Source organism: Streptomyces sp. WAC 06738 (genome assembly GCF_003945505.1).
Lineage (GTDB): Bacteria > Actinomycetota > Actinomycetes > Streptomycetales > Streptomycetaceae > Streptomyces.
In genome coordinates this window covers 8263453-8321123 of record NZ_CP029618.1, presented here as the reverse complement: position 1 = coordinate 8321123, position 57671 = coordinate 8263453, and the positions used below count along the sequence as shown (strand labels likewise).

The window sequence follows — 57671 nt, the reverse complement described above, 5'->3', positions numbered from 1 at the left end:
GCTGCAGCGGATCTTCTTCCTGGAGCTGAAGGTCGTCGGCACGACGATGGGCAGCAAGGAGGAACTGGCGGGGCAGCTGAACTTCTGCGCGGCGAAGGGCGTACGGCCGGTGATCGACACGGTGCTGCCGCTGGACCGGGCGAGGGAGGGCTTCGAGAAGACGGCGGCCGGCGACCTCTTCGGCAAGGTGGTCCTGACGACCTGACAGGGCTTGCTGTGTAACGGATTCCACGGCCGTTGAACGGTTCTGGTGCGTGCCGCCGTAAGCGCGTGCGAGGCCCGTGCGACGGCCGGTGCACGGGCCTCGCTGCTTGCGTTTCATCGACGGCAAGGAGGACCGTATGCGAAGGCGTGCACGCGTGGTGAAAGCGGCCGCGGCCGTGCTGATGACGTTCGGTGTGGTGCTGGCCGGAGGGTCGGCGGCAGCAGCCGACGAGCGCCCGAAGCCACCGACGATGCACATGGTGGACGCGGCGGTGGAGGGATGTGAAGCGCCCTGCGCCCCGGACGAATCCGGGGTGGTCACGGTGCGCTTCGCGCCGCCCTCGCCCGGGCCGGACATCCCGCAGTCGGCGACTCCGGCGATCCGGGTCCAGGCGGACGGCGCCGGCTTCCACCCGTACGCCCCGAACCAGACCGGCGACCTGTGGGTGTACAAGTTCCGGATCTGCGCGGACAACGGCCCGGAGCCGTATCCGTGCGTGTACCAACGGCTGACGGACCTGCGGGGCACCGAGTCGTTCACGGTCCAGGTCAGCTACGCCTGGGACTGCGACCCGATCACGGCAGAGTGCCGGGGCCTGAGCCAGGTATCGGACCCGAGCAACGCGGTGGTGCCGGTACAGCGGTAGCGCTCAAGGCGGCCAGGCCCCACCGACGGGGCCCGGCCGCCCATCGGCCCAGGCGGGGTGGTCCAGGTAGACCCGCAGCACGGCCTCCAGCTCCGGCACGAACTGGCCGGGCTCCTCGGGGCCGTCCGGGAAGGGGCCGTAGCCGGCGGGCGGCGCACGCGGCTTCAGGGACCGGTCCCGGGGCTGGCGGCTAGGCTCGCCGGACATGCGGGTGGAGCCACAGGTCAGGGTGAAGCTGATCCACACGACGGGTATCGACAGCCGCATGACGTCCACCACGATCTCCTACGGCATCCAGCAGACGCTGGTCGACCGCCCGGAGAGCGGCGTGCGCACGGGGTGGCTGCGCTGCGCCACCTGCGGGAACTCAGTCGGTCTGCGCATCTTGAGCGCTGAGCTCACCCGTGTGCGCAAGCGGCGCGAGCTGCTGGTCCTCCTGCTCTCCCTGATACCCGGCGCCGGGTTCGCCGTGGGCTTCGCGCTCTCGCTGCCGGATCCCGGCGCGCTGACCATCGCCCTCTTGATCTCGGGCCTCCTGCTGCTCAGCGCCGCGGGCCAAGCGGCCCACATGCTCGTCACCGAGCAGGGGGCGGGGATCGCGAAAGGACGGGGCAACGGCTGGTGGCACCGCACCCAGCCCTACCGCTTCTTCGGTGCCGGCACCGTCAAGGGCCTGGAAGACCTGCACAGAGACCGTGAGGACACCCCGACCCCGTTCATCGACGACGAATTCTGATCAGGCGACTGCCGCGCCGAGCGACACCATCCCTGACCGGATACAGGCGCCCAGGGGCAAGACCGTCCCGCCCCTCGGCGCGGCACCGTGCCGCGGGGGGGGCGGCACCCGAGCCGGCCCTGAAGGGGTACGCCGCCCGCCGTGGTCAACCCGAACGCGGAACCGCCGTGCGGCCCCCTGCCGCTCCGGTACAAGAGGGGCATGGCGTATGCGGGCAATGTGCGGCTGATCGAGACGCTATGGCGGGCAGCCGATCTGACTCGTGCCTGTCTCGCCCGGGACACCGCCCACATCGGCGCCTGCCTCACCGGCCTGGACACCGGCCAGATGAAGGACCTCCTGGCGTGGCTGGTCCTGGATCACGACGCGCTCTTCGAGGACCTCGGGGAGCCCTCCATGACGGTGGGGAACCTCAACATGCTGGCGGCCCTGGCGCCGCCGGAGACCGAGTTCGCGACGACCACGGTCGTACGCCGCGTCGCTGCGGGAGAAACGGGACCCACCCGCGCGCTGGAGGACCTGGCGCCGCCGGACTGCGCCATGCCGTCGCGATCTGCACCGCGGTCATGCTGCCGGAAGCACACGGCCCTCGCTGGAGCACTGAAGCTCGACGAACAGGCAGCCGCGCACGAGCGCGAAGGCCGCCCCCGACCCCCACACCGCCACCTGACGCCCTCGGCGCACCGGCCCGTGCACCCGACGGCCCCTCGCCCGTGCGCGCCTGCTGCGCCCCCTCAGCGGGTCGCAGACGGGCTGTCGCGTCCTCGATGATGGCTACCTGGGCCCGGCGGGACCGGTGGAGGCGTGGTGGCGGGCTTCTGCGGCCCGTGGGCGCGGCTGTTCGGCGTCGCGGTGCCGCTCCGGGGCCTCGGGGCTCGGAGCGGGCCTGACACGCGCGTAGACAACGGTACGCAGCCGCGCGGGCCTGGCCCTCGCCGTACGGCGGGCAGGCGCGCGGCACCGCGTCCGGGACCCCGCCGCGAAGGCCCGCCCGCGCCCCTGGCCTGACATGCCATCAGCCGTCCCGGCCGGATACCCGCTGTCGCGCCAAACATCCTGGACACCCCGCACGGAATTCCGCCGTAAACACGAAACGCCTCCGGAACGGAAAAATTATCCCGGAGGTGCCTCAAACCGCCCCGGGTCAAATCGCCACCGCCCGCTTCTGCTTCCGCCGATTAACAACCGTCGCAGAACGACCCGCGAATGGGGTGGGGCCTGAAGTCGAGCTTTGCGTATCCGTTCCGGGGGGCGGTCGCGGTAGCGGTTCCCGGACAGCTCCTGCGGCGTGCGCCGGGAGACGTCAACCTGGCGCCTCCTGGTGGCGCCTGGGTGGAACGTTTCGCCAGGTGGTGCAGCCTTTATGGTCTCCGCGTCGGTATCCGCGATCTCTTCCTTGCAGCATGAAAGGTGTCGAATGTCCATTCGCTTCCGTCAGATGGCCGTTGCAGCTGCAGCCTCGCTCGCCCTGGTCGCCGTACTACCGAGTCCGGCAGGCGCAGCCGTGGGCGAGTTCCGCTACACCTACTACGACGACCTCGGCAACCAGGCCCCGGGCGTGCTCGTCGACCCTGACAGCCGGGTCTGCGTCACGCTGCCCGAGGCGGCTGACCCCGACACCACCGAGCCGGCATTCGCGCCCCGGAACTTCACCGGCAGCACCGTCACCATGTTCACGGGCCCCGACTGCGACGGCGACTACTACAGCCTCCGCCCCGGCGGCCAGGCCAGCGACCGGCTCAAACTCCGCTCCGCCCTCTTCAACTGATCCGCGAACAAACGGATCACCGGCGCCTGACCATCCGGCCGGCCAGGCACACACCTCTTCCCCCGCGCGGGCAAGAGGTGCCGGCGGCACGGGACCGCCCGCACAGGTGACCTCACCTGCGGTGCAACCCGCCCTCCGCGCAAGCCTCCTGCACCCGCCCGCGCACCGGCCGGCGCGCCGACGAGCGATACACCCCCCGGTGCGCGGTCCGCGCACCCCTTCCACGCACCCGGCCCGCGGCGAGGCCCCAGGGCGCGGCCGCACCCTCCCCCGCGGCCATGCGCTGCCCTCGCCCCCCTCCCCGCCATCACCCGGCCTCAGGTGCGAGCAAGGCCGCCAGGAGGGAAATCGCGGTGATGCCACGGGGCGACCTGCGGCGATGCCGTGACGATCGGGCAGAGCAGGGGCATCGCAGTCACCCGGGCAGTCACCAGGGCGTACGGCACCGCACTGGCGAGGCAGTGAGTACCTCAGCCGAGGCCGGTGACCGGCACCGGCCGGCGGGACCGGGCGCACGCTTTCCTCCCCGCGCTGATCCCGAACCGGCGAACCCGGATCGCGCCGGGCCGCTCGACCCGCCCGAACAGCGGGACCCGGAGTCGGCCGCGCGGCCCTACGGAGCCTGATCCCCGGCACCACAGCCGCCCGACCACGGACGCCCGGGGCGGAGCACCGGAATATCCGCAAATGCGCGCTCCGTGGTGATCACCGTACGGAAGACTGTGCACGTGACGCTTCCTACCCGGCTGGCCGCTGCAGAAGAGATCCACGCTCATCTGGCTGATCAGCTGAACCTTGCCCTTCGCCGGCCAGGGATGCACGGCGGCGAGACAGCTCTTCGAATCCTCATCGATCACCTGCTGTTCATGGAGCGCGAGCCCGAGGCGTGGGCTGAACTGCAGCAGGACTGGGAGAACCGCGGACTGTGGACCCCCACCGGAATCGCCGGGGCCCTCCACGACCTGTTCCCCGCACAGGCGGACTGCAACGACACCGCCTCGGTCTACGCGGAGTTCGTACACCGACGCGGCTGGCTCAAGCCCGATCGCGTCCTCACCAGACAGGAGTACAAGACCCTCACCCGCCGGGTCCGGCAGTGGGCCGCCGCTGACCACACCTGGCCTGACGTGACAGCCGAGTTCGGCCCACCCTCCGTACTCTCCGGAGGAAACAATCCCCCGTACGGGAAAACGCTCAGCTACCTCACACAGGATCCCCAGCAGCCCATCGTGGCCTTCCACCTGTGGAACGGCAGCGAACCAGGGACCAAGCCGTGGCCACCCGAACATGAGCAACCACTGCTCCTCGCGGCGCGATTCGGCAGCAACTCGTTCAGCCGATCGCTGACCTTCACCCCCGAAGGCAAACAGAGAAAACCGACAGGTCATCCAGGCTCGGCACAGCAGGCGGTCGGCGCAAAACCCCACCGGACCCGGGCCTGACACCACGGCAGCGATCGCATGGTCCCAGCGGCCGGCGGCATCGAGGAGCAGCTCGCCGGAGAGCCGCCAGGCGCCGACCAGGCAGAGGGTGCCGGTGTGTCGGGGGCTCTCGAAGTCGAGGAGCAGGCCGTCGACGACGACGCCGGCGCCCGCGGCGAACACAGCGCCGGCGAAGGCGGGGCCCGGGGAAGGCGGGGCCGGCGCATGTGGGGCCGGCGCATGTGGGGCCGGGGATGCAGGACGACGGCCCGGTCCGGGGGCGCGGAAGCCGTGGAGCGCCGGCGGCGTGGTGCAACTGGGCGACAGCGTCGGCGACCACGCCGGGTACGGAAGGGCGAGGAAGCGGGCGGAGCGGTGAGCCGAAGAGCGGAGGGTTGTCAGCAGCGGGGCTCATGAGCTGGCGAATGGGATCGAGCGAAGCGGTCCGGTTGCCTCACGCGAGGCAACCGACTTGTCACATACGCTCATTCAACAGCCCTTCTGGCACCAGATGCGAAGATCGAGAGCCAGCGGCTCCTCAAGACGGTTCCATGGCTCATGGCCCTTACACACGCCGGGGTCCCCCACTCGGCTGAGCCGAAGGACCCCATCGGCCCAGGCCCGAAACCGTCAGGCCGCACAAGACAGGTGATGAACATGCGAGATGAGGCCGCCAAACGGGTCGAGCTGGTCTTCTCCCTCTTCGACACCAACGGCAACGGAGTCATCGACTCCCACGACTTCGACCTCATGACCGGCCGTGTTCTGCAGGCGGCAGCCGCCTCCGACGACGACGCCAAAGCCGCCATCCGCGCCGCGTTCCGCCGCTACTGGACCACACTCGCCACAGAACTGGACACCAACGACGACGGCGTGATCACCCTGGACGAGTTCCGTCCGTTCGTGCTCGACCCCGAGCGTTTCGGTCCCACGGTCGCCGAGTTCGCCGCAGCCCTCTCCGCGCTCGGCGACCCCGACAGGGACGGCCTGATCCAGCGGCCCCTCTTCGTCTCACTGATGACAGCGATCGGCTTCCAAGAGACGAACATCCACGCCCTCTTCGACGCCTTCGACCCGGACACCGAAGACCGCATCACCGTAGCCACCTGGGCAGACGGCATCAAGGACTACTACACGCCCGACATGGCCGGGATCCCCGGCGACCAACTGGTAGCCGCCCGCGCCGGCTGACACAACCCGCCAGCGGCCTCCCGGCCGCCGGCGACACCGCCACGACATCACCGTACTGCCGCCTTCCACCAGGACACGTGCCGCCGTATGGGGGCTGAGGGCAGAGCGCCGGCCTCAGGCCCCCTGCGGAGGTCATCGTGAGCGGTGCAGGCGTCATGGCGGGGTCTGTCTTCGGTCTCGTGTCGTTCGCCCGCAGGCGGGCGGCGCGGCGGCTGGTCCGCGCGATCGCAGGGCGGAGGATCGACCGCATAGCGGGCCTATCCGGCCGACCCCCGACAACGCAGCAAGCGTGCATGCCAGCCGCGCGCCGCAGACGAGAGACAGAAGACAGACCCTACGGCTTGCGCGCGAACACCCACCGGTTTCCCTCCAGCGCGTCGTTGGGCTCGGGAAGAGGGCCGCGCCGGTGCCGGCGGGTGAAATCGAACGGCGTGTGCATCGAAGCGGACCAGCCCCTGGCCACCAGAACGCCCGCCGAGTCGGGGCGCGGCCCCTTGTCGAAAAGGTCCAGCAGATCGATGCCGATCTCTTCTCGCGTCGCCGTATAGATCGCACTACCACGATAGGCCTCAAGGTCCTTTTCCAGCTTCGCCTCGAAGGCCAGAGCACTGCCTGCCACGGCCAGCCCGTCCACCGTGCCGATGAGGTACGACTCGGCAGGACCCGGCAAGTAGAAAAGAAGCCCCTCAGCCAGCCAAACACTCCGTGCGGCCGGGTCGAAGCCGGCGGCCGTCAACGCACCCACCCACACAGGCAGGAGCCGCACGGACGAAATGTGCCGCGTAGCCGTCCCGCGCCAGACAATCGTGACGGTAGGTCTCGATGGCCCGTGGCTGGGTATCGGGGGCGGGGTTGGTGCCGCCGGTGGCTTAGGACTTCAGACGGTCTAGTTGGAACGCTCCCGCCGACGGGGCGCGGCCCAGGGTGCGCTGGGGCAGCGGCACGGGCGTACGAGTTGCAGACGAAGGGCTTCGCCACGGCGCCGTGGTGTTCCACGGCATTGAGGATCAACCGCCGTGCTGCGTCCTGCATATCGACGGTTTCTCTCAGGGGCGGATGACGTTGGACGCCACCGATGTCGACGACGGTGTTCGTGCTTATGATCTGGTCAGAGGCTGTGCCTGGAGCGGTGCATATCTGGAGGCTCAGACAGCGATGACGAACACTGACGCATCGTCCGTTCGCTTACACAACTCCAGCCACCGCAGCACCTACGGGGGTGAGGGCGTGGAGGTCGGCGGTGGATTTCCCGTCGTTCCCGTACGCGACGGTAGGCATCCCTGCGGGCCGGTGCTGGTGTTTTTCGTCGCCGGGGCGCTCAACCGCGGTGGGCTCGACGCCTGAGGACACGGTCGGATATTGCCGCGAGGGGGAAACGAATGGTTGCGGAGGCGGCGGCGTTGCGGTTGGGGCAGACGGTTGCCACCGCTGCGGCGCGGGTGTGGCTGGGCGGTCGGCGGCGGGAGCAGGAGCGGTCGCTGGAGCTGGACGAGCTGCTCCGGACGCGGGTGGCGGGGCTGCGGCCCAGGCGCGAGATCGGCCGCCAGTTCGAGAAGATCGCCGACGCCGTGTACGACCGGCTGGAGCCGCATCTGGGCCACGCCTTCCAGCAGCTCGACGAAGGCGGGCGACAAGCCGTCGTCGACGCCGTTTGCACCACCCTCACCAGCGCCGACCTCTCCGACGAAGCGCTGATGGGCGCGAACGCCCGGTCCGCGGAGCTGATCCGGCAGATCACCGCCTCCACGCGGGCGCCGGTGGGCCTGAACGAGGCGGAGACCCGGCTGTACGAGGCGCTCTTCGCCGAGTGCGTCGAGTACTACGTCCGTATCGTGCGCAGCCTGCCGCCCTTCGAGGAACGGGCCGCGACCGAGCTGCTTGCCCGGACCGCCGCGATCGGTGACGGGGTCGCGCGCATCCTCGAACGTCTCCCGGACCGCTCGCTGTTCGCCCCTGAGGGCACCGACCAGGACGCCGGATTCCGCCGCCGCTACCTGGAGCTGGTCAGCCGGGAGCTCGACGAGGTGGAACTGTTCCGGCAGGCGTCCGACCGGGCCGCCGCGCCCCGGATCAAGCTCTCGGTCGCGTACGTCAGCCTGCGCGCCAGCGGCAACGAGAGCGAGCAGGCGCGCGCCGGCCGCTCGGCGCCGATGGTGCGATCGGAGATGAGCTACTGGGAGGACACCGGCAACCGCCGGGGCGGCATCGAGGACACACTCAGCGGACGTCACCGCGTACTGCTGCGCGGCGAGGCCGGCTCCGGCAAGACCACGCTGCTGCGCTGGCTGGCCATCACCGCCGCCCGCGGCGCCTTCACCGGCGAGCTGGCCTCGTGGAACGGCCTCACTCCGATCTTCGTCAAGCTGCGCGAGTACAGCGGCCGGACGCCGCCGCGGCTGGAGGACATCCTCGACGGCGTCGCGGGCACCATCACCGGGGTCATGCCCCGCGGGTGGGTCGAGCGGCAACTCGAAGGCAGCCGGGTGCTCCTGCTCATCGACGGCGTCGACGAACTCCTGGAGCAGGACCGCCGGGCGATACGGGAATGGCTGCGCCGCCTGCTGAGGACGTACGGCGGGATCCGGGTCGTGGTCACCTCCCGCCCGGCGGCAGCCGGCGCCGACTGGCTGCGCCGCGAGGACTTCACCTCCGTCCATCTGGACCGCATGACCCCCGCGGAACTGGCGGATTTCGTACGCAGGTGGCACCTGGCAGTACGCGACTTGGGCGACGACCTGCCCTGCGGGATCGACGAATTGCCGCATTACGAGATGTCGCTGCTGGCCAACCTCCAAGAACGCCCGCACCTGCACCAGTTGGCGAGCACACCGCTCCTGGCCGCGATGCTCTGCGCCATGCACCTCAGCCAGGGCCGCCACCTCCCCCAGGACCGCATGGAGCTCTACCGCCACGCCCTGCACACCCTGGTCCACGAACGCGACGTGGAGCGGAACGTGCCCAGCGCGGTCGACGCCACCCTGTCGCTGAGCGACAAACTCGTCATCCTGCGGCACCTCGCCTGGAAACTCTCCGACAACCACCGCAGCGAGATCCAGCTCGAACGCGCCGCCGACTACGTCACGGCGACACTCAAATCCCTGCGGCACCTCGACGGGACCGACGGCGGCCGGCTCCTGGACCAGTTGCGGCTGCGTTCCGGCGTCCTCCGCTCCCCCGCGGAGGGACGCCTGGACTTCGTCCACCGCACCTTCCAGGAATACCTCGCCGCGGAAGAGGCCGCGGAGGAGGACCACATCGGCAACCTGGTCAGCCGCGCACATCTGGACCTCTGGCGCGAGACCGTCGTCATGACCGCAGGTCACGCCAACACCCGCCAGCGGGAAGAGCTGCTGAACGGCATCCTCGACCGCGCGGATACCGAACCCCGGCACACCCGCCCGCTGCGACTGCTGGCGGCGGCCTGCCAGGAGACCACGCGGTCGATGTCACAAGAGCTCGGCGAGCGCGTGGACCAGGCGGTGAACACCCTGCTCCCGCCTCGCCGGTCCACGGATCCACCGGCACTGGCCGCCGTCGGGCCGGCCCTCTTACGCCGACTGCCGCGGTCGCTCGAAGAGCTGAGCACCAAGGCCGCGGTGGAGACGGTGCGCACGGTCGCGATCATCGGAGGCGCGGCAGCCCTGGAACTGCTCAAGGGATACGCGCAGGACGGACGCGGCGAGGTCATCGAGCAACTCATCCGCGCATGGGACTACTTCGAGCCGAACGCCTACACCGAGCAGGTCCTGAACTTCCTCCCGCTGCCGGGCCGATACGTATGGGTCAGCCACTCCGGTCAGCTCAACACCGTACATCGGCTGCAGTCACTGAGTTTCCTCGAAGTCCGCCCCCGGACACACGACCTCACCTTCCTCGCACGCATTCCACCGCTGCGCCACCTGGTCATGAGCCACCTGGAAACGCGCATCGACCTGTCTGCGCTGCGAGCACATCCCGACCTCGAAGCGGTCCACTTGTACGGAGGGGCGCGCTTGACCGGGGTGCAGGTCCTCGAAGAACTCCCGAACCTGAAATCCCTCACCCTGCGATGTTCCCAGGCCGCCCCTCTGAAATCCTCCGAGACGCTGTCCAGGCTGGACTTCCTCGGTCTGCAGGGAGTGGACGAGAGCTCCGATCTCAGCCTGCTGCCCGGCCTCACCCGCCTGCCGGGTCTGACGCTGCACTACAAGGACTCCGCAGCGGTCCATCCCCTGCGAGAGCTCGACGGCCTCACCGGCCTGACGAATCTCACCCTGGTCGGGGGCGATGTGAGCGCCTGGGTTGCCGAGGTACAAGGAGGCCCCCCTGCTCTGAAATATCTCCAGCTCTACCAATGTGTGTTCTCGCCCGACCGGTGCGCCCTCTCAAGGTTCCCGAACCTCGAGAGGGTGAAGACCGAGGGCAGCCACCACCCGGACGGCACGCCCGTCACTCACCTGGACATCCCCGGCGTCCAGGTGGTCATCTGACGCCGCCGCTCCGGACCCGGCACCCGCGGCGCCGCGAACCCGCCTGGTCAGGTGAGGACGGCGCCGTAGGCCGCGAGGATCTCGTTGATCGGCTGGACGAAGGACGTACCGCCCGAGGTGCAGTTGCCCGAACCGCCCGAGAGCACCCCGACGGCCAGTGCCGTCGTGCCGTCCCCGGTGAGGGTGAACACCGGAGAGCCGCTGTCACCGGGCTCGCAGCACAGAGTGGTGCGGATGAGCCCGCTGACGATCGCGTCGCCGTAGTTCACCGTGACGTTGATGCCGGTGATGCCTCCGCCGTGGCAGCCGGTGGCGCCGCCGGCCATCGAAACGCTCTGGCCGACAACCGGGTTCGCAGGACCGGTGATGTCGATGATCGTGCCGTTGCAGTTGACCGTCCCGGGCCGGGGCACCGCGGGATTGGTGTACCGCACGATGCCGTAGTCGTTGCCCGGGTAGCTGCTCGCCGCGGTCGGGCCGACGAGCGTGGTGCGCGACGAGTTCGTGTACCAGGTGGGGAAGCCGGCGGTGCAGTGGCCCGCGGTCACGAAGTAGTCGGCGTTGCCGGCCCGTACGTTGAAGCCGACGGTACAGCGGCCGGTAGTGCTCCAGACCGGCTCGCCGCCCTGGAGATACGGCCGGAACGTACCCGCGGTCCGCTCGAAGGTGAGGGCGCCGGCCTGCGCACCCGCGCTCCTGCGCAGCTCGGTGATCTCAGCGGCCGACACGCGCTCGTCCACCGTGACCAGGACGGTGCCCGTCGCCTGGTCGACGCCCCAGGCAGTTCCGGCGATGTCGGCGGCGAGGACGGCGTCGCCCGCCGCCGCGAGTTCGCTGGTGCTGAACGTCCGCGGCTGGGCCTGCGCCGCCTGCGGGCCGGCCAGCCCCAGACCGGCCGGGAGGGCGAGCACGGCCAGGGCGGTCAGGGCGGTCACGGGCCGCCGGAAGCGCCGGGCTGTGCGTCTGAGGGGGTTGGTGCGCTCGGTGCTCACGTCTTCCTCCTACGAGGAGTCGGAACCGGGTGGGACGTACCGCACATGGACGACATGTCCCTGACAATAGGAATTCTCTCATCACACCCCGCGTTGCCAAGGCCGTCTTCAGGCCACCGCCCCGCCCGCCGCACGGTTCCCGCCACCCGGTCCGAGAGAGCGGCCTCTCAGGCCGCGGCAGGCGTCAGGGAAATTCGCGCAACCAGGGCGGGCCGGCAATAAGTCTGCGGGTTAACCGGAAATGACGTGCAAGAGTCCAATTGATCGCCCGTTCAGCACATTCCGTGACTTCAACGCCTCGCAGAGCGTGACCGTGCTGTGTCAGAATCCGCTGACCTGTTCACCCGACAGGGCCTCGCGAACGGAAATGGGGTACCACCCTTGCTCTCCAAGCTGTCCGTGAGAACCACCCTCGCCGCTCTCGCCATCACCGGGCTGGTCGCCACCGCGCCCTCGGCGCTGGCCACTTCCCCGGACTCCGCGAAACCTCGCGCGACGCCGGTGTCCGCCACGTCGCCGTCCGCCGGTGTCACCGTGAAGATGCCGGACAAGGTCGCCGACCGTCTCGGCGCCGGCCGCAAAGCGCTGATCGACGCCGTCTCCGCCGATGTCCTCTCCCGGTCCCACGACGCCAAGGGCCTCGCCCCGGCGAAGGCCGTCAGCAAACTCGCCGCCGAGGGCCGCAAGGTGGTGGTCGACGTCCGCACCGTCTCGCCCGGATGGGCCCGCGGTGTGGCGTACGTCGAAGCCTCGCGCAAGGCCCACGGCCAGCCGGAGGGCTGGCTCTACCTCGCCCACCGCGAGAACGGGCGCTGGGTCGCCGGTCTCGAGGGCGACCGCGAGTTCGCCGCTCACGTGGCGACATCACCGCTGGTCGGCAAGACCGAGCGGAAAGCCATGACGGACTACGCGCAGCGCAGGACGGCCCCGGACTCGAAGGCGTCTCCGACGAGGGCCACGGCCAACACCGGCGGGCTGCTCCTGCCTTGGATGCCCGACTACTACATGACCGTGACCGGCGGTCCGCACTCCCACACCGGCGGGACCGGCTACTGGAGCAGCCTCGACTTCGCCGGCGGCAACGCCAGCGGGCGGGTCCGATCGTCCCGTGAAGGCACCGCGACCTCGATGTGCGGTGCCGGCGGCGGCTGGACCAGGGTGATCCACCCCGGCGGCTTCTCGACGGACTACTACCACATGTGGAACACCACCTACTACAACGGGACATCGATCGGGCGCAGCGCCCTGCTCGGCACCATAGGCACCGACGTCTGCGCCGGCGGTTCGGCGACCGGCGCCCACGTGCACTGGAGCCTGCGTACGTACGACGCGAACCTCGTCGGCCAGTACACCTGGCTGAACGGCCGCACCATCGGGGGCTGGACCTGGTGGAACGGCTCCAGCCAGTACACCGGCTGCGGCACCCGCCTCGGCTACTCCGGCTGCCCCGGCACGGCGATCTACAATCGCACCAGCTGACAGCCGCTCAGCAACTCACCCTTGGAGCCCTCGCGCGGCACGTGGCCGGGGGCTCCAAGGGGCGCAGCTCCTGGCAGAGCGTCATTCCTCACCCGAGCCCCACGTCCGGTGCACGGTTGCCTTGCTGCCGGTCACCAGGCTTGCCGGCGGAACGTCGTCGGCCACGACCGCGCCGGCGGCGACCACGGCGTCGCGGCCGATGGTGACACCGGGCAGGATGGTGGCGCCGGCACCGATCCACACGTTCTCCGCCACGTCGATGGGTGCGCCGGTGAGGTACAGCCGCCGCTCCCCGGGATCGACCGGGTGGCCGCTGGTGATGAACGTGGCCTTCGGCCCGATCATCACGCGCTCGCCGAGGCGGATGCCGGCATAGTCCAGGAAGGTGCAGTTCTGGTTGATGAAGACGCGTTCGGCGAGGTCGAGGTTGAGGCCGTGGTCCGTGTAGAAGGGCGGATAGATCGTGACTCGCGGCGGCAGTGGCTTGCCGAGGATCTGTGTGAAGAGGTCCGCCTTGCCCGCTTCGTCGTCGAAAGGCAGGACGTTCAGGCGGGACGTGAGTTCGGTGACGCGCAGGACCCTCTCGGCCATGGCCCGGAACTCGGCGCTGTGGATGCGCATGAGACGGTCGCTGGACATGCCACGATCCCTTCCGCGTACCGGTGACTGGGGTTCATCGACCGTCTACGACCACTGACTTGGAAGCGGTCATCTAGTCGTCGCCGCTGGTGTTGCCGTTGCTCCCGCGGCGCCGGCCGCCCGCGGAGCCGCGCACCGCGTTCCCCGCGGCGAGCGTCAGGGTCGCCGCGGCGCGGACCCACCGGGGGCCGCCTCCACGAGCCGACCACACCACACATGCGCACCCCCCGAGAACGAGCGCCAGGACGACAAGCAGTATGGGAATGATCAAGGTTCTCCGCCTCTGCGTTCAGCCCTTCGGTCGGGCCGATCCTCTCAGGCGGGGGCGGTCACCGAGACGGCGGGAGGTTCCGTCTCGAAAGCATCGCTTTGCCCGGGGTACGCGTCAGGCGGGTGCTGCCCGGCCTTCTCAGCCGTGTCACCGACCCTGCCCCTGTCCCGGCCGAAGCGGGGACAGGAGCAGGGGCACGGCGGGAGCTAGCGTGCCCGGGGTGGCACGGGGAGGGCATCGTCGCGGTCGAGCTGGAGCAGGGTGAGGACGAACAGGGAGTCCGTCCAGCCGAGCGGAACGACCGACGCCGGGTTGCCGTCGTCGTCGACCTTCTCGGGCAGCTCGCCGAGGACGTTGCGCTTGGAGAGGACCCAGTCGAGCACGCGGCCGGCCTTCTCCCGCTCGCCGAGGCCCGCCCAGGCGAGCCCGAAGAACGACGTACTCGGTGTCCAGGTCGACGTGCCCCAGTCGTGGCCCGGGTCGTCGCCGGGGACGACACCGCCGTTCGGGCGCAGCAGGGCGTCATAGGTGGAGTCGAGCGCGTCCCGCAGGTCGGCGGGCGCGGTGTTGAAGGGCGGTGCCATGAAGGCGGCCGCGCTGTCGCGGCCGTGCAGGCCGTCCACCGTGCGCGGGTAGCCGAGGGGGGCGAAACGCTCGGCGATCGCGGCCGAGAGCTTGCCCGCGGCCTCTGCCCATGTCGCCGCGTGGTCGTCGTGGCCGAGGGCCCGGGCCAGGTCCGCCGCGGCGTTGAGGCCGCTGAGCAGCGGTGCGGCAGTTCCGATGTTCGGGGTGCCGGTGCCGAGTTCCCAGTAGTCCGGCGAAGCCGGCGGCAGTCCGTCCCCGTCCAGGGATGCGGCGGCGTAGTCGGCCGCCTTTTCGATCGCCGGGTACAGCTTCTCCAGGTCCGCGTCGCGTGTCTGCCGCGGAGCGGCCTGGTACCACTGCCAGGTGGACCAGGGGACCCAGCCGTTCGCGTCGAGCTGCCAATGCCGGCTGTCGGGCGGTCCCGCGCCGTCCAGGGTGGTACGTGCTTCCCAGGTGCCGTCCGGGCGCTGGGTGGAGGCGTTGTACGTGAGGATGCGGTAGGCGTCCTCGGTGTGTCCCGTGTGCGCGAGCGCCGCGGCGACGTAGCTGGAGTCGCGGGGCCAGGAGTACTTCCAGATGGAGTACCAGGCGGCGGCGGAAGCACCGTTGGGCTGGACGAGCGCCCTCATGGAGAGCAGGGCCCGTGCGGCGGCCTTGCGTTGCGGTCCCGTCCTGCCGGGGACGGTGCCGCGCTTCAGCCAGGCGCGTGACTCGCTGATCTGGCGCCGTGCGCCGGGGTCGTTCGCGTGCACCGTCACCGGCTCGGTCCCGCCCGCGGGAAGGTAGCGCCAGCGGCCGCTGGGCAGCCGCAGCACGTTGCTGTCCCGTACGTACTCGGAGCCGTACGCCTGCACGGGGGTGATGGCTTCCGTGGTCTTCCCGTTGGAGTACAGGCCCGCCGTGGAGGCGGCGAAGACGTGGTCGGGCACGGCGCGGTAGCAGGCGTCCGGGTCGCCGCAGCCCTCGGCACCGGCCGGGTTGACGAAGAAGGCGGTACGGGTGGTGTAGGCCCGCCAGCCTCCGAGCACCGGGAGGTCGTAGTTCCAGCTCGTGAGCGATCCTCCGACCGGTGACCTGGTGCCGTGCCAGGCGATCGCCTTGCTCTCCGTCGTGGTCGCTTGCGCGAACAGGTAGTAGGTCGTTCCGGGAGTGACGTCGGCGCCGAGCGGGAAGTCGAGCCATCCCGCTCCCCCGCCGCCGAGCTGCGCGAGGTCTCGTGTGCTCGACGAGATCGCCGACCCGGGGTCCTCACGCGCCGTCCGGACCTCCACCGTGACGGTGCCCGAGGCGGCACGGCTCGCCAGGTAGAGGGACGCCTTCTCCACCCGGCTGTCATCCGTGGTGAACTCCTGGGCCGCTGCGTTGTCCGGGCCCTTGATGCTGAAGAGCGCGGTGTCGAATCGCGGCTGCCCGTCGTACGCGGGCGCCGCGGCGGCCGCGTCGCGGGGCCACCCCTGCGACGCCACGAGGACCACCGCCAGCGCGAGCAGCGCCGCCCAGCGATGCATGCGGCCGGGAGGGCGGGCCCTCACCGGCACGGGAGTCGAAGCACTGTGCACGATCAACCTCCAGGTGTCGCCTCTGGCGCCGGAGAGCCGCGATGGCGCCGATGCCCTGACGTCCTGCTCGCTGCAACAGGCATCCGCACGTGCCCGGGTTCACTCGAGGGTCACGAAACACGACATACGCGCTGCTCCGACCTCCTCAGCCCGAGGGCCGCCACGTCGCTGATGACGGCAGATGCGAAGGCACACGGCGTGATGGTGCAGCGGATCCTGCCGGTGGACCGCGGCAAGATTGGACTACACCACCGATCCGACGAGGATGGGCGTCTCCTCGTGGGTCGTCAAGCCTGCGAGGCGGGATCGCTCCGGCGACGACAGACGTCCCGCGGCGATTGCGTACGTGAAGTCGCCACGGCAGCGACCGCCGCCCGGCCTGACGGCGCGCCAGACCGGGCGGCGGTACTCCGGCGGCGTCACGTCAGGGGCTGCGTCACCGTCTTGCCGAGGTTCGCGCCGGAGCCCAGCTCGAAGCCGGCCCGGCGGGTGCGGCCGGGGGCGGCGAGGGCGACGGAGACGGTCAGGCCGGGCTGGTCGGGATTGGCGACGCTCATCACGGCCGAGCCGCCGGACTCCTTGAGCATGACGACGGCGGGCTGATCGACCCGGAGCGTACGGCCCGCACCCAGGTCGAGGGAGCCTGCGGCATGGAAGGTGGCCATCGTCAGCCGCAGCCCCGGGTGGCGGACCGCCTGGACCTGCTCGTCGTTGCGGAGGATCCTGACCGCCGGCCCGGCCGCGTAAGCCCGTACCTTCGCCGGAGATGCATCGGGCAGGACGATGTAGGCGTACTCGGCTCCCTCCGGGGCCCGGCCGTGATCGAAGTAGAGCGTGAAGGCATTCCGCGTCACCGGATCGCGGTCGATCCAGCTCCCGCTCTGCTCCTTGTTCGAGACCCTGAGGGGTCCTCCTTCGGGGAATACGTAACCGATCTCGTCGTTGTACGCCCACGAGGCACCGGTGGCCACGGAGTCGGTCCCCGGGCGCACGGCCTTGCCGCCGACGGTGGCATTGCCCCGGGCCGCGCCCTGGTTGACGGTCGTGTGGACGGCGTGTTCGGAGGTGGAAGTGATTCCCGCGCCGAGAGCGACCATCTCGTCGTCGAAGTAGAAGTAGCTCTTGCGGCCGGTGGTCGAGGACCGGTCCAGCGTGAAGGCGACCGCTCCGTAGCGCCCGTCGGAGACACCGCCGGTGAAGCTGCCGGCGTTGCGCTTTCCCGCCGTCGACGTCACCTTGGCGTACGGCGCGGTGACACCCGGGTAGTGGAACCAGTCGAAGGCGGGTACGAGGTCGTCGTATTCCCGGTTCGTGACCTGGATCGAGGTGGCGCCCTGTGCGTTCCAGTCGATCTCGTTGCCGACTTCCGGCCGGAAGGTGGAGCGGTACTCGCTGCCGACCATGCGCGGGGAGTTGATCCTGGTGAAGATTCCGTACCCCGCGCGCAGGTGCGAGGAGAACTCGGAGCGCCAGAAGTACTTGTGCCCGGTGACGCCGTTCTCCCGGGTCTTCCCGCGGATGTTGTCGGCGAGCTTCTTGTACGCCGCCGAGTTGCCCTCGTCGGCCCGCACCATCCGGTCGAGCGGCTCCACGAAGTCCGCCGCATAACTCGTGACGCCGTCGATGGTGTTGGCGGGGCGGTACCCGAGGTACATCATCCCGATCTCCCCGCGGATCAGCCAGCGCGTCCCGTCGAGGATGTAGAAGGCGATGGCGTCGACTTCCTCGTCGGAGAGGGCGAAGCGCGTGCCGCGCGAGACGTCGGCCCACGCGGCGACGATGGTGAACAGCGCCATGCCGTAGCCCTCGCTGTAGAGCTGCGCACCGTGCGCCCAGAAGCTCGAGTCGACCTGCACGGCCTCCTTGATGCCGCCGCTGCCGTCGACCGCGATCGTCTGCGACATGGTGTCGTAGCCCTGCTCGATGTCGGCGGTGGAGCGCTTGGCGACGGCCTCGTAGAGGTAGTTCTCCGTCCGCCAGGAGCCGTTCGCCCCGACGGGGTCGAGCCGGCCGGTGTTGTGCGCGTACGCCACCTCGCGTGCCTCGGCGCTGAGTTCATCGCCGACGAAGATCGACACGCGGCCCATGGCCATGGACTTGCCGATCTCGACCTCCCACCAATTCGTGCTGGTGGGTTTCACGCCGTCCCAGTAGAGAAGTGCGCGGTTCAGGGCCTCGACTATCTCCGGCTTCCCATAGCCCGGGGCGTCCGGGTCGCGGTAGGCGTGCGCCATCGCCATCATGCGGTAGAGCGCGTGATACGGCGACCAGACCCGGCCGTTCGCGGAACTGGTGGTGTCGGCGTAGTCCACGTTCGGCCACGAGCCGTCGGCGCGCAGCGACTCGGCATACGTCAGGGCCTCCGACGTACGGGCGAGATAGATGAAGTTGGCGAGCTTGATCTGGTCGCCCTGGGCGAGGAAGCGCTGCTGAATGCGCTCGATGATGAGCTGAATGTCGTCGGCCGCCGCGCGGTTTCCGGCGGCTTCGGCGGCGCGCGCGATAGCCGGGGCTGACAGCGTCAGACCCGCCACGCCCGCGGCAAGTCCGAGTCCGCCGAGAAGGACGCGGCGTCGGTCGAGAAGGGGTGCGGCTCCGTTTTCAGGCATGCGGACTCCTTTATGCGCACCCGGTGGTGACAACGCTGCCGGGAGGTGTGCACCCGTCCGCTGACGAGCGCTTCCGGGTGCTGATTCGGTCACGGCCGGGGTAGGTTCGCCCCGCTTCTAAACCGGTTTGAAGCGATGCGTCAACAGTTACCGGCTACGCCCCGCGGACGTCAACAGTCGCGGCACGACGAGAGTTGGTGTGAAGGTGACGTCGCGGGGCCTGTGGCGGTGCCGGGAACCGTGCTGACGCGCCGGCTCCTGCTGCTCGGCACGTCCGGCAGCAGGCGCACGGCGTGCCGCCGGAACGGGCCGGCCGCGGCCCGCACCGCCGCCGCGGGGCCGGCCGCTGCCGGGTTGGTGAGTCCGCCGGCTCAGCGCGCCGGCGGCGCCGTGCTCGCGCGAGCCACGAACTCCACCGGCGGCAGTGCGGGCGCCTGGAAGGGATGCCCCTGGGTGAGGGAGACGAGTTGCCGCGCCGCGGCACGGCCCCATGCGATCACGTCCTGGCGGACGGTGCTCAGCGGCGGGGCGATGTACTCGGCCAGCGGGATGTCGTCGAATCCCACCACCGACAGATCCCCCGGGACGCTCAGTCCGCGACCGGTCGCCGCGGCGATCCCGGCGATGGCCATCAGGTCGTTGGCGTAGAGGATGGCGGTCGGCGGCTCGGGCAGGTCGAGCAGGGCGTGGGTGGCGCGGGCGCCGCCGGCGCCGGTGAAGTCCCCCGCTTCCAGCGGCCCTTCGGGCAGTTGGGCGTCGGCTAGGGCGGTCGTCCAGGCGCGCCGGCGGGCCTCGGCGTGCACGTAGCCCTCGGCGCCGCTGACGTGCCCGATGCGGCGATGGCCGAGCGCATGCAGGTGCTCGACGGCGCGGCGCACCCCTTCGGCGTCGTCGACACCGATCGCCGGCACCGGGCTGTCCGGCTGGTCCGGGCCGATGATCAACGCGGCCAGGCCGAGCCGGTCGGTGAGCGCCGGGCGCCGGTCGCCGAGTTGGAGATCGGTGAGGAACACGCCGTCGGCCCGGCCGTCGTGGCTCAGGCGCTCGTACGCGTTGTGTTCGGCGTCCTCGGTCTCGACGACCTGGAGGACGAGGGCGTAGTCGAGGGGGACAGCCCGCTTTCGACACCCGCGACGAACTGCGGGAAGAACGGGTCGGTGCTGAGCAGTTCGGGAGGCCGGCGGATCACCAGGCCGAGGGCCTGGGCGCGCCGGGTGGACAGTGCCCGGGCCCCGGCGCTGGGCTGCCAGCCCAGCTCGGCGGCCGCTTCCAGGACCCGTTGCCGCGCGTGCGTACTGACGCCGGCACGCCCGTTGACGACGAAGGACACGGTCGCCTTGGACACCCGGGCCAGCGCCGCGACGTCCCCGATGGTGGGGCGGCTGCGCCGGCGCGGGGGCGCCGGCGCCGCGGGCTCCGCGCCGGTCTGCGCCGCGCCCGGCTCGGGGTGCTGGTGGGTCATGCTGTTCCCCTCCTTGCCGCCGCCCGGTGCGGACGGCCTCCGGGTGCGGAGACCCGGCCGATTACCGGAACGTTTCGTGCGGTCCCTTGACGCTTACATTTTAAACCGGTTTGAATGGCGCCCGTCACCCCGGCTCGATCATCTGGCCGGGGACCGGTCGACGACGGCGTGGGACGGGCAACCGCCGTCGCGTCCGGCATCTCTCCACCCTCACACCATGAAGGGGTCAGGCCCTATGAAGCGTCATACGCGCATTGCGGTGCTGGTGACGGCCGCGGCGGTGGTCCTGCCACTGTCCGCCTGCGGATCCGACGACTCCGGCGGCGGCAAGCCGACAGCGGGGCCGATCGACATCTGGTACTCGACCAACGAGCAGGAGCAGGCGTGGGCCAAGGCCGCCGTCCACGCCTGGAACGCCGAGCACCCCGAGGAGAAGATTACCGCCCGGGCGGTGCCCGCGGGCAAGTCCACCGAGGACGTCATAGGCGCGGCGATCACGGCGGGCAACACGCCCTGCCTCGTCTACAACACCGCGCCCGCCGCGGTCTCCGCGTTCGAGAAACAGGGCGGGCTGGTGAACCTCTCCAAGACGTTCAAGGACGCCGAGTCGTTCATCGAGCAGCGCTCGGGCGACGCGGTGGACGGCTTCCGGTCCCCGGACGGCTCGCTCTATCAAATGCCCTGGAAGACCAACCCGTTCATGCTCTATTACAACAAGGAAGCCTTCGCCAAGGCCGGGCTGGACGCGGAGCATCCCAAGCTGCGCACCTATGACGACGTACTGGCGGCGGCCGAGGCGATCAAGAGCGCCAAGGCGGCGGACTTCGCGCTGTATCCGCCGGCGACCAGCGATTACACCAACTCGCTCTTCGACTTCTACCCGCTGTATCTGGCGAACTCCGGCGGCACCCAGCTCGTCGAGGACGGCAAGGCCACCTTCACCGGCGAGGCCGGCCTGCAGACCCTCGGCTTCTGGCAGGAGATGTACGCCAAGGGCTACTCCTCCCCGGAGGCGTACAGCGGCGACATGTGGGCGGGCCCGTTCGCCGACGGGGCGGCCGCCATGGGCATCGCCGGGCCGTGGGGCAAGGGGCAGTTCGACGGCAAGGTGGAGTACGGCGTGGTGCCGCTGCCCACCGCAGCCGGCGCGGAGGAGACGTCGACGTTCGCCGATTCGAAGAACGTCGGAATGTTCACCTCGTGCCGGAACCAGCAGACCGCCTGGGACTTCGCCAAGTTCTCCATGAGCGAGGAGAACGACGCGGCGCTGCTCGAGGAGACCGGCCAGTTCCCCACCCGTACCGATGTGACGACCGTCGCCGCCGGCTTCCTGAAGAAGAACCCGTTCTACGAGCCCTTCGCCGACGCCGTCCCGCGCGCCGTCGACGTGCCGAACATCCCCGGCTCCAGCGAGGTGTGGACGACCTTCCGCAAGGCGTGGGACGACACCGTGCTGTCCGGCAAGGGCGACGTGGAGGACGCCTTCGGCGAGGCCGCCCAGACCATCGACGACCAGGCCAACGGCTGACGAGGCGCACCACCATGACCGCACCGCATCCCCATCGGCAGGAGGCGCGGGCCGGCGGCGGCTCGCCCTCCGGCCCGCAGCCCAAGAGCTCCCGGCCTCCCGCTCCCCGCGCGAGCGCCCGGGCCGGCCGGCCGCCACGGCCCGGGCGGGCACACCGCGTCGAGCGCTGGCTGGGCCGGCACCCGTTCGGGCTCGCGCTCACCGCCCCGTACACGGCCTTCGTCCTGGTCGTCTTCGCGATCCCGTTCGGCTTCGGCGTCTGGATGGCCTTCCACGACTACTTCTTCACCGCCCCGGGGGTGTCGGTCCCGCACCCCTTCGTCGGGTTCGACAACTTCACCGCGGTCCTGGGAGACGGGGACACCCGGCGCGCCTTCCGCAACCTGGGTGTCTTCATGGCGATCAACATTCCGCTCACCGTCGTGCTGGCCCTGTCACTGGCGGCGGCACTCAACTCGGCCACGCGATGGCGGGTGTTCTTCCGCGTCTCCTACTACGTGCCGTACGTCACCGCTTCGGTGGCCACCCTCGCCGTGTGGCTCTTCCTCTTCAACGGCTCCGGCGCGGTCAACCACGCGCTCGGCGCCTGGGCGCCGGAACCGTCGTGGCTCGCGAACAAGCACCTGGTGATGCCGCTCATCGCGCTCTACGTGACGTGGAAGCAGCTCGGGTTCTACGTCCTGCTGTATCTGGCCGCGCTGCAGAACGTGCCGCGCGAGCTGCACGAGGCGGCGCTCACCGACGGCGCCGGGCGCTGGCAGGCCTTCCGCGCGGTCACGCTGCCGGCCGTGCGGCCGGTGACCTCCCTGGTCATCCTCCTGTCGCTCATCACCTCCGGGCAGATCTTCACCGAGCCGTTCCTCCTCACCGGCGGCGGCCCGAACGGCGCCTCGCTCACCCCGGCGCTGCTCATCTACCAGCGTGGCCTGGAGCAGGGCGAACCGGACGCGGCCGCCGCGATCGGGCTGATCCTCGTCACCGCGGTGCTCATCCTCGCCACCATCTCCCGGCGCGTCATGGAGAGGAACTGACATGGCCCGTACGCTGCTGCGCCTGCTGCGTTACGGCGCGCTCGGTCTGGGCGCCGTCGCCGCGCTGCTGCCGTTCTACTACATGCTCATCGGCGCGCTGCAGAAGAAGCGCGACACGAGCCTGGGCGGGCTGCTGCCCGACCCGTCCAACCTGACCCTGGCCAACCTCTCCGGGATCGACGATTCCTTCAGCCTCACCACCGCCCTGCTCAACTCGCTCATCATGACCGCCGGGGTCGTGGCCTGCACCCTGGTCTTCGGGCTCCTGGCCGGATACGCGCTGGCGATCCTGCACTTCCGCGGTCGCGGCCTGGTCTTCGCCCTGGTGCTGCTCGTCCAGGCGATCCCGTTCCAGCTGCTGATGATCCCGCTCTACGTGATGGTGGTGCGCTACTTCCACCTGGCCGACAGCTACGCCGGGATGATCCTTCCGTTCGCCGTCAACTCCGTCGCCGTGCTCATCTTCCGCCAGTACTTCCTGCAGATACCGAGGGAGATATTCGACGCGGCCCGCATGGACGGCGCCGGCGAACTGCGCATCCTGCGCTCGGTCGCGGTGCCGCTGGTACGGCCGGCGATCCTCACCGCGATGCTGGTGACCTTCATCGGCCCGTGGAACGAGTTCCTGTGGCCGTTCCTGATCACCAAGAACCCGGACATGCAGCCCCTCGCGGTGAGCCTGGCCAACTTCTCCCAGGCCAACTCCACCTTCCAGGCCAACCCCATGGGCGCCGTGCTGGCCGGGGCGTGCGTCCTGGCAGTCCCGGCCGTGGTGCTGTTCCTGCTCTTTCAGCGCCACTTCACCTCCGCCAACCTCGGCTCCGCGATCAAAGGGTAGGTATGACCCAGCTCAACGCCGAAACCGCACTCCCCTACGCCCTGAAGCGCATCGGCGTCCTCATGACCGCCGACCCGGCCGACCCGCTGGAGGCCGAGGGCGTCCTCAACCCCGCCACCGCCTGGGGACCCGACGGCCACCTCTACCTCTTCCCGCGGATCGTCTCGGCCGGGAACGTCTCCCGCATCGCCCGGGCCCGTGTCGTGATCGAAGACGGCGTCCCGGTCGGCGTCGAACGCCAGGGTGTGGTCCTGGCCCCGGACGAGGGCTTCGAGCGCGGCGCGCACAACGCCGGCGTGGAGGACCCGCGCATCACCTTCCTCCCGGACCTCGGCGTGCACGTCATGACCTACGTCGCCTACGGCCCCCTCGGCCCCCGTCCGGCCCTGGCCGTCTCCGACGACACCGTCCACTGGCGGCGCCTGGGCCCGCTGCACTTCGCGTACCGGCCGGGCCTCTCCACCGACCTGAACTTCTTCCCCAACAAGGACCTGGTGTTCTTCCCCGAGGTGCTGCCAGGACCGAACGGACGGCCCTGCTTCGCCATGCTGCACCGGCCGATGTGGGAGCTGGACTGGCTGCGGCCCGGCGAAGGCGCCCCGGCCCCGGCCGGGGTCACCGACCCCCGGCCGTCGATCTGGATCGCCTACGCGGACGCCGGCGCGGTCCGCGCCGACCTCTCCGCGCTCACCTCGCTCACCCATGCCGCGCCGGTCGCGGGCCCCCAGATGCCGTTCGAGGAGGCCAAGATCGGAGCCGGGCCGCCGCCGCTGCGCGTGCCCGAGGGCTGGCTGCTCATCCACCACGGGGTCACCGGCCCTGTCGCCAAGGGCTTCGAACTGAGCCACGGCTCCGTCTACCGGGCCGGCGGCATCCTGCTCGACGCCCTCGATCCGTCCCGGGTGCTGGCACGCAGCCCGCAGCCGTGGCTGTCCCCGCAGATCCGGGAGGAGACCGAGGGCACCCTCGGCAACGTCGTCTTCCCCACCGCCGTCGAGGAGATCGACGGCATCCCGTACGTCTTCTACGGGATGGCCGACAGCTCCATCGGCGTCGCAGCACTCGAGCGCACCGCCCCGTAGCCCCCGTCCCACCCCCACCTCGCAGAGAGGAGTCTCGTCGTGACCGTTTCACGCCGAGTCTTTCTGGGTTCCTCCAGCGCGGCGCTCGCCGCGCTGATCACGGCCGGCGGCCCGCTGGGCCGCGTACCGTCGGCGTTCGCCGGCACCACCGGCGACCTCGCGGACATCCGCTCGACCCTGCTCGGTATCTACCTCGCACACGACTGGCTCGACGACGGCACCACCGCCCGGGTGGAATGGACGTACCAGAGCCAGGCCATGGAGTACCTGTCCGCCCAGCGGGCCGACGGCTCGTGGAGCGACGTGGACTACTCCGCCACCAACAGCGCCGCCAACGGGGCGGCGTGGTCGCCGTACCGGGCGCTGGACCGGATGCAGGCCATGGCCGCCGCGTACGCCAATCCGGCCGGGCCGCGCCACCGTGACCCCGCGCTGCTGGCCGGCGTGGAGAAGGGCGTCGAGCACTGGTTCCGGGTGAAGCCGACCAACGTCAACTGGTGGGAGCGGGGCATCGGCATCCAGCTCCGCCTGGGGCGCATCGGCCTGCTCCTCCACGGACAGCTCGACGCCGCCCGCACGGCGGACATCGTCGGCGTCCTGCAGAGCAGTTCGTCGGGCACCGGCCAGAACGCCGTCTGGTACGCGCAGAACGTCATCTTCCGCGGGCTGCTCACTCCTGACCCCGCCCTCGTCGCCTCCGGCCGCGACGCCATGGCCCGCGCGATCCTCCTCAACACGGGCGACGGCATCCAGAGCGACCTCAGCTACCACCAGCACGGAGACCAGCTCTACTCGGCCGGGTACGGCCGCAGCATGCTCACCGACGTCGCGCAGTGGCTGTACGTCCTGCGACGTACCTCCTACGCGTTCTCGCCCGCGTCGGTCTACGACTACGCGAGCTGGGTCCTGGACGGCACCCGCTGGATGATCAACGGGGACCACGCCGAGTTCAACGTCTTCCTCAACCCCGCCCCGCGGTACCGCAGCAACGCCGAGCGCACCCTCGAAGCCCTCCGGCGGATGGACGACGTCCTGCCGGGACAGGCCGGCCACTTCGGCCGGCTGCGGCGCAACATCGCCCTCCAGAGCAGCGACACGGGACTGAGGGGCCACAAGTACTTCTGGCGCTCGGACTTCGCCGCCCACAAGCGCCCCGGCTGGGGCGTGACCGTGAAGATGGTCTCCGCGCGCACCATCGGCTCCGAGTGGCGCTCCTCCAACCCCCGAAGACTGAACTACCTGTACTGGGTCCCCTTCGGCACCACGTTCATCGCCCGCAGGGGAGACGAGTACCGCAACCTGTTCCCCGTGTGGGACTGGTCCCGCCTGCCCGGATGCACCAACCCCGCGGTCGTGGTCCCCCTGGACGCGAGCAACCCCTACCGGCAGTCGACCACCTTCGTCGGCGGCGTGGACAACGGGCTCTACGGCGCCGCGGCCCTGGACATGGAGAAGTACGGCACCACCGCCCGGAAGGGCTACTTCTGCTTCGACGACGAGTTCGTCGCGCTCGGCGCGGGCATCACCTCCACCGATCCGAACCCCGTCGTGACCACGCTCAACCAGACCCGCCGGGTGGGCAGGGTCGTCGCCGCCGGAAGCACCGTCGAGCCGGGGGCCACCCGCACCCGTACCGGAACGTGGGCCTACCACGACGGCACCGGATACGCCTTCTTCGAGCCGGTCGCCATGACCGTCAGGAACGAGACCGTCACCGGGTCCTGGGCCGACATCGCCACCGGCCAGGACCCCGCCCCCGTCACCGAGGACGTGTTCGGCCTCTGGCTCGACCACGGTACGGAGCCGAGCGACGCGACGTACGCCTACGTCGTCCGGCCCGGCGTCGACCAGGGCCAGGCCGTGGCATACGCGCAGCACCTGCCCGTGCGGGTGCTCGCCAACAGCACCTCCCTGCAAGGCGTACGCCACGACGGTCTGGGCATCTCCGAGCTCCTCTTCTACTCCCCCGGCACCGCGGAGATCCGCAAGGGGGTGACCCTCGCCGTCGACGAGCCCTGCATGGTCATCCTCGACGAGTCGGGAACCGGCGCGCCCGTCATCACCGTCTCCGCCCCGCAGGCGCCCGGCGTCACCGTCGCCGTCACCCTCACCCGGTTCGGAGAGGTCACCCGCGAAACCGCCACCCTCCCCGACGGCGACCGCCAGGGAGCGGGAGTCACCCTCGGCGCAACGGCGAACGACGTCGCCCTGCGCCGCCCGGTGCTCACCTCCTCCGAACAGGACACCTCCGTCGGGGCCCACTTCCTCACCGACGGCAACCCCCGCACCCGCTGGGGCTCGGCGCCTTCGGACGACGAATGGGCGATGGTCGACCTGCTGACGCCGCAGATCGCCGACGCGGTGAGACTGCACTGGGACACGGCCTTTGCGCAGGCGTACGCCGTCGAGGTCTCCCCCGACGGGGAGAGCTGGCGGACCGTCCACTCGACCACCTCGGGATCCGGCGGGACCCGGACCCTGGCCATCAGCCCTCAGCCGGTGCGGTTCGTCCGCCTGAACCTCACCAAGCGGCACACCAGGCGGGGCTTCTCGCTGCGGGGCCTGGAGGTCCACGCGGCTTCGGACCTGGCACGCGGTAAGCCCGCCACCGCCTCCTCCACCCGCGTCCCCGAACTGGCCCCGGCCAACGCCACGGACGGGCAGGACACCACCCGCTGGGGATCCGACTACTCGGACCCGCAGTGGCTGAGCATCGACCTGGGCGCCACGGTGGCCATCGGCACCGTGAAACTCCACTGGGAGACGGCCAGCGCCAAGAGCTACCGGCTCCAGGTCTCGGACGACGGCGGCGCCTGGACCGACGTCCACTCCACGACCAGCGGACCGGGCGGGGTGGAGACGATCCCCCTCTCCGCCGACGCGCGATACGTCCGCATGTACGGAACGCAGCGCAACACCCAGTACGGGTACTCGCTGTTCTCGTTCGAGGTGTACGGACGTTAGCCCGGCATCCCCGCGCCGGCTCCGCGTGGGAGCGAGCGCCACCCCGCGCGGACACGTCGCGACGGGGTGGCGCTGTCCCACTCTGCGCACCGCGGCCCGCTCGCAGTACGGCGGCTCCGTTCCTTGACAGGGTTCCCCGCCGCTGTGACAGTTGAGAGCGCTCTCAGTCATGTACACGCCAGAAGGAGACGTGATGCGCACTTCCCGTTGGCTTGCCGGTGCCGTCCCGTTAGGGCTGATCGGCGTACTCGCTCTCGGACAGACCGCCACCGCCACCCGGCCCGGCGACGGACCCGCCGGCCCGCCGGCCCAGGAGGCGGCGGCAGCAGCGACGGCGGCGACGGCGGATCCGCCCTCCACGCTCGGCCGCGCCCTGGTCGGCGGCGCCGACCCCAGCGTCATCAAGGTGGGCAGCCTCTACGTCTCCGCCAAATCGGTGGACGGCGGGATCGCGGTGCGGACGGCGTCGACGCCGGAGGACGTGGCCACCGCCCCCAAGCATCAGGTGTGGCAGGACACCGCCAATCTGGGCGAGGTCTGGGCGCCGGAGATCGTCCACCACGACGGCCAGTACCGCATCTACTTCGCCGCCGGCCGCGGCGCGGCCCACCGGATGTACCACATCGGCTCCCCGAACCCGACGTCCGGATACTCCGCGGCCGTGAAGGTCGCCCTGCCCGGCGACAAGTGGGCCATCGACGGAGTGCCCTTCACGTTCGGCGGGCAGCGCTGGTTCGTGTGGTCGGGCTGGGCCGGCGACACCAACGTCGAACAGAACCTCTACGTCGCCCGGATGAGCAGTCCCACCGCCTCCACCGGCAGCCGCTCCATCATCTCGCAGCCGCGTGAGCCGTGGGAGCGCGTCGTGGGCAACCCGTACATCAACGAAGCGCCCCAGCCGATCGTCGACCCGAGTGGCCAGTTGCACGTCGTCTACTCCGCGAACGGCAGTTGGAGCGACAAGTACTGCATCGCCGACCTGCGGCTGAGGGCCGGCGGCGATCCCACCTACGTCTGGGACTGGTACAAGAGCAACGGCTGCCTGTTCGGCTCGCATGCGCCGTCCATGATGTCCGGCTGGACACCGACGGTGAACGTCAACGGTCCCGGCCACCACACGTTCATCCTTCCGCAGGGCGACGTGAACGCCGGTCCGCCGTCCGGCAACCGCTTCCCCACGATGTTCCACGCGGTGGCCAAGGGCACCCCGTACACGTGGTCCAACCGCTTCTGGTACTCCGGGACGGCGGTGTGGTGGAGCAACACCACGTACCGGCGCGCCAACGTCCCCGGAAGCACCACCGACGTGGGCTACAGCCTGAAGTTCTTCGAGTAGGCGGTGCGGCGGCTCTGCCGCGCCGCCCCGGTGTGCGACTGGGCACGTGGCGGGGACGCGGGACAGGGCCTCGTGCCGTGGCCCGGGCGCACCGGCTTGCTACCGGGAGCCGGTGGACGGGGGACTCCCGGTGGACGGCACTCCCGGGGCATCGGCGCCGTCGTCGTTCCGCGTCGGTGTGGGGACCCCGCTGGGGACCTCCGACGGAGGCGTGGACGGCGTAGGCGACGCCGGTGGACCACTGGGCGGCGGGGTGGCGGGCCTGGAACGGTCCTCGGCACCCGGACCGGGCAGGCCCGCCGCGAGGCCGACGGCAAGGGCGACGACCGCCAGCGCGCTTCCGGCGGCCGCCACGGCGCGGCGGCGGCGGATACGGCGTCCGCCGTCGACGGCCGCGTCGGTGACGCTGGGCATCGGCGGCGCCGTGGGATCGTCCGCCATGGCCGCGAAGGCGCGGTGCAGGTCGGCGGACTCCTGCTCGTCCATCTCCCGCCTCACCTTCCGTTCACCTCCTGGGCGAGCGTTCCGAGGAGCTGACGCAGCCGGCGCAGTCCCCGCGCGCTCTGGCTCTTGACCGTTCCCGGGCTCACCCGGAGCGCCTCGGCGGTCTGCTCCACACTCCAGTCCTCCCAGAACCGCAGCACCAGCACCGCCCGGTACCGGGGCGGCAGTTCCATGAGCGCGGACTGCATCACCAGCCGCAGTTCGCGGGTGGCCGGGGGCGCCGGCTGCGCCTCGGGCACCTCCTCCACCAGTTCCTCGCGCCAGGTGCGGCGGCGGAGCTGGTCGATGAAGACGCGGGTGAGGATGGTACGGGCGTACGCGTCCACGTTGCCGTCCCGGCGGACCCGCCCCCAGGCCGCGTAGAGCTTCATCAGGGTGGTCTGGGTCAGGTCCTGGGCCTGGTGCCAGTCACCGCAGAGCAGGTACGCGCTGCGTCTGAGGTCCGCCTGCCGGGCCTCGGCGAACTCCCGGAACTCCCGCTCCCGTACCGCTTCCCTCACCCACCCCGCCCTTCGGCTCACACACCGCTTCTCACAGTCCTCTACGTGAGCGGGCGGCCGGAGGTTGCACGTAGCCGGGCTGAACTTCTCCGGGACAGGCGATGCAACCCGGGGCGTCCCCGGGCCCGTACTTCTCATGCAAGGGCCCCGGCGACCGCCGGGGCCGGTCCACCACCACGCACCGGGAGTCACCTTGACGACCCCTCACCGCAGGCGTCCGCGCCGTCTGATCCTCGCCGCCACCGCCGCGGGCGTCCTGACCGTCGGCGGCCTGGGCGCGCTCGCCCACGCCACCACCGGCACCGAGAAGCCGGCCGGCGGCTCCGGCCCGCAGGAGTCCGCCACTCCGAGCGAGGTGCCGGGCGAGCCGACTCCCGTCCCCTCGGAGCCCGGCACGCCGAGCGAGACCCCCACCGTCCCCTCGGCGCCTGACACCCCGAGCGAGCTGCCGGAAGAGCCGACGCCCGTTCCCTCGGCACCCGGCACGCCGGGCGAGGAGCCGGGAGAGCCGACGCCCGTCCCCGAGGAGACCGGCACTCCCACGCCGCTCGCGCCCGGCGCACCTTCCCCTCAGTGGTAGAGCCGGCCGTGCGGTGACCGCCGCGTCCCCGGTGACCGGACCGCACCGGGCACCGGGGACGTTGACGCGAGGCTTCGGCACTTTCGCCTCACCGTGGAGAAAGTTCGCCCTCCCGTCGCCAAAGGTGTTGGCCGCCTGACGGAAGTCTTCTATGGTCGACATGTTCCTGTCATGAGAGAGAGGCGGGGTCATGGTGCCACCGAACGTTGTCGTGGTTCTGGCGGACGACCTGGGCATCGGTGATCTCGGCCCTTACGGCTCGCGCCTCATCCGTACGCCCGCGATGACCCGGCTTGCGGCCGAAGGCGTCGTCTGCGAGGCGATGTACGCCGCCGCCTCGACCGACACGCCGTCCCGCGCCGGCCTGTTCACCGGGCGCTACGGGGCGCGTTACGGCCTGCCCGCCTCCACCGCCCCCGGCACCGACGCCGGCCTGCCGCCGGACGCGGTCACCGTCGCGAAGCTGCTCGGGAGCGCGGGCTACGCCACCGGGCTCTTCGGTCAGTGGCGGCTCGGCGCGGGACCGGGCCGGCACCCGCTCGATCACGGCTTCGGCCGCTTCGAGGGCACCCTGTACGGCACCGACGTGATGCCGCTGGCCTGGTACGAGGGGCGGAAGGCCGTCGTGGACGACGCCGACCCGGCGACGGCCGCGCGCCGCCTCACCGACGCCGCCCTCGACTTCGTCGACGACCACCGCGACGGCCCGTTCCTCGCCGTCCTCTCCCACCTCGGGCCGCACGCCCCCTACCGGGTCGAGCCCCGCTTCCACGGCGCGTCGGCCGCCGGCGCCTACGGCGACCTGGTCGAGCAGCTCGACCACTACCTCGGCGTGCTCCTGCGCCACCTCGACCGCAGGAGACTGACGCACCGGACGCTGGTGATCGTCACCAGCGACAACGGACCGCGCTATGAGGGCCGCACCCAGGAGCGGCGCGGCCGCAAACCCGAGGTCTTCGACGGCGGCGTCCGCGTCCCGTTCCTCGCCTCCCGGCCGTCCGTCACCCGCCGCACCCGCGACCGGACGCCGCGCTCGCTGCTGGACCTGGTGCCGTCCCTGTGCACGCTCGCCGAAGTGGACCCGCCGGACGGCCTCGACGGCGAGGACATGTCCGCGCTGCTGTCCGGCCGCCCCTCCCCCGGCCGGGGACCGGTCTACCTCTTCTTTAACGAGTGGCTGAACGCCGTGCGCAGCGACCGCTGGAAGCTGCACGTCGCGTTCGGTGCCAACAGGACCGCGTACATGCCGCAGTTGTTCGACGTCACGGCCGACGTCCGCGAGGCGTACAACCTGGCCGCCCTCCACCCCGGTGTCGTGGAGCAACTGCGCGGGCCGCTGGAGGAACTGCGCGACGACGTCGCCGCCGAGGCCGCGGCGCGGAAGGAGACGACGACCGTATGAGCGTCCAACCCGGTGAAGCCGCTTCTTCCACGGCATCCGCCACCCGCAGGACGGTCCTGAAGGGCTCCGGCGCCATGGGCCTGGCCGCCGTCGCCGGCGTCACCGCCGCCGTCCCCGCCCACGGCGAGGAGGCCGCCGCACCGAACGTCGTCATCGTCTACTGCGACGATCTCGGCTACGGCGACCCCGGTTGCTACGGCTCGCCGCTGGTGAAAACGCCCGCCATCGACGGCATGGCGCGCCGCGGTATGCGTTTCACCGACTTCTACGCGGGCGCCCCCACCTGCACCCCGTCCCGCGCCTCGCTGCTGACCGGCTGCTACGCGCCGCGCGTGAACCTCGCGACCGTGCTCTTCCCCGACCACACCAACGGGCTGTCGTCGCGCGAGACGACGCTCGCCACGTATCTCAAGGGCGCGGGCTACGCGACGGCCCACATCGGCAAGTGGCACCTCGGCAACCCCGCCGTCGACCCCGCACTGCACCCCATGGAGCACGGCTTCGACCGCTACTTCGGTCTGCCGTACTCCAACGACATGGCGCCGCTGCCGCTCTACGACGACCGCGAGATCGCCGAAGAGCCGCCGGACCAGGCGAGCCTGACGCGGCGGTACACGGAGGAGACGGTCTCCTTCATCCGCGCCCACGCCGGCGGGCCGTTCTTCGTCTACCTCGCCATCACCCAGCCGCACGAGCCCCTCGCCTCGGAGTTCGCGGGCCGTTCGGCGGCGGGCCCGCACGGCGACTCGGTGGAGGAGATCGACCACTACGTGGGCGTGCTGCTGGACGAACTCGACGCCCTCGGCGTCCGCGAGAACACCTGCGTGATCTTCACCAGCGACAACGGGCCGTGGTACGTCGGCAGCGCCGGGGACCTGTACGGCCGCAAGGCCGAGACGTACGAGGGCGGCCAGCGCGTGCCGTTCGTGGTCGAGTGGCCGGCCGTCGTGCCGGCGGGGGTCACCTACCGCGAGCCCACCTCCCTCGTGGACATCCTCCCGACCTTCCTCGAGGCCGCGGGCGTCGAGCCCGACCCGGAGCGCACCATCGACGGCCGCAGCATTCTGCGTGCGCTGACCACCGGCCGGCGGGTGGACCGCGGCGACATCTTCTCCTACGACGACCAGCGGACACCGTCCGTCGGCAACTGCAACGCCGTACGGCGCGGCGACTGGAAGCTGCACGTGGGCCGCGTGCCCGGACCGTACTTCACCGGCCGCGCCTTCTCCCCCACCGAGGAACTGCCGCAGCTCTTCGACCTCGCCCGCGATCCCGGGGAGTGCTACGACCTCTCCCGGCACTACCCCGAACTCGTCACGACGCTCACAGCCCGCATCGAGGAGTTCGACGCCGCGCTGCGGGCGGACCACGCCGAGCGCTACGGGCCTCTTTGAATCGTTCAATTCTTTTGCCGGACACGCGTCTCCCGGATTCCCTCTGTGCGGGCGATTGCGTCCAGTTCCTTGCCCCGCTAACCTCCGGCGCGACTCTTGAATCGTATCAACGGAGGTTCTGATGCCGGCGGATCCCCGCAGCTTCCTCAGCCGCCGCCGCGCCGTCGGGGCGGTCGGAGCCGGTGCCGCGGGGCTCGCGCTCCCCGCGCAGGCCGCCGGTGCCGGCGCCGCGGGCCCGGAGTCCACCGCGCGAGGCTCGCGGGCGGTGGCCGGCCTGCAGGTCAACTCGGTGACGGAGCCGCTGGGCACCGAAACCGCGCCGGTGTTCAGCTGGGTTCCGCAGGTGGGCAGGCAGTCCGCGTACGAGATCGAGGTCGGCACCGCGCCGGGCCGCGCCGACATGTGGCGCAGCGGCAGGGTTCCGGGCGCGCAGAGCACCGCTGTGCCCTACGAGGGCGGCGAACTGGCCTCTGGACGTCCGTACTTCTGGCGGGTCCGGGCATGGGACGAACGGGGCACGGCGACCGGCTGGAGCGAACCGGCGCGTTGGGAGACCGGCCTCCTGGACGGCGGGCGGGGCTGGGCCGGGGCGCGGTGGATCGGCGGTCGCGAGCCGCAGGACCACGACTGGCGGGATCTGACGGAGACCGTCGTGTTCCGCGGCGGTGACGACCCCGCGGCGGGACTGGCGCTGCTGTTCCGCGCGGAGCCGGTGGGCAAGACCTGGGGTGAGGCGCTGAGCTGGGTGCTCCGGCAGCAGGACGGCCGCATCCGGCTCCAGATGACCACCCTGCACTACGCGGGCAACACCTGGGTCGACGACGGCACGTCGGAGCCGGACTGGGGCGTGGACCACTACGATCCGCAGAGCGAGACCAACCCCACCGCGACCGGCGTGCGCTCGGTGCCCGTCGCCACCGTCGACGTCCCGGAGAGCACGGGTCTGACGCCCGCCAGTTGGGCGGACCGGGACCACACCGTGGTCCTCACCGCGCACGGCACCACCGTGACCACGTCGGTGAACGGTGTCCGCGTCGACTCCCGCACCCTGCACGGGGACCAGATCCGCAGGCACGGCTCGATCGGCTTCGGCTCCGGCAGCTCCGCCGTCGTGCGTACCGTACGCGTCGAGGGGACCGGTGCGCCCCGCTTCGACGCGGACCTCACCGCGGGGGCGAACCCCTTCGAGAGCGGCGTCGGCACGTCCGCCGGGCTGACCTTCGTGGCCAAGAACGCCATGCTGCCGATCGCCAACCCGGCCCCCCTGCTCCGCACGGCGCAGCCGCTGCCGCGCGGCGAGGTCGCCCGGGCCCGGCTGTACCTCAGCGCCGCGGGGAACGTCGCCTTCACCGTCAACGGCGAGCCGCTGACCACCGACGGCCGGCCGCCGGCCGCGGACCTGTCCAACGTGCCCCGGCTGCTGACCGACCACAGCACCTACGACAGGACCGTGCTCTACGACACCTTCGACGTCACCCGCCTCGTCCGCCCCGGCGTCGAGAACGTGCTCGCCGCCGAGCTGGGCCGCGGCTGGTACGGCGTGACCACCCCGCAGGAGTGGTACTGGCACATGGCCCCGTACGCGGGAGCACCGCGGATGCGGGCCGCTCTGGTGGTGACGTACGCGAACGGCGCCACCACGGCGGTGGTCACCGACGGGTCGTGGAAGACCGCCGACGGCCCGACGACCTTCGACTCCGTCTACTCCGGCGAGAAGTACGACGCCCGGCTCGCCGCCGCACTCGGCGACTGGCGGCGTGGCTCCGGCCCGCGCACGGGTGGCCGGTGGACGCCGGCCACGGTGCTCGTCGAGCCGGGCAGTTGCCAGGCCCCCGCCCCGGAGTACCACGGGCCGCTGCCCGCCACCACCGTCCCGGACGGCTTCTCCCCGGCGCGGATACGGGCCCACGAGGCCGAGCCGGTCGTCGTCGGCCAGACCCTCCACCCCGTCTCGATGCGGCGCAGCGCGCCCGGTTCCGACGCCTGGATCCTCGACTTCGGCCAGATCGTCACCGGCTTCCCGGTGCTGTCGCTGACCGGCGTGCCGCGCGCGTCCGCAGGCGTCACGCTGCGCATGTCCGGCGCCAATCAGATCTCCGGCGACGGCACGCCGGACGCCCCGCTCACGCCGGTCGAGGAGAACTACTTCCACGACGCCAACCTGCAGACGAACTACTACACGCTCGGCGCTGCGGCACACCAGACCTGGGAGCCGCAGTTCAGCCACTGGGGGTTCCGCTACCTGGAGGTCCGCAACCTCGACGCGGCCCTGGGCCGCGCGGTCGACCCGCGCCGCGACTCCCGGCTCTTCCACGTGCACGTCGCCCGCTCCGGCTTCGCCCGCACCGGCACCTTCACCACGGACAACGCCCTGCTCAACCGCATCCAGCGCAACCTGGAGTGGGCCGAGCAGAACAATCTCGTCCAGAAGCCCACCGACACGCCCTCGCGGGAGAAGAACGGCTGGACCGGCGACACCATGGCCAGCTCCGAGTCGCAGTCCCTCACCTGGGACGTCAACGCCGCCTTCACCAAGTACCTGCGCGGCTTCCCCGACGGCCAGATCTCCACCGGTCAGCTCCCCATGATCCTGCCGGCGGCCAAGGGCGGCTACGGCTACGACCGCACGCCCGGCTGGAACCTCACCTGGAAGGCCGTCCCCGCCTGGGACTCCGCCTACTTCGTCATGCCGCGCGAACTGCACACGTACTACGACAACCGCTCCCTGTACACCGAGCTGTACGAGCACCAGGACGCCCTGCTCACGTACTACGAGACGCTGTTCACGCCGGAGAGCAACTACCGCTTCCGGGCCGCGCTCGGCGCGTACTCCGGCGCCGAGGCGCCCGGCGACAACGCCGTCATCAGCCTGGCGTTCTACGTCCACTTCTGCGACTACATGGACGAGGTGGGCGAACTCCTCGGCAGGTCCGGGCGGGCCGCGTACTACCGGGACCGGGCCAGGACGCTGCGCGCGGCGTTCATCGAGAACTACTGGGACGAGGCTGCCGGCCACTTCACCCAGGGCAGCATCTCCAGCGAGAACGCCATGGCCATCGCCTTCGACCTCGTTCCCGGCTCCGACCTGCCCGCGAACGACCCGCGGCACCTCGCCGGCACCCGGCCCCTGGAGGAGAACCGCAAGGCGCTCGCCCGACTGCTGGCCGACCGCATCACCGCCGCGGACCACCACATCCAGAACGACATGTACGGCTCGCGGTACGAGTTCAACATCCTCAGCGACTACGGCCACACCGACGTGGCGCTCAAGGCCGTCACCCAGGCAGGACCGCCCGGCTACGCCGACCAGATCGCCCAGGGCGCCACCTCCCTGTGGGAGAACTGGTCGCCCCGCGGCTCGCTGAACCACCACTACCGCAGCAACGTCGCCACCTGGTTCTACCAGAGCCTGGCCGGCATCCGCCCCACCTCGCCCGCGTACGCGACCCTGCGCATCCGCCCGCACATCCCCTCGGCCGCCGTGAACAGCAAAGTCCCCACGGGACCCGGCGATACCGACCTCGCCCCCACGACGCTCGACCACGTGGCGGCCCGCCTGGAGACGGTCCGCGGCACGGTGGCTTCGCAGTGGCGCCGGCACGCGGACGGGCGTATCGGCATGGAGGTCACCGTGCCGTACAACACCACCGCGGAGGTCTGCGTACCGGTCCGCGGCGCCGCGATCTCCGCTCCCTCCGGCGTCCGCTTCCTGCGGCACGAGACCACGCCGGGCGGCGAGCGCTACGCCGTCTACCGCGCCACGGCGGGCACGTACCGCTTCACCACCTGACGGGCGGTGGTGGGGAGCCGGGCGGGACAGCGAGGGCCGGCGGAGCTGACGCTGGGCGGGCTCCGCCGCCGCCGGGGGCGGCGGAGCCTGTGTGCCGGGTCAGCCGTGTGCGGGCTGGTCGGCGGTCTTCTTCTCGGCCAGCCACTGCTTGATGAACTGGCCCTGGTGCTCACCGCCGAGCAGGTTCCAGTCGTGGTCGTACATCATGGGCTTCCAGTAGTTGCTGTACGCCCACGCCACCCAGCTGATCTCCGGGCGTGCGTCCAGGTACTGGCGCAGCGGCGTGCCCCAGCCCGAGGTGGTGCCCTTGGTGACCGGGTCGGACCAGGGGCCCTCCGGGTTCCAGCCGAACTCGGTGAGGATCACCGGGATCTTCTTCGCGGCGTTGCCGAACTTCGCGTCGAGGTTGGCGGCGGTCGCCGCGCCCTGGTTGGGGTAGAGGTGGTAGACGTACGCGATGTTCCCGCCGCTGACGGGGTCGGCGGCGGCCTGGTTGACGCGGGTGCTCCACTGCGGGCCGCCCATGAGGATGAGGTTCTTCGGGGCGACGGCGCGGACCTTGTTCACGACGGGCTGGATGTAGCTCTTCCAGGTCGCCCAGGAGTCGGGGTTGATGGGCTCGTTGTAGACCTCGAAGATGACGTTCGGGATGTCCTTGTACTTCGGTGCGACGTACGACCAGAAGTCGAGGACGCGCTGTTGCGGCATCCCGCTCGTGCCGCCGTAGTCCTGCACCTTGTGCAGGTCCACGATGATGTAGACACCGCGGGCGACGGCCTGCTGGACGTACGGGTCGATGTGCTGGCGGAAGTTCTCCTCCAGGCTGAGCGAGTCGTTGGGCGCCCATTCGGTGACGGGCAGCCGGATCACCTTGGAGTGCCAGCCCAGGGCGGGGTCGGTGGCCCGGTTGATGAGCTCCGCCATCGGCTTGGGGTTGCATGCGCTGCACTCGTTGTTGTGGCGCGGCCCGATCATCGATACGCCGCGGAGCGTGACGGGGTTGCCCGCCGCGTCCTTGATGCGGTTGCCCTCGGTCTTCAGCCACGGCACGGCCGCCTCGGGTGCGGCGTCCGCGGGCGCGGCGCCTTCGGGCGCCGGTCCGGCGGTGGCCTGTCCCGGGGCGATGACGGTGACGAGCACCGCCACCGCGGCGAGGATGGCGAGCAGGAGCTTTCGTGCTTTTCTGTGCATGCGGCTCTCCTGGGAACGAAGGTTCGGTGGGGGGTGGTGCCGATGCGGTTGCGGTCCTCCTCTCCGTGCGGGGTGGTCTCAGTGGATCCGTACGGTCCCGGTGACCGCGAGATCCGCCGAGCTGAAGCCGAGGTGCACCTGGAAGTCGCCCGGTTCGGTGCGCCAGGCGCCGTCCCAGTGCTGGAACGCGCGGGCGGGGATCCGCAGGTCGGCGGTGACGGTCTGCCCCGGGCCCGCCGTGACGGTCGCGTGCCCGGCCAGCCAGCGCACCGGCCGGTCGACGGCGCCGGCGGGGCGGGACAGGTACGCCTGGACCACCTGCTTGCCGCGGCGCTCTCCGGTGTTGCGCAGGGCGACGATGAGCAGGAGATCCTCGCCGGCGGCGAGTTCGCCGGGGATCTCCGCCGTCGGCGGAGCCCAGGTGGTGTATCCGAGCCCGTGTCCGAAGGGGTACGCGGGCTCGGCGCCGGACTCCAGCCAGGCGCGGTAGCCGATCCTGATGCCCTCGTCGTACGGCAGCCGTCCCGCCGCCGGTGTGGTGGACAGCACGGGTACGTCCGCCTCGTCCGCCGGCCAGGTCGTGGGCAGCCGGCCGCCGGGCTCCACCGTGCCGAGCAGCACGTCGGCGAGCGCGTGCCCGAACTCCTGGCCGCCGAACCAGGTGAGCAGCACGGCGGCGACGTCGTCCCGCCACGGCAGCAGCACCGGCGCGCCCGCGTTCACGGCGACCACCGTGCGGGGGTTGGCCGCCGCGACCGCGCGGACCAGGTCGTCCTGCCGGCCGGGGAGGGCGAGGGTGGTGCGGTCGAAGCCCTCGCTCTCCACCTCCGGACCGGTGCCGACGACGACGAGGGCGACGTCGGCGTCGCGTGCCGCCGCGGCCGCCGCGGCGATCTCGGCGTCGGGTGCGCCGGTGTCCAGGTCGAGCCCGGCGACGAGGGTGACGCCGGAGTCCGGGCCCTGCCGCGGCGGCAGGCCGAGGCGGACGGCGATGTCCACCGGCCGGCCGGTGTCGAGTTCGACGGGCGCGCTCGCGTGCGGCGGGGAGACGAGCCCGCCGCCGAACTCCTCGCCGGTGTGGACGAGTTCTTCCCGCAGGAGTTCGGTGCCGTCGACGGCCAGCCGGAGGGTTCCGGCGCCCGCGACTCCGATCCGTACCGGACCGGAGCGCGCGGGCAGATAGCGCGTGGTGACCTCCACGGTCGCGGTGTGGGCGAGCCGGGCCGAGCCCAGGCGGGCCAGGTTGGCGTCGCGCCGGTGCTCGTCGAGGATCACGGTGCCGTCGGCGCCGCGGCACACCAGGCGCACGCCCGGCCGGCCGCTGACCGGATCGGTGAGGTCGCTGCCCGCGAAGGGGGCGATGCCGCGCTGGGCGAGTGCGCCGAGGTGCCAGTCGACGCGGGCGCCGGGCAGCGCGGCCCGTAGACCCTCCAGCGGCGAGACGGCCCGGGCGGGCTCGACGGTGGCGCTGCCGCCGCCCTGGGTGCGGGGCAGGAAGCCGAGGTGCCCGACGACGGCGACGGAGCGCAGGCCCTCCGCCGACCAGGGCAGCTCACCGCTGTTGCGTACGAGCACGGTGCCGGTGGCGGCCACCTCCCGCGCGAGCGCGGGCCCGTCCTCCCCGGCCGGCGGTGCGGCGACGGCCGGCGCGAAACCCTCCAGCGCACCCACGCGCACCGCGAGACGAAGGATCCGCAGCACCTTCTCGTCGACGGCCTCCTCCGGCACCCGCCCGTCCCGCACGGCCGCGGTCAGCTTGCCGCCCCAGGGGCCTTCCGGTCCCGGCATCACCAGGTCCTGGCGCGCCAGCGCCGCGGGCCCGGTGCTGCGCACGGCCCACCAGTCGGAGACCACGACACCGTCGAAGCCCCACTCGCCGCAGAGCGGCTCGGCGAGCAGCGGATGCTCGCTCATCGTGGTGCCGTTGACGGAGTTGTAGGCGGACATCACCATCCAGGGCCGCTCGCCGGTCACGGTGTCCTCGAAGGCGGCGAGGTACAGCTCGCGCAGGGCGCGCTCGCCGATGCGGTTGTCGACGGTGAAGCGGTCGGTCTCCGCGTCGTTGGCGACGTAGTGCTTGGGTGTGGCGCCGACGCCGCCGTCCTGCACCCCGCGGACGAACGCGGCGGCGAGCCGGGAGGTGAGCAGCGGGTCCTCGGAGTACGCCTCGAAGTGCCGGCCGCCCAGGGGGCTGCGGTGCAGGTTGATGGTGGGGCCGAGGACGACGTCGACGCCCATGCGGCGGGCTTCGCAGGCGATGACGGCGCCGTAGCGGTAGGCGATCCGGGGGTCCCAGGTGGCGGCCAGGGCGGTGGCGGAGGGCAGGTTGAGGGCCGTGAAGCGGCCGTCCCAGCTCTCGCCGCGCACTCCGCTGGGTCCGTCGGACAGGACGATCCGGCGCAGGCCGACGGCGGGTTCGGCGTGCAGGGCCCAGTTGTCGGCGCCGGTGAGCAGCCGTACCTTCTGCTCCAGGGTGAGCTTGCCGACGAGGGCACGCAGTGCTGCGGTGGCGGGTTCCGTGGCGGTCCTGTCGGTCATGCGGTCGCTCCAGGGGTTTCGTGGACTCCGGTCAGCGTGAGTTCGCCGGCGAGGTGGCAGGCGACCCGGTGTCCCGGGTCGGTACCGCCGGCGGCGGGGATCAGCGCGGGGGGCTTTTCCGGTACGTCGCAGAGGCCGGGGCGGGCGAAGCGGCAGCGGGTGCGGAACGGGCAGCCGGCGGGCGGGTGCGCCGGGTCGGGCAGGTCGTCGGAGAGCCGGATGCGGCGGGCGCTGCCGCGCAGCCGCGGGTCCGGGCGGGGCACGGCGGAGAGCAGCGCCTCGGTGTAGGGGTGGCGCGGGCGGGCGTACAGTTCGTCGGTCCCGGCCAGTTCGACGATCCTGCCGAGGTACATGACGGCGACGCGGTCGCAGACGCTCTCCACGACCGACAGGTCGTGGGAGATGAACAGGTAGGTGAGCGCGAACTCCTCCTGGAGGTCGCGGAGCAGGTTCAGGATCTGGGCGCGGACGGACACGTCGAGCGCGGAGACCGGCTCGTCGGCGACGACCAGTTTCGGGTCCACGATGAGCGCGCGGGCGATGCTGACGCGCTGCCGCTCGCCGCCGGAGAAGGCGTGCGGGTAGCGGTGCAGGTACTTCGGCGAAAGACCGACGCGGGTGAGCATGGCCGCCACCCTGTCCTCCAGCTCCGCCCCGGTGGCGATGCCGTACGAGCGCAGCGGCTCACCGACGATCTGCAGCAGCGTCATCCGGGGGTTGAGCGAGGAGAACGGGTCCTGGAAGACGACCCGGACCTGCCGCTGGTACGCGCGCAGCCCGCGGCCGGACAGGGCGGCGACGTCCACCGGCTCCGCACCCGCCTCCGGCCGGTAGGAGATCCGGCCCGAGGTGGGCCGGAGGATTCGGGCGACGCTGCGGCCCAGGGTGGTCTTGCCGCAGCCCGACTCCCCCACCAGGCCGAGGGTTTCACCGGGCCGGACGGAGAGGTCGACGCCGTCGACGGCGCGGACGTGGCCGACGGTGCGGCCGAGGAAGCCGCGCTTGACGGGGAAGTGCGTGCGAAGGCCGCGGACTTCGAGGACGGGGGCCGTGCGTGCGGCGGCGGTGGTGTCCGGGAGCACGGTGTCGGTCATGCCTGGGCTCCTTCGGTCGTGGCCGCCGCGGGGACGGCCGGCGGCGCGTCTCCGTGCAGCACGCAGCGGACCCTGCGGTCCTCGGACAGCGCCGTCTCGGGCGGCTCCGCCGTGTCGCAGACCCCGGCGACCGCGCTGGCGCAGCGCGGGTGGAACGGGCAGCCTGCGGGGCGCTCGGAGGGGTGCGGGACGTTCCCGCGGATGGAGGCGAGCCGCTGCCGGGCACCGGCGCCCATGCGGGGTACGGAGCCGAGGAGGGCCCGGGTGTAGGGGTGGGCGGGGTCGTGGAAGATGGCGTCCACGGGGCCCTGCTCGACCACCGTGCCGAGGTACATCACCACCACCTCGTCCGCGATCTCGGCGACCACGCCGAGGTCGTGCGTGATGAAGAGGACCGACATGCCGGTGTCCGCCTGGATCCCGGTCAGCAGGTCCAGGATCCGGGCCTGGGTGGTGACGTCCAGCGCGGTGGTCGGCTCGTCGGCGATGAGCAGTTCGGGGTCGCAGGAGAGCGCGATGGCGATCATCACGCGCTGGCACATGCCGCCGGAGAGCTGGAAGGAGTACGCGTCCATACGCCGCTCGGCGCCGGGGATGCCCACCCGCTCCAGCAGGTGCACGGCCCGTGCGCGGGCCGCTTCCCGGCTCAGCGGCAGGTGGAGCCGGATGGCCTCGACGAGCTGGTCGCCGACGGTGTACATGGGCGAGAGGGCGGCCATCGGTTCCTGGAAGACCATCGCGATCCGGCCGCCGCGGACGGAGCGGATCTCCTCGCCCCGCGGGTCGAGCGCGGCCAGGTCGAGGGACCGGGCCTGGGCAGTGTCCGCGGTGTCCTCGGCCGCGGCGCCGTCCGCGGGAGCGCCGGCGTCCACGGCGGCTGGGGCGGCCGGGGCGTAGAAGCGGATCGAGCCGCCGACGATCCGGCCCGGCTCCTCGACCAGGCCGAGGACGGAGCGCGCGGTCACGCTCTTGCCGCAGCCCGATTCCCCCACGACGCAGACGATCCTGCCGCGCGGGACGGTGAAGCTCACCCCGTCCACGGCGCGGACGGTGCCCTCTTCGGTGTCGAAGTGCGTCTTCAGATCGATGATGTCGAGCAACGGGGGGTCCGGTTCAGGGGCCATCGTCTCGTTCCGTCACTTCCTGTAGGGGTCCGCGGCGTCGCGCAACCCGTCGCCGGCGAAGTTGAGGGCCAGAACCGCGGTGACGACGGCGAGGCCGGGGAGCATCAGCCACGGGGCGGAGGAGAGCACGCGGATGTTCTGCGCGTCCTGCAGCAGCACGCCCCAGCTCACGACGGGTGCCTGGAGACCCAGGCCGAGGAAGCTCAGCGCGGTCTCGGCCAGGATCATCGCCGGGATGGAGAGCGAGAGCTGGGCGATGAGGTGGCTGCTGGTGGACGGCAGCAGGTGCCGGAAGATCACCCGGCCGCGGGTGCAGCCGTCCAGGCGGGCCGCGGTGACGAACTCCTCCTGGCGCAGGGCGAGGAAGCGGCCGCGTACCTCCCGGGCCAGATGGGTCCAGCCGATCATGGCCAGCACCACCGTGATGGCGAAGTACCGCCGCAGCGGGCCCCAGTCGGGTGGCAAGGCCGCCGCCAGGCCCAGCCAGAGGGGCAGGTGGGGCAGGGACATGAAGAACTCGACGAGCCGCTGGATCGCGGTGTCGGTTCTGCCGCCCAGGTAGCCGGAGATCCCGCCGAGCGTCACGCCGAGGAGGAACGCCACCACGACGCCCACCAGTCCGATGGTCATCGACACCCGGGTGCCGTGGATGAGTTCGGAGAGCAGGTCGTGCCCGTTGCGGTCGGCGCCCAGCAGGAACATCGCGGCGCCGGGCTCCTTGGGGCCGATGAGGTGGCGGTCCCAGGGGATGAGGCCGAAGAGGTGGTATTCGTCGCCCTTGACGAAGAAGCCGATGGGGACGTCCGCCGACGGGTCGGTGGTGAAGGTCTGCTCGTACGTGTCGTCGTCCACGGTCGTCGTGTAGCCGTCGACGTGCAGGCCGCCGCTGAACCGGACCGTCTGCGGCGGGGCGTACGGGTAGTCGTCGTCGAGGTAGTCCGTGCCGTAGGGCGCCAGGAACTCCGCGAAGAGCGCGACGAAGTAGAAGGCGAGGGTGACGATCAGGCCGGCCATGGCGAGCTTGTGCCTGCGGAACCGGCGCCAGATGAGCCGCCATTGGGAGGCGCCGTGCCTGGCCGGTGCTGCGGTCGGCGCGGGCCGGGTGCGTATGCGCATGGTCGTCCCTCATCCCTGGGCCAGCCGGACCCGTGGGTCCAGCCAGGCCAGCAGTACGTCGGAGAGCAGGGTGCCGATCACGGTCAGCAGGCTGACGATGAGAATGATGGAGCTGGCCAGGTACATGTCCTGGCTGCGCAGCGCGCCCAGCAGCAGCGGCCCGGTGGTGGGCAGCGACAGCACCTGGGAGACGATGACCTCGCCGGAGACCAGCGCCGGCAGCACGTAGCCGACGTTGGAGACGAACGGGTTGAGCGCGACCCGCAGCGGATACTTCAGCACCAGCCTGCGCTCCGGCATGCCGCGCGCCCGGGCGGCGACGACGTACGGCTTGCGCAGTTCGTCCAGGAGGTTGGCGCGCAGCACCCGCACCAGGCCGGCGGTGCCCGCCGCGCCCAGTACCAGCACGGGCACCCACAGGTGGCTGAGGAGGTCGAGGAACTTGCCGAGGTTCCAGGCCGCGTCCTCGTACTCCGGCGAGTAGAGCCCTCCGACGCTCATCCCGAAGACGCTGTGGCCCAGGTACATCAGCACCAGCGCGATCATGAAGTTGGGGATGGCGAGGCCCAGGAACCCGACCGTGGTGGCCACGTAGTCGCCGACCGAGTACTGCCGCACCGCCGAGTACAGGCCGACGGGGAACGCCAGCAGCCAGGTCGCCAGGAGGGTCGAGACGGCGAGCACCACGGTGAGCGGCAGCCGGTCCATGACCAGGCTGGACACGGACTTGCCGTACTCGAAGGACTCCCCGAAGTCGCCGTGCAGCACGATCGCGGAGACCCACTTCCCGTACTGCTCGTAGACCGGCTCGCCGAGCCCGTAGCGCTCGCGCAGCGCGGACATCTGCGCCTCGTCCATCCGGTCGCCCTGGTTCTCCAGCCGGGCGGCGAGGGTGGTGAGGAAGTCGCCCGGGGGCAACTGGATGATGGCGAAGGCCACCACGGAGATCCCGAAGAGCGTGGGGATCATGTAGAGGCACCGACGTGCCAGGTAGCTCAACACTGCTCGACCGTCCCGTCAGCCGTGTGCCGGTTACGCGCCGATGGCGAACTGCTCGGGGTTCATGGCCCCCGGCATGGGGAACTTGGCGGCGAAGAAGCTCTTCTCGGGCACGTTGCGGAAGGTCTCGCCGACGACGCCGTAGCCGGGCAGCGGGGTGCTGATCCCGATGGTGTAGAACTGCTCCTTCGCGATGGCGAGGATCTGCTTCATCGTCGCCGCGCGCCGCTTCTCGTCCGTCTCGGCCGCGATCTCCTCGTGGTAGAGGCGGTACTGCTCCTTGGCATGGGCCGGCGGTTCCATGCCCTCCTGCCCTCCGGTGGCCAGCCAGGTGAACCACTCGGGGCAGAAGGCGTTGTTCTCGCCCCACTCCGGCATGAAGAAGGCGGGGGTGCTGACGGGGTCCAGGGCGCCGTCCCCGTCCCAGGCGAGCGCCTCGTGGCCGTTGCCCTGGATGAGCTGCATGCGCAGGGTCTCGTCCTCCGCCTGCACGCTCATCCGTACGCCGACGGCCTCCCACATGGGCTTGATGATCTCCAGCGCGTCGGCCAGCTCGGGCTTCCCGGCACCGGCGCTGACCAGGATGCGGAAGGAGAACGGCTCGCCGTCCGGGCCGCGCCGCGGCCCGTCGCCGTCCCGCCGCAGACCGGCCCGGTCGAGGTGCTCGTTCGCCTTGTCCGGGTCGTACTCGGTGTACTGCTTGGCCATCTCCTCGTCGAAGAAGCCGGAGTCGCGCGCGGGGGCGACCTGCCAGGGCTCACCCTGCCGGGCGTGCACCGCCTTGATGACCTTCCGGCGGTCGATGGCGTACGAGAGGCCGATGCGGAAGTCGCGGCTGCCGAAGACCTCCCGCTTCGCCTCGTCCTTGCAGGTGAGGTTGAGCATGATCGTCAGGGTGTTGAGCTTGTCCGACGCCAGGTCGAAGAAGCCGTAGTGCCCCTTGGTCCGGTCCCGGGCCAGCACCGGCTTGTTCTTGGTGGTGGTGACGTTGCGCTCGATCATGTCGATGTCGCCCCGGAGCACGTTGAGCAGCACCACTTCGGCGTCCTGGGCCATGGCGAAGTCGACGCCGTCGAGGTAGGGCAGTTGGTTGCCCTCCGGATCGACCTTGAAGTAGTAGGGGTTGCGGGTGAACCGCATGCGCGTGCCGCCGCCGATGGCGTCGTCGGGCAGCCAGGCGTGCAGCCGGGGCAGCCGCGGGTCCTTCCAGAGCATGCCCGCGTAGAGGGCGTCCTGGAGCAGTTCCATCGGGCCCGCGTAGTCCAGCTCCGTGGCCGCCTTCTCGGCGTCCGGGCTGAGGTCGGGGTGGAACCGGCCGAGGTAGTGCTTGGGCAGCCGGGTCAGCATGTCGTAGACCTCGTTCGCCATGCCCGTCAGATAGAGGGCGTTGGGCCCGGCGAAGGTGAACTCCACGGTGTAGGCGTCGATCTTCCGCAGCTTCGCCGGGCCGCCGCCGACGGTGTACTGGCCCGGCGTGTCCGGGATGATCTCCTTGTTCATGATCAGGTCCCGGAAGGCGAACTCGATGTCGTCCGCGGTGAACGGCTCGCCGTCGGACCACTTCAGGCCCTTGCGGAGCCTGAACGTCACCCGCGTGGCGTCCTCGCTCTCGCTGAACGACTCCGCGACGTTGGGGATGATCTTCTTCCAGTCGCGGTCCCAGCGGACCAGGTTCTCGTACGCGAAGGCGTAGCCGAGGCGGCCGGCGTCGCCCGCGCCGATGAGCGCGTTGCGCCAGGTGCCGCCGTAGGCCGCCACCCGGTCGACGGGGCGGACCACGAGCGGCTCCGCCGGCAGCCGCTTCGGCAGCGCGGGCAGCTTCCCCTCGTCGACCAGCCGCTGCAGCTCGGGCGCCTGCCCCTTGCCCTCGACCGGCCCCGTGTCCGCGCCGCCCGCCGGATCCGTGCTGAAGTCGCAGCCGTTCAGCGTGAGTCCGCCGACGGCCCCGGCCGCCACCAGTGACCCGCCGGCCATCAGCAGCCTTCTCCTGTCGATGCGTCCCGTCATCTTCTCGCTCCCTCGGGTTCAGTAACCGCGGATGTCGGGCCAGGCGATCTCGACGCCGTGGCCGGTCAACGCGCTCTGGTAGTCCGCGAGTCGGGCGGGCTGGGCGCGGACCTGGTGCGGGGTGGTGCGGTGGCGCAGGCAGTACGCGGCGAGCAGTCCCGCGGCCTCGCCGGCGTTCCACTCGACCGGGTGCAGCCGGTAGCAGCCGTTGGTGAGGTGGGTGGTGCCGATGTTCTTGGCGGCGGGCAGCAGGTTGCGCATCCGCTCGGGCAGCAGGGCGCCCAGCGGGATACGGAAGGGCGAGGAGGCCACGTCGATGTAGTTGTCGCCGCCGGTGGAGGGGTGCAGGTCGATGCGGTAGGAGCCGATGCCGACCGAGTCCTCGTACGCGACCGCCCCGCGCTCACCCCGTATCGCGAGGGAGACGTCCTGCTCCGTCACCGTGTACACGGCACGGATGCGCCGGGATTCGCGGATGTACGGGCCTTTGCACAGCCCGTCCGCGGTGCCCACGACGTCGCCGCGCAGCCGCAGTCCGGGCAGCCCGGTGCTCCCGTCGGGGCGCGGCATCTCCGTCTGCATCCAGTAGAGGAAGGAGAGGCTCATCTGCCGCGCGCCGGCCAGGTGGCGCGCGGCCGCCGCGGGCTCGACCTCGTACAGTGGCCCCTCGACGTAGTCGATCATCGGCCAGTTGACGATGACGACGTCGCCGGCGAGCGTGCCGTCCTCGAACGAGGAGCGGGCGAGGACGCGGCGGAAGGCCCACAGGTCGAGGTCGCCCGCCAGGCCCTGCAGGGCGGGTTCGCCCGGCGCGGGGTCGGGGATCAGCACGCGGGTCGCCGGCCGCAGCGTCTGCGGCTTGGGCGCGACCATGCTGAACATCCGGTCGGGCCAGTACGGGGGGCGGTAGTCGCGCCAGAAGCCGTAGTCGTCGGGCTTGTCGATGGTGTGGTCCTCGCCGGCCCTGTGCTCGACGGCGAAGCACCAGGAGGCGGCCTGCATGTTGAGCGGCTGCCGCCGCGCGGGGGCGCTGGGCTCCCCGGTGTCGGCCTGCGACTCGAACCCCGTGACGTACTCGGTGCCGGTGAGCGGCAGCAGCTCGCCGGTCTCCGTGGCGTCCAGGAAGTACGCGGCGGTCACCGTGACGTCCTCGCCGGAGCCGAGGTCGCGCAGCGTCACGCTGGTGACGGCGTCGCCGTCGGTGGTCGCGGCGACCGGGCGGTGGCCGAGCCGCAGGTCCAGCAGGCCGCTCGCCCGGTGCGGCGCGAGCATGGCCCGCAGCACGGCGTGCGCCGCGCTCGGCTCCGCGCACAGCGCGCTCACCCGGCCGGCGCCGGGGTTGAGGGCCGGTTGCCGGCGCGCCGCCGCCGACAGCGGGTACCAGTGCCGGTAGTAGTCGCGGATCCCGTCCCGGAGCCGGCGGTAACTCGCGGTGCAGCCGAACTGCTCGATCCAGGGGTGTTCGTCGGGCGGCGTGCCCTGGACGGTCAACTGGCCGCCGACCCAGTCGTACTCCTCGGTGAGGAGGACCCTGAGGCCCGAGCGGGCGGCTGCCAGGGCGGCGGCCACGCCGCCGAGCCCGCCCCCGACGACGGCTATGTCGGTGCGCAGCTCCGTCATGCCTCTCCTCCCGGAGCGCCCGCCGGGGCCACGGCGACGGTCTCCCCGCCGGGCGGCGTGCAGGAGAGGAGGATCTGGTCCTCGCGCGGCGCGTCGGGGGTGTCGAGCAGGCGCAGGAGCAGCCGCACGGCCTCGCGGCCGATCTCCCGGCGGGGGATCTCCACGCAGCTCCAGCCGGTCCCGGGGTACGGGCCCGTCTCCGTACCGCGGAGCACGACGAGCGAGAGCTGCCCGGGTATCGCCAGGTCGCGGGCGGCGGCGAAGCCGGCGATGCGGCCGGCGAACGACTCCTCCTCGGCGACGAACGCGGTCATCCCGGACGCCAGGGCGAGGTCGAACCACTCCTGTGTGAGGTCCTCGTCGTTCATCAGCACCGGGAGCTGCGGGATGCCGGCGTCCGCGCAGGCGGCGCGGTAGCCGGCCTCGCGGTCGACGACGGCCTCGACCCGGTGCGTGATGCCGAGGTAGCCGACCCGGCGGTGGCCCAGCGAGACCAGCCGGGCGACGGCGTCGCGGGTCGCCTCGGCGTAGTCGGCGCTGACCCAGGCGATGTCGGCGCCCGGCACGTCGCGGCGGCCGATGTGGACGAAGGGGTAGCCCTCCCGGCTGAGGCGGGCGAGGTCGGAGTGGTCGTGCGCGACGCCGAGCAGCACGCTGCCGTCGGCGACGTTGAGGCGGTTCGAGCCGTCGCTGTAGAGCTGACGCTGACCGTCGGGGCCCTCCGTGGAGGTGAACAGCACCAGGTCGTGGCCCTCGGCGACGGCCTGCTCCTCCACTCCGACCAGGAACTCGTGGTAGAAGTCGCGGCTGGCTATCGGGAAGACCGACTCGAAGGTGTGCACCCCGATCATCCGGTTGCGCTTGCCCTTGAGGCTGCGGGCGGCGGGATTGGCCGCGTAGCCGAGGTCGCGGACGGCCTGGCGGACCAGTTCCTCCGTCTCGACGGGTATCCGGTGGTCGGTGGCACGACCGTTCACGACGGCGGAGACGGTCGCCTGCGACACGCCCGCACGGCGGGCGACGTCTGCCTGGGTCGGTGCCCCGCGACGGCGTTTGACTGACAAAGGAACCCCTTGCTGTTACGTATCAGCAGCGGATTAGCAGGACTTGAGCCCCTCTTGCTGTTTCGTAGCAGCGACCATAGGAGCGGGGCATGACCCCGTCAACAGGCGGTGGCGAACGAATTTCCGGGAGGTTTCCCGGACTTGAGGACCGCGCCCCCGCCGGTGCGGATCGCCCGAGTACCTTGGGGCGAACGGCGGTGCGGGGCGGGAGGCGTGGGTGGTGGGGACGGACGGCGGCGGTCGCGGCCACCGCCCGCGCGGGCAGGCGGCCGGCCCGGCACACGACTTCCCCTTCGACCCCGCGTACGGCTACGACCTGGACCGGCTGCTCGCCGTGCCCGCCCCCGAAGCCCCCTCCGGCTTCGGGGAGTTCTGGCGCGCCCTGTACGCCGAGGCCCGTGGCACGCGGGTCGCGCCCCGGCTCCGCAGCCGCACGGCGACCACCGGTGGGGCGGAAGCGGTGGCGGTGCACGAGGTCGCGTACACCTCGCTCGGCGGGCGCCGCATCGGCGGCTGGGTGACGCTGCCGGCGGACGGGCAGGTGCGCCGGGGCTGCGTCGTGACGCACGGCTACGGCGGCCGGGAGGGCCCCGAGCCGGCGCTGCTGCCGCCGGGCACGGCGGCCATCTGGCCGTGCCTGCGCGGCCAGGGCGCACGCAGCCGGCAACCGGACCTGCCGTCAGACGCGGCCGCGCACGTCCTGCACGGCATCGGTTCCCGGCGGTCGTACGTGCACGGAGGCTGTGCCGCCGACGTGTGGTGCGCGGCGACGGCGCTCGCGGAACTCGTCCCCGCGTCGATGCGGCGGCTCACGTACGCGGGGGCGAGCTTCGGCGGCGGCATCGGGGCGCTGGCGCTGCCGTGGGACGACCGGTTCGCGGCCGCGGTGCTGACCGTGCCCAGTTTCGGCAACCATCCGCTGCGGCTGACGCTGCCGTGCACCGGGAGCGGCGAGTCGGTCCGGCGGCACCATGCCGCGCATCCGGAGGTCGCGGAGGTGCTGGCGTACTTCGACGCCGCCACCGCGGCGCGGCACATCGGCATTCCGGTCCACGTCGGAGCCGCGCTCTTCGACCCGGCCGTCCCGCCGCCGGGGCAGTTCGCCGTGCACAACGCCCTGCCGGGGCCGAAGGAGCTGCACGTGCTCACCGCGGGCCACTTCCCGCACCCCGGCGAGGCGGTGGAGGAAGCGGACCTCCTCGCCGCCCAGCGCCGGTTCCTGGCGCGGGCCTGACGCTCCGGCCGGAGAACCCTTCCCGAGCCGGGCGGGTTCGGCGCGCCCGCGCGGACGGCAGCCGTGTCCGGCGGCGCATATCGACGACGCCGTTCCGATTTCACGTGCGGCAGGGGTTGACGCATTGCACATGATGACTGAAGCATGCGCATCGTGAATTTCTCTTGCAGAACAGCAAGTTGGAGGCACGTATGAAGGTCCAGGCACTCATCGCCGCCGGGGTCCTCTGCCTCGGCACCCTCCCGGCGACCGCCGTCGCCGCGACGGCCGAGCCGCCGGCTGTCAGCGGCCTCGCGCCCGGCGATCCGCGGGCCGATCAGCCGGTGCTGCTGAACCAGAGCGGGTTCGGTCTGGGCGAGCCGAAGCGGTTCACCGCCCCGCGGGCCGAGGACGGCGCCGCCTTCACGGTCAGCGACGCGTCCGGAATGGTCAGGTACCGGGGCGAGGTCACCGGCGGCGTCGGGGACTTCACCGGGTTCGACCCCCGCGACACCGGGGACTTCGTCGTCACCGTCAAGGGCGCGGCGGGCACGGGCACGTCGGTGCCGTTCGGCATCGGGGCGTACTGGATCGACCGGGTCTCGTACGGCAGGGCCATCGAGTTCATGTCGGGCAGCCGCTGCTACTTCGGCGACTTCACCCGCAAGGCGGAAGGGCCGGGACTGATCAGCGACGAGTACGGCCATCGCGCGTGCATGAAGGCGGTGACCTGGCGGGACGGAGCCCAGTACTCGAAGGAGATCCAGACGCTCGTCGACCTCTACCTGGCCAACCCGAGCGCGTTCGAGCAGATCACCGTGGACGACGCGGTCTACAAGGGACTTCCGGTGACGCTTCCCGACGGCACGCCGGAGATCGTGCGGCTCATCCACTGGGGAGTCGAACTGCTCCTCGAAGCGGACGTCACCGATCCGCAGTTGAAGGAGCAGCTCGCGGCCTTCGCCTACGCCTATCCGCAGCTCGCCGAGTGGATACCGGCCGGCGTCTACGAGCGCACCCTCGACCACCTCTTCGCCACCTGGGGGGACCCCGCCCGCGACCGCTACTACTGGCAGGCGTTCACCCCGCACACCGGCGACCTCTTCCAGACGTACACCCAGGTCGGCACCGGCAAGGGCGAACTCGCGCCGGGCCACTCGGTGTGGCCGAACCTGATGATGTACGAGGTCGCGCAGCGGGAGGGCCGCGACGACGCGGAGCGGTACCTGCGTGCCGCGCAGGACCAGGCCGCCTGGCTGATCGAGAACCTCGACGTCGGCGACCCGCGGACCACCAAGGGGCAGCGGCAGAGCGAACACGTGCTGATCACGGGCCTCGTGCAGTTCGCCGAGACGTACCCCGACCGGGCGCCCGCCGGGATCGAGGACTTCGTCCGCGACTGGGCGCGGACCGTGACCGGCCGCTCGGACAACCTCTGGGACTTCCGCCGCTACTCCGACGACCGCTGGACCATCCCCGCCTTCACGGGCGGCGGCGCCGACGACCCCAACGAGACCGGCAACGTGGCCGGCTTCGCCGCGCCGGCGCTCGCCGCGGCCCGGCTGCTCGGCGACGACCCGCTGGCCGGGCGGTTGCGCGAGATCGCGGCGGCGCACGTCGACAACATCTTCGGCCGCAACCCCACCGGGCGGCACGCCTCGTACGACGCGCCCAGCGGCACCGCCGGCTTCGAGGGCGTGGAGCGCGGCTGGTTCTCCGAGTACCGCGGCGGTGCGGGACTGCTCGAGGATCTGCCCGGCGTCCTCGACGGCAGCCCCAAGAACGGCCACTACCCCTTCGACCCGGACCAGGGGAACATCGGCCACACCGAGGGCTGGGTGGCGTTCAACAGCGCCTGGAACGCCTCACTCGCCTGGCGCGCCGCCGATCAGACCGGCATCGAGGTCCGTACCCTCGGTGGCGCCGCCGCCCGGGTGGTGCCCCGGCACGCGAAGGTGACGGTGGAGCTGCGGGCACCGCTGAACCTGGACGCGGCCTCCGCCGACCGCGGCTCGGTCGAGGTGCGGGTGGGTGATCGGGCCGCCGCGCCGCTGACCGTGACGCAGGCCGGGCGGAACGCGAGGACGTTCCGCGCGACCCTCGACCTGAGCGCGGTGGACGGGGGCCACGGCGACAGGATCACGGTCTCGTACGGGCACGGGCCCTTCGCGGTCTCGTACGCCTTCACCGCGGTCGGCGGCCCCGTCGGCTGATCCCCGGGGCGTTCAGCGCCGGGTTGCCCTGTGCGGTGGAATCACCGCCTGGTCCACGGTGCCCACGACGGTGACCCGGCCGCCGTCTCCGGGGTCGGGGTCCGGCATGACCGATTCCGGGTCGACGAGGTAGACCTCGTGACCGTCCAGCGTGAGCCGGCGCACGATCTCCAGCAGCATGCGCCGGGCCACGTCATCGATCGAGTGGACCCTCGTGAGGTCCAGGGCCACCCCGGCCTCCGCGGGTGGCGAGTCCACGGTCTCCCTGACGACTCGCTCCGCTCCGGAGAAGCCGATCCCGCCCTGCAGTTGGAGGACCCGGACCGCGCTCGGGCCGCTGCCGGCGACGTGGCTGGACCGTACGACCGCACGCGCCGGGGGCGGGACCTGCATCACGTGCATGCCCATGTCGGAGGAGAAGCGTTCGAAGAGCGACACCCCGCGCACGCTGTTCCCGTGCCGGTCCAGTCGCGGCGAGAAGGTGGCGATGCCGATCTGGCCGGGGAGCGCGCCGATCAGGCCCCCGGCCACGCCGCTCTTCGCCGGAATGCCGACCTGGGTCGCCCAGTCACCGGCCGCGTCGTACATCCCGCAGGTGAACATGACGCTCAGCACCTGCCGCACCACCGGTTCGCTCACCACCTGCTCACCCGAGAGGGGGTTCACGCCGCGGTTGGCCAGCGTCGCCGCCATCATGGCCAGGTCCCGCGCGGTGACGAGCACGGCGCACTGGCGGGTGTAGCCGTCGACGACGGCGTCCGGGTCCTCGGTCAGGACGCCGTGGCTGCGGAGCATGTGGGCGATGGCGAGGTTGCGGTGCGCGTGCTCCATCTCCGACACGCACACCGCCTCGTCGATCCGCAGCCGACGGCCGGCGAACGCCGAAAGCCCCCTGACCACGCGCTCCACGCGCGCCGCCGGATCCAGGTCCTCCTCGCCGGCCAGCGCGTGGGTGGTGATCGCACCGGCGTTGATCATGGGATTGAGCGGGCGCCCGGTATCGCTTTCGAGGGAGATCTGGTTGAAAGCCTCACCCGACGGCTCGACGCCGACCTTGGCGAGCACCGGGTCGAAGCCGCGGTCGGCCAGTGCCAGCGCGTACGTGAACGGCTTGGAGATCGACTGGATCGTGAACTCGGTATCGACATCGCCGGCACCGTAGACCTTGCCGTCGACGGTGGCGAAGACCGCGCCGAGGCGCTCGGGGTCCGCCGCCGCGAGTTCGGGGATGTATCCCGCCTGCACTCCGGAGGTGTCCGGCTCGACGTCTCCGAGTGCCTCGGTCAGATAGTCGGGAATGACTGACCGCATGCGTGCTCCTCCGTGCCGATGGGGAAATTCTCCGCCGTGACCTCGCGGCGTCTCACCGAATCACCACGCCGCTCCGCGCGCCACGCCTCACCTCCGCGTGGGAGGGCCGCCTGGTCAGCGGACATTCGCCCGGACCGCGTCTTCGATCGGCGTGGAACCCTCGTTGAGTTCGAGGATCTGCCGGCCGATACGGGGCTCGTGGAGCAGTTCGGCCAGGGTGGCGGCGACGTCGTCGCGGCTGATCCGGCCGTGGAACTCCGCAGGGCCGAGGGACACGGCGCCGGTTCCCGGGCCGTCGACGAGCAGGGACGGACGGAGAATCAGCCAGTTCAGCCCACTGCGGCTGAGCGCGATGTCCGCTTCCTTCTTGACGGCGAAGTAGTACTCGACCTCCTCGCCGAGGTCACGTTCCCGCCAGGATTCCGGGAGTACGGAGACCAGGGCGAAGCGCTCGACACCGGCCAGGCGCGCCGCCGCGATCGCCTTCGCCACCCCGTCGCCGTCGACGGCCTTCGTGACCTCCCTGCTGCCGCCGTTCGATCCGGCGCTGAAGACGATCGCGTCGGCACCGCGGAACGCCGCCGCCAGTTCGTCCACGGTCATGGTGGAGAGATCGCCGACTCGTGCGTCGATGTCCTGAGTCGCCAGTTCGGCTCGCTGGTCGTCCCGGCGGACGAGCCCGCGTACGGTGTCGCCTCGCGTGCGCAGTCTCCGCGCGAGCAGACGGCCGACGCCGCCGGTGATGCCGATGAGGAAAAGGTCTGCCATGGATGCTCCGTCCGGGTCGGTCCTGCGGGCTTTTCCGGCCACCGGCAGCCCGGCTCCTGGTCGTTCCGGGTACGTGCGTGTGGACGGGCGGGGTCAGTCCGTTGCCCTCCGGCCGCAGCGACCCCCGTGGTCGCAGTAGGGCTGATGAGCGCTCTGCCCGCAGCCACAGAGAACGGCCCTCGTCTCCGCCCGCGGGCCCGCCGCGGTGTCCAGGCTCAGCTCGCCGCGTACGAGGACCTGCCCGACGGAGTTGCGCGCGACGTGCGTGGGCCGGTCCGGGGCCTCCGCGTCTCCGTCCACCAGGTCGTACTGCAGCGCGCCCGAGGGACAGCGCCGCACCACTTCGGCCAGGCGCTCGGCCGCGGCGCCGTCCGGCCGGATCCACGGACGCGCGTCCGGGTCGAAGACCTGCGGCAGACCGTTGACGCATTCCGCGGCGTGCAGGCAGCGCCCGGCCTCGAAGGTCACGGTGATCGACTCGCCCTCGTAGGCCCTCTTCTGGGTCTTGCTGCTCATGCCGCCTCCCTCGTTGCCATGCCCGGTGCTCAGTCGCTGACCCTGCTGCGGGACTGATACAGCAGGTCCTTGTACTCGGGGTGGCGGGCGATCCACCCGGCGAAGAACGGGCAGGTGGCCAGCACCCGCAGGTTCGCGGCACGCGCCTCGTCGAGGGCGGTGCGCGCCAGCGCCGACCCGACACCCCTGCCCTCGTACTCCGGTGGGACCTCGGTGTGCACGAACGCGATGAGTTCCGGCGTACGGATGTAGGCCGCGACGCCCGCCACCTCGGACTCCCCGTCGACCCGGGCCTCGTACCGGTTGGCGCCGGGAGCGTCACTCACTTCCACTGACACGTGTTCCTCCATGTTCGTTCCGCGCGGGCGGTGGCCCGCGCCGGGCCCGCATCCAGTTGATGCATCAACTTGCAGCACAAGCGAGTGTAACGCCCGCCGGCTCCCTCGCGCGTCGGCGACAGCCTCCGCGCAGACGTCAGCCCTCGCTGCCGGTGGGCGTGGCGAGGAGCTGAAGCTCCCAGGCGAAGGCCACGCCGCTGGCACCGCCGTGCTGCGCCTGGACCTCGGCGGCACCCGCGATGGTCTTCTCGCGGGCCCAGTCGCGCTGCCACTCTCCCATCACGGCCAGCCAGGTGATCGGCACCACGCCCGCCTGGACCATGCGGCGCACGGCCATGTCGTGCGCCTCCTTCGAGACGCCGCCCGAGGCGTCGGTGACGACGAAGACCTCGAAGCCCTCGCCCGCGGCCTGTATGGCGGGCATCGCCACGCAGATCTCCGTCCAGAGCCCGGCGATGATCAGCTTCTTGCGCCCGGTCGCCTTGACGGCGTCCACCACGCGCTCGTCCTGCCAGGTGTTGATGAAGGTCCTGTTGATCGGCTTCTGCTCGGGGAACACGTCCTGCACACCCCGGAGGAGAAGGCCGCCGCGCTCCTCCAGCACGGTGGTGAGAATGGCCGGGACGTCGAACACCTTCGCGGCCTTGGCGAGGCCGACGACGTTGTTGACGACCATCGTCGGCTCGTGGCTGTTCAGGTTTGCGAACTGGAACGGCTGGTGGTCGATGAGCACGAGGACGCTCTCCTCGGGCGTCAGCAGTGCGTCGATTCCGGCCTTGTTCTCGGTGCTCATGGGAGTCCCCTTCCGAAGCTGCGCGTTCGCGGACGTCAGACAGAGCGGGGGCCTACCGGATGGCAGCCTCCCGCGCATGTAGTTGACGCGTCATCTACGTTAGGGACTGATCGTTGAGCCGTCAACTAGACGCCTGAGAAGCCCACTTGCCGACCCTCGCCCGGGCGCGGAAAGTTACCGAGGCGAACTGCAAGATGCCGGCGCTCGCGGCGCTCCGGACGTCCTGGACGCCGAGGCGAAATCGGCCGTGTCCGCCGGATGGAAGACCCATCGGCGGCCTCGTTACGCTCCCCCCATGGACGCAACGCCTCGCTGGCTGACCCCGGAGCAGACCGCCGCCTGGGAGAGTTTCATCCGGATGCAGGAGAAGCTCATCGGACGGCTCTCCCGCCGGGTACAGGCCGACTCCGGCATGTCCGCCGCCGACTACACCGTGCTGGTCAAGCTCACCGAGAGCGGCGAGGGGCGGATGCGCTTCATGGACCTGACGAAGCTGGTGGAGTGGGAGAAGAGCCGTATGTCCCACCAGGTCGCACGGATGATGAAACGCGGCCTGGTGAGCAAGGAGGACTGTCCCGACGACGGACGCGGGGCGTTCATCGTCGCCACTCCCGCAGGCTACGAGGCGATCGAGGAAGCCGCACCGCTCCACGTCGCACACGTCCGCCGGCTCTTCATCAACGCCCTCACCGAGGAGGAACTCGCCACGCTCGCCCGGATCTCGGACCGCCTCCTCGCCCATATGGAGAAGCAGCCCGACTGACGGACCGGACCGCCGGCTGCCG

45 protein-coding genes and 3 pseudogenes (1 of these 48 running past the window's edge) are annotated in these 57671 nt (G+C 71.3%); 23 read left to right on the top strand and 25 right to left on the bottom strand.

The features are described from left to right. Together DMB38_RS35995 and DMB38_RS35990 are read left to right on the top strand one after the other, a co-directional pair. A pseudogene (locus DMB38_RS35995) lies at positions 1 to 205 on the top strand (zinc-binding dehydrogenase) (its annotated part extends 2 nt beyond the left edge of the window); the annotation flags it as partial. Positions 206 to 341: 136 nt separating this feature from the next. Further along, positions 342 to 851 (top strand): hypothetical protein, encoded by a 510-nt coding sequence (locus tag DMB38_RS35990; protein ID WP_125933391.1) that lies wholly within the window; start codon positions 342 to 344, stop codon positions 849 to 851. A 3-nt stretch (positions 852 to 854) separates the two neighbouring features. Here DMB38_RS35990 and DMB38_RS35985 read toward each other — a convergent pair whose 3' ends face one another. After that, the gene (locus DMB38_RS35985) at positions 855 to 1127 is read right to left on the bottom strand and encodes a hypothetical protein (protein ID WP_125933392.1); all 273 of its coding nucleotides are present in this window, start codon (positions 1125 to 1127) and stop codon (positions 855 to 857) included. Here DMB38_RS35985 and DMB38_RS35980 point away from each other — a divergent pair. The 5 genes from DMB38_RS35980 (at position 1117) to DMB38_RS35960 (ending at position 5967) form a co-directional block, all read left to right on the top strand. Next, positions 1117 to 1587, top strand: a complete 471-nt coding sequence (locus DMB38_RS35980) for a hypothetical protein (protein ID WP_125938710.1) — start codon at positions 1117 to 1119, stop codon at positions 1585 to 1587. The two genes, DMB38_RS35985 and DMB38_RS35980, sit on opposite strands and share 11 nt — an antisense overlap. A gap of 201 nt (positions 1588 to 1788) precedes the next feature. Then, the gene (locus DMB38_RS35975; RefSeq protein WP_125933393.1) at positions 1789 to 2358 is read left to right on the top strand and encodes a hypothetical protein; all 570 of its coding nucleotides are present in this window, start codon (positions 1789 to 1791) and stop codon (positions 2356 to 2358) included. A gap of 667 nt (positions 2359 to 3025) precedes the next feature. Beyond that, on the top strand, positions 3026 to 3355 hold the full coding sequence (locus tag DMB38_RS35970; RefSeq protein WP_240661850.1) for a hypothetical protein: 330 nt from the start codon (positions 3026 to 3028) through the stop codon (positions 3353 to 3355). A gap of 698 nt (positions 3356 to 4053) precedes the next feature. Further along, complete coding sequence (locus DMB38_RS35965) at positions 4054 to 4797, top strand: hypothetical protein (RefSeq protein ID WP_125933394.1); 744 nt, start codon at positions 4054 to 4056, stop codon at positions 4795 to 4797. A gap of 636 nt (positions 4798 to 5433) precedes the next feature. Next, a complete protein-coding gene (locus DMB38_RS35960; protein WP_125938712.1) occupies positions 5434 to 5967 on the top strand; it encodes an EF-hand domain-containing protein in 534 nt (177 codons plus the stop codon). Positions 5968 to 6301: 334 nt separating this feature from the next. On the opposite strand, the pseudogene DMB38_RS35955 reads toward DMB38_RS35960, so the two are convergent. Further along, positions 6302 to 6715: pseudogene (locus DMB38_RS35955) on the bottom strand (class I SAM-dependent methyltransferase); the annotation flags it as partial. A gap of 239 nt (positions 6716 to 6954) precedes the next feature. On the opposite strand from DMB38_RS35955, the gene DMB38_RS37410 reads away from it, so the two are divergent. Together DMB38_RS37410 and DMB38_RS35945 are read left to right on the top strand one after the other, a co-directional pair. Continuing rightward, positions 6955 to 7311 (top strand): DUF397 domain-containing protein, encoded by a 357-nt coding sequence (locus DMB38_RS37410; RefSeq protein ID WP_240662654.1) that lies wholly within the window; start codon positions 6955 to 6957, stop codon positions 7309 to 7311. A 35-nt stretch (positions 7312 to 7346) separates the two neighbouring features. Continuing rightward, positions 7347 to 10436: an NACHT domain-containing protein gene (locus DMB38_RS35945; protein ID WP_125938709.1), complete on the top strand. Its 3090-nt coding sequence runs from the start codon at positions 7347 to 7349 to the stop codon at positions 10434 to 10436. 47 nt (positions 10437 to 10483) lie between these two features. Here the strand turns inward: DMB38_RS35945 and DMB38_RS35940 are convergent, their stop codons facing one another. Then, complete coding sequence (locus DMB38_RS35940; protein WP_125938708.1) at positions 10484 to 11428, bottom strand: S1 family peptidase; 945 nt, start codon at positions 11426 to 11428, stop codon at positions 10484 to 10486. A gap of 381 nt (positions 11429 to 11809) precedes the next feature. Between DMB38_RS35940 and DMB38_RS35935 the strand changes: the two genes are divergently transcribed. Then, entirely contained in the window at positions 11810 to 12907 is a 1098-nt protein-coding gene (locus DMB38_RS35935; protein ID WP_125938707.1) for a M23 family metallopeptidase, read from the top strand. Positions 12908 to 12988: 81 nt separating this feature from the next. On the opposite strand, the gene DMB38_RS35930 is transcribed toward DMB38_RS35935, so the two are convergent. The 6 genes and pseudogenes from DMB38_RS35930 to DMB38_RS37405 form a co-directional block, all read right to left on the bottom strand. Further along, on the bottom strand, positions 12989 to 13546 hold the full coding sequence (locus tag DMB38_RS35930; protein ID WP_164716173.1) for a DapH/DapD/GlmU-related protein: 558 nt from the start codon (positions 13544 to 13546) through the stop codon (positions 12989 to 12991). Between the two features lie 73 nt (positions 13547 to 13619). Next, positions 13620 to 13817, bottom strand: a complete 198-nt coding sequence (locus tag DMB38_RS35925; RefSeq protein WP_125938706.1) for a hypothetical protein — start codon at positions 13815 to 13817, stop codon at positions 13620 to 13622. Positions 13818 to 14023: 206 nt separating this feature from the next. Then, positions 14024 to 15910, bottom strand: coding sequence for a glycoside hydrolase family 15 protein (locus DMB38_RS35920; RefSeq protein WP_125938705.1), 1887 nt, complete (start codon positions 15908 to 15910; stop codon positions 14024 to 14026). 470 nt (positions 15911 to 16380) lie between these two features. Beyond that, positions 16381 to 18570, bottom strand: coding sequence for a polysaccharide lyase family 8 super-sandwich domain-containing protein (locus tag DMB38_RS35915; protein WP_125938704.1), 2190 nt, complete (start codon positions 18568 to 18570; stop codon positions 16381 to 16383). Between the two features lie 371 nt (positions 18571 to 18941). Continuing rightward, the gene (locus DMB38_RS35910) at positions 18942 to 19820 is read right to left on the bottom strand and encodes a substrate-binding domain-containing protein (RefSeq protein ID WP_240662807.1); all 879 of its coding nucleotides are present in this window, start codon (positions 19818 to 19820) and stop codon (positions 18942 to 18944) included. Positions 19821 to 19867: 47 nt separating this feature from the next. Continuing rightward, positions 19868 to 20032, bottom strand: a pseudogene (locus DMB38_RS37405) (LacI family DNA-binding transcriptional regulator); the annotation flags it as partial. A gap of 235 nt (positions 20033 to 20267) precedes the next feature. On the opposite strand from DMB38_RS37405, the gene DMB38_RS35905 reads away from it, so the two are divergent. The 6 genes from DMB38_RS35905 (at position 20268) to DMB38_RS35880 (ending at position 28811) form a co-directional block, all read left to right on the top strand. Then, entirely contained in the window at positions 20268 to 21560 is a 1293-nt protein-coding gene (locus tag DMB38_RS35905) for an extracellular solute-binding protein (protein WP_240662653.1), read from the top strand. A gap of 14 nt (positions 21561 to 21574) precedes the next feature. Continuing rightward, positions 21575 to 22591: a sugar ABC transporter permease gene (locus DMB38_RS35900; RefSeq protein ID WP_125938703.1), complete on the top strand. Its 1017-nt coding sequence runs from the start codon at positions 21575 to 21577 to the stop codon at positions 22589 to 22591. 1 nt (position 22592) lies between these two features. Then, complete coding sequence (locus DMB38_RS35895; protein ID WP_047019634.1) at positions 22593 to 23429, top strand: carbohydrate ABC transporter permease; 837 nt, start codon at positions 22593 to 22595, stop codon at positions 23427 to 23429. A 2-nt stretch (positions 23430 to 23431) separates the two neighbouring features. Beyond that, on the top strand, positions 23432 to 24511 hold the full coding sequence (locus DMB38_RS35890; protein ID WP_125938702.1) for a glycosidase: 1080 nt from the start codon (positions 23432 to 23434) through the stop codon (positions 24509 to 24511). A 39-nt stretch (positions 24512 to 24550) separates the two neighbouring features. Continuing rightward, complete coding sequence (locus tag DMB38_RS35885) at positions 24551 to 27475, top strand: polysaccharide lyase family 8 super-sandwich domain-containing protein (RefSeq protein WP_125938701.1); 2925 nt, start codon at positions 24551 to 24553, stop codon at positions 27473 to 27475. A 193-nt stretch (positions 27476 to 27668) separates the two neighbouring features. After that, on the top strand, positions 27669 to 28811 hold the full coding sequence (locus tag DMB38_RS35880; protein WP_240662652.1) for a glycoside hydrolase family 43 protein: 1143 nt from the start codon (positions 27669 to 27671) through the stop codon (positions 28809 to 28811). 99 nt (positions 28812 to 28910) lie between these two features. Here the strand turns inward: DMB38_RS35880 and DMB38_RS35875 are convergent, their stop codons facing one another. Next, positions 28911 to 29297, bottom strand: a complete 387-nt coding sequence (locus tag DMB38_RS35875; protein WP_125938700.1) for a hypothetical protein — start codon at positions 29295 to 29297, stop codon at positions 28911 to 28913. Positions 29298 to 29305: 8 nt separating this feature from the next. Further along, positions 29306 to 29815 (bottom strand): SigE family RNA polymerase sigma factor, encoded by a 510-nt coding sequence (locus tag DMB38_RS35870; protein ID WP_125939493.1) that lies wholly within the window; start codon positions 29813 to 29815, stop codon positions 29306 to 29308. Between the two features lie 193 nt (positions 29816 to 30008). On the opposite strand from DMB38_RS35870, the gene DMB38_RS37620 reads away from it, so the two are divergent. From DMB38_RS37620 to DMB38_RS35850, 4 genes are all read left to right on the top strand, one after another. Then, positions 30009 to 30395: a hypothetical protein gene (locus DMB38_RS37620; RefSeq protein ID WP_125938699.1), complete on the top strand. Its 387-nt coding sequence runs from the start codon at positions 30009 to 30011 to the stop codon at positions 30393 to 30395. A gap of 190 nt (positions 30396 to 30585) precedes the next feature. Then, a complete protein-coding gene (locus tag DMB38_RS35860) occupies positions 30586 to 31797 on the top strand; it encodes a sulfatase-like hydrolase/transferase (RefSeq protein WP_125938698.1) in 1212 nt (403 codons plus the stop codon). Continuing rightward, positions 31794 to 33191, top strand: coding sequence for a sulfatase (locus tag DMB38_RS35855; RefSeq protein WP_125938697.1), 1398 nt, complete (start codon positions 31794 to 31796; stop codon positions 33189 to 33191). The genes DMB38_RS35860 and DMB38_RS35855 overlap by 4 nt, the downstream gene beginning before the upstream one ends. Positions 33192 to 33312: 121 nt before the next feature. Next, on the top strand, positions 33313 to 36981 hold the full coding sequence (locus DMB38_RS35850; RefSeq protein WP_125938696.1) for a family 78 glycoside hydrolase catalytic domain: 3669 nt from the start codon (positions 33313 to 33315) through the stop codon (positions 36979 to 36981). A 99-nt stretch (positions 36982 to 37080) separates the two neighbouring features. On the opposite strand, the gene DMB38_RS35845 is transcribed toward DMB38_RS35850, so the two are convergent. From DMB38_RS35845 to DMB38_RS35805, 9 genes are all read right to left on the bottom strand, one after another. Continuing rightward, positions 37081 to 38172, bottom strand: coding sequence for a glycoside hydrolase family 5 protein (locus tag DMB38_RS35845; RefSeq protein WP_125938695.1), 1092 nt, complete (start codon positions 38170 to 38172; stop codon positions 37081 to 37083). Between the two features lie 78 nt (positions 38173 to 38250). Then, entirely contained in the window at positions 38251 to 40710 is a 2460-nt protein-coding gene (locus DMB38_RS35840; protein ID WP_125938694.1) for a glycoside hydrolase family 3 C-terminal domain-containing protein, read from the bottom strand. After that, positions 40707 to 41804, bottom strand: a complete 1098-nt coding sequence (locus DMB38_RS35835; RefSeq protein ID WP_125938693.1) for an oligopeptide/dipeptide ABC transporter ATP-binding protein — start codon at positions 41802 to 41804, stop codon at positions 40707 to 40709. Before DMB38_RS35835 ends, DMB38_RS35840 begins: the two co-directional genes overlap by 4 nt. Then, positions 41801 to 42928, bottom strand: a complete 1128-nt coding sequence (locus tag DMB38_RS35830) for an ABC transporter ATP-binding protein (RefSeq protein ID WP_125938692.1) — start codon at positions 42926 to 42928, stop codon at positions 41801 to 41803. Before DMB38_RS35830 ends, DMB38_RS35835 begins: the two co-directional genes overlap by 4 nt. Positions 42929 to 42940: 12 nt before the next feature. After that, a complete protein-coding gene (locus DMB38_RS35825; protein ID WP_125938691.1) occupies positions 42941 to 44044 on the bottom strand; it encodes an ABC transporter permease in 1104 nt (367 codons plus the stop codon). 9 nt (positions 44045 to 44053) lie between these two features. Beyond that, the gene (locus DMB38_RS35820) at positions 44054 to 45046 is read right to left on the bottom strand and encodes an ABC transporter permease (RefSeq protein ID WP_107086184.1); all 993 of its coding nucleotides are present in this window, start codon (positions 45044 to 45046) and stop codon (positions 44054 to 44056) included. 30 nt (positions 45047 to 45076) lie between these two features. Then, the gene (locus DMB38_RS35815) at positions 45077 to 47050 is read right to left on the bottom strand and encodes an ABC transporter substrate-binding protein (protein ID WP_125938690.1); all 1974 of its coding nucleotides are present in this window, start codon (positions 47048 to 47050) and stop codon (positions 45077 to 45079) included. A gap of 18 nt (positions 47051 to 47068) precedes the next feature. Beyond that, positions 47069 to 48670: an FAD-dependent oxidoreductase gene (locus DMB38_RS35810; RefSeq protein ID WP_206337791.1), complete on the bottom strand. Its 1602-nt coding sequence runs from the start codon at positions 48668 to 48670 to the stop codon at positions 47069 to 47071. Beyond that, positions 48667 to 49734, bottom strand: coding sequence for a LacI family DNA-binding transcriptional regulator (locus tag DMB38_RS35805; RefSeq protein ID WP_125938689.1), 1068 nt, complete (start codon positions 49732 to 49734; stop codon positions 48667 to 48669). Before DMB38_RS35805 ends, DMB38_RS35810 begins: the two co-directional genes overlap by 4 nt. Before the next feature lie 220 nt (positions 49735 to 49954). Between DMB38_RS35805 and DMB38_RS35800 the strand changes: the two genes are divergently transcribed. Then, on the top strand, positions 49955 to 50968 hold the full coding sequence (locus DMB38_RS35800; protein WP_125939491.1) for an acetylxylan esterase: 1014 nt from the start codon (positions 49955 to 49957) through the stop codon (positions 50966 to 50968). A gap of 191 nt (positions 50969 to 51159) precedes the next feature. Continuing rightward, entirely contained in the window at positions 51160 to 53160 is a 2001-nt protein-coding gene (locus DMB38_RS35795) for a hypothetical protein (RefSeq protein WP_125938688.1), read from the top strand. A 12-nt stretch (positions 53161 to 53172) separates the two neighbouring features. On the opposite strand, the gene DMB38_RS35790 is transcribed toward DMB38_RS35795, so the two are convergent. From DMB38_RS35790 to DMB38_RS35770, 5 genes are all read right to left on the bottom strand, one after another. Next, positions 53173 to 54471 (bottom strand): glutaminase, encoded by a 1299-nt coding sequence (locus DMB38_RS35790; protein ID WP_125938687.1) that lies wholly within the window; start codon positions 54469 to 54471, stop codon positions 53173 to 53175. Positions 54472 to 54585: 114 nt separating this feature from the next. Next, a complete protein-coding gene (locus tag DMB38_RS35785) occupies positions 54586 to 55239 on the bottom strand; it encodes an NAD(P)H-binding protein (RefSeq protein ID WP_125938686.1) in 654 nt (217 codons plus the stop codon). Between the two features lie 93 nt (positions 55240 to 55332). Continuing rightward, entirely contained in the window at positions 55333 to 55755 is a 423-nt protein-coding gene (locus DMB38_RS35780; protein WP_125938685.1) for a (4Fe-4S)-binding protein, read from the bottom strand. A gap of 29 nt (positions 55756 to 55784) precedes the next feature. After that, positions 55785 to 56093 (bottom strand): GNAT family N-acetyltransferase, encoded by a 309-nt coding sequence (locus DMB38_RS35775; RefSeq protein ID WP_125938684.1) that lies wholly within the window; start codon positions 56091 to 56093, stop codon positions 55785 to 55787. Between the two features lie 136 nt (positions 56094 to 56229). Then, entirely contained in the window at positions 56230 to 56886 is a 657-nt protein-coding gene (locus tag DMB38_RS35770) for a hydrolase (RefSeq protein WP_125938683.1), read from the bottom strand. A 295-nt stretch (positions 56887 to 57181) separates the two neighbouring features. Between DMB38_RS35770 and DMB38_RS35765 the strand changes: the two genes are divergently transcribed. Next, positions 57182 to 57649, top strand: coding sequence for a MarR family winged helix-turn-helix transcriptional regulator (locus DMB38_RS35765; protein WP_125938682.1), 468 nt, complete (start codon positions 57182 to 57184; stop codon positions 57647 to 57649). The last annotated feature ends 22 nt before the right edge of the window (positions 57650 to 57671 follow it).

Coding starts and splice junctions, on each gene's coding strand:
- DMB38_RS35765 (WP_125938682.1), top strand. CDS start 57,182: ATGGACGCAACGCCTCGCTGGCTGACCCCGGAGCAGACCGCCGCCTGG.
- DMB38_RS35815 (WP_125938690.1), bottom strand. CDS start 47,050: ATGACGGGACGCATCGACAGGAGAAGGCTGCTGATGGCCGGCGGGTCA.
- DMB38_RS35900 (WP_125938703.1), top strand. CDS start 21,575: ATGACCGCACCGCATCCCCATCGGCAGGAGGCGCGGGCCGGCGGCGGC.
- DMB38_RS35840 (WP_125938694.1), bottom strand. CDS start 40,710: ATGACCGACAGGACCGCCACGGAACCCGCCACCGCAGCACTGCGTGCC.
- DMB38_RS35945 (WP_125938709.1), top strand. CDS start 7,347: ATGGTTGCGGAGGCGGCGGCGTTGCGGTTGGGGCAGACGGTTGCCACC.
- DMB38_RS35880 (WP_240662652.1), top strand. CDS start 27,669: ATGCGCACTTCCCGTTGGCTTGCCGGTGCCGTCCCGTTAGGGCTGATC.
- DMB38_RS35835 (WP_125938693.1), bottom strand. CDS start 41,804: ATGACCGACACCGTGCTCCCGGACACCACCGCCGCCGCACGCACGGCC.
- DMB38_RS35930 (WP_164716173.1), bottom strand. CDS start 13,546: ATGTCCAGCGACCGTCTCATGCGCATCCACAGCGCCGAGTTCCGGGCC.
- DMB38_RS35980 (WP_125938710.1), top strand. CDS start 1,117: ATGACGTCCACCACGATCTCCTACGGCATCCAGCAGACGCTGGTCGAC.
- DMB38_RS35890 (WP_125938702.1), top strand. CDS start 23,432: ATGACCCAGCTCAACGCCGAAACCGCACTCCCCTACGCCCTGAAGCGC.
- DMB38_RS35790 (WP_125938687.1), bottom strand. CDS start 54,471: ATGCGGTCAGTCATTCCCGACTATCTGACCGAGGCACTCGGAGACGTC.
- DMB38_RS35875 (WP_125938700.1), bottom strand. CDS start 29,297: ATGGACGAGCAGGAGTCCGCCGACCTGCACCGCGCCTTCGCGGCCATG.
- DMB38_RS35795 (WP_125938688.1), top strand. CDS start 51,160: ATGAAGGTCCAGGCACTCATCGCCGCCGGGGTCCTCTGCCTCGGCACC.
- DMB38_RS35785 (WP_125938686.1), bottom strand. CDS start 55,239: ATGGCAGACCTTTTCCTCATCGGCATCACCGGCGGCGTCGGCCGTCTG.
- DMB38_RS35845 (WP_125938695.1), bottom strand. CDS start 38,172: ATGCACAGAAAAGCACGAAAGCTCCTGCTCGCCATCCTCGCCGCGGTG.
- DMB38_RS35990 (WP_125933391.1), top strand. CDS start 342: ATGCGAAGGCGTGCACGCGTGGTGAAAGCGGCCGCGGCCGTGCTGATG.
- DMB38_RS35830 (WP_125938692.1), bottom strand. CDS start 42,928: ATGGCCCCTGAACCGGACCCCCCGTTGCTCGACATCATCGATCTGAAG.
- DMB38_RS35960 (WP_125938712.1), top strand. CDS start 5,434: ATGCGAGATGAGGCCGCCAAACGGGTCGAGCTGGTCTTCTCCCTCTTC.
- DMB38_RS35915 (WP_125938704.1), bottom strand. CDS start 18,570: ATGCCTGAAAACGGAGCCGCACCCCTTCTCGACCGACGCCGCGTCCTT.
- DMB38_RS35970 (WP_240661850.1), top strand. CDS start 3,026: ATGGCCGTTGCAGCTGCAGCCTCGCTCGCCCTGGTCGCCGTACTACCG.
- DMB38_RS35770 (WP_125938683.1), bottom strand. CDS start 56,886: ATGAGCACCGAGAACAAGGCCGGAATCGACGCACTGCTGACGCCCGAG.
- DMB38_RS35860 (WP_125938698.1), top strand. CDS start 30,586: ATGGTGCCACCGAACGTTGTCGTGGTTCTGGCGGACGACCTGGGCATC.
- DMB38_RS35855 (WP_125938697.1), top strand. CDS start 31,794: ATGAGCGTCCAACCCGGTGAAGCCGCTTCTTCCACGGCATCCGCCACC.
- DMB38_RS35850 (WP_125938696.1), top strand. CDS start 33,313: ATGCCGGCGGATCCCCGCAGCTTCCTCAGCCGCCGCCGCGCCGTCGGG.
- DMB38_RS35895 (WP_047019634.1), top strand. CDS start 22,593: ATGGCCCGTACGCTGCTGCGCCTGCTGCGTTACGGCGCGCTCGGTCTG.
- DMB38_RS35905 (WP_240662653.1), top strand. CDS start 20,268: ATGAAGCGTCATACGCGCATTGCGGTGCTGGTGACGGCCGCGGCGGTG.
- DMB38_RS35810 (WP_206337791.1), bottom strand. CDS start 48,670: ATGACGGAGCTGCGCACCGACATAGCCGTCGTCGGGGGCGGGCTCGGC.
- DMB38_RS35780 (WP_125938685.1), bottom strand. CDS start 55,755: ATGAGCAGCAAGACCCAGAAGAGGGCCTACGAGGGCGAGTCGATCACC.
- DMB38_RS35920 (WP_125938705.1), bottom strand. CDS start 15,910: ATGCATCGCTGGGCGGCGCTGCTCGCGCTGGCGGTGGTCCTCGTGGCG.
- DMB38_RS35825 (WP_125938691.1), bottom strand. CDS start 44,044: ATGCGCATACGCACCCGGCCCGCGCCGACCGCAGCACCGGCCAGGCAC.
- DMB38_RS35975 (WP_125933393.1), top strand. CDS start 1,789: ATGGCGTATGCGGGCAATGTGCGGCTGATCGAGACGCTATGGCGGGCA.